57 protein-coding genes (1 of these 57 cut by a window edge) are annotated in these 56,695 nt (G+C 57.6%); 33 read left to right on the top strand and 24 right to left on the bottom strand.

All coding sequences use genetic code 11. The annotated features are described in order from the left end of the window. Window positions 1-535 (bottom strand): SH3 domain-containing protein (locus N3G78_11300; GenBank protein ID MCX8118504.1); only part of this gene is annotated, 535 nt, incomplete at its 3' end. A gap of 360 nt (window positions 536-895) precedes the next feature. Here N3G78_11300 and N3G78_11305 point away from each other — a divergent pair. Further along, entirely contained in the window at window positions 896-1,183 is a 288-nt protein-coding gene (locus tag N3G78_11305; protein ID MCX8118505.1) for a PxxKW family cysteine-rich protein, read from the top strand. Between the two features lie 64 nt (window positions 1,184-1,247). Here N3G78_11305 and N3G78_11310 read toward each other — a convergent pair whose 3' ends face one another. Then, entirely contained in the window at window positions 1,248-2,228 is a 981-nt protein-coding gene (locus N3G78_11310) for a flippase-like domain-containing protein (GenBank protein MCX8118506.1), read from the bottom strand. After that, window positions 2,229-2,699, bottom strand: coding sequence for a hypothetical protein (locus N3G78_11315; GenBank protein ID MCX8118507.1), 471 nt, complete (start codon window positions 2,697-2,699; stop codon window positions 2,229-2,231). 141 nt (window positions 2,700-2,840) lie between these two features. Between N3G78_11315 and N3G78_11320 the strand changes: the two genes are divergently transcribed. From N3G78_11320 to N3G78_11410, 19 genes are all read left to right on the top strand, one after another. Next, a complete protein-coding gene (locus tag N3G78_11320) occupies window positions 2,841-3,848 on the top strand; it encodes an efflux RND transporter periplasmic adaptor subunit (protein MCX8118508.1) in 1,008 nt (335 codons plus the stop codon). Window positions 3,849-3,851: 3 nt separating this feature from the next. Next, on the top strand, window positions 3,852-4,808 hold the full coding sequence (locus tag N3G78_11325) for an ABC transporter ATP-binding protein (protein MCX8118509.1): 957 nt from the start codon (window positions 3,852-3,854) through the stop codon (window positions 4,806-4,808). Further along, the gene (locus tag N3G78_11330) at window positions 4,805-5,740 is read left to right on the top strand and encodes an ABC transporter ATP-binding protein (GenBank protein ID MCX8118510.1); all 936 of its coding nucleotides are present in this window, start codon (window positions 4,805-4,807) and stop codon (window positions 5,738-5,740) included. The genes N3G78_11325 and N3G78_11330 overlap by 4 nt, the downstream gene beginning before the upstream one ends. Beyond that, window positions 5,737-6,873, top strand: a complete 1,137-nt coding sequence (locus tag N3G78_11335; protein ID MCX8118511.1) for an ABC transporter permease — start codon at window positions 5,737-5,739, stop codon at window positions 6,871-6,873. Before N3G78_11330 ends, N3G78_11335 begins: the two co-directional genes overlap by 4 nt. Before the next feature lie 10 nt (window positions 6,874-6,883). Further along, window positions 6,884-8,014: an ABC transporter permease gene (locus N3G78_11340; GenBank protein ID MCX8118512.1), complete on the top strand. Its 1,131-nt coding sequence runs from the start codon at window positions 6,884-6,886 to the stop codon at window positions 8,012-8,014. 12 nt (window positions 8,015-8,026) lie between these two features. Beyond that, window positions 8,027-8,671, top strand: a complete 645-nt coding sequence (locus tag N3G78_11345) for an endonuclease III domain-containing protein (GenBank protein ID MCX8118513.1) — start codon at window positions 8,027-8,029, stop codon at window positions 8,669-8,671. Window positions 8,672-8,680: 9 nt separating this feature from the next. Beyond that, complete coding sequence (locus N3G78_11350) at window positions 8,681-9,418, top strand: tRNA 2-thiocytidine(32) synthetase TtcA (GenBank protein MCX8118514.1); 738 nt, start codon at window positions 8,681-8,683, stop codon at window positions 9,416-9,418. A gap of 53 nt (window positions 9,419-9,471) precedes the next feature. Further along, window positions 9,472-10,020, top strand: a complete 549-nt coding sequence (locus tag N3G78_11355; protein MCX8118515.1) for a helix-turn-helix domain-containing protein — start codon at window positions 9,472-9,474, stop codon at window positions 10,018-10,020. A 38-nt stretch (window positions 10,021-10,058) separates the two neighbouring features. Next, on the top strand, window positions 10,059-11,126 hold the full coding sequence (locus N3G78_11360; GenBank protein ID MCX8118516.1) for a TRAP transporter substrate-binding protein: 1,068 nt from the start codon (window positions 10,059-10,061) through the stop codon (window positions 11,124-11,126). A gap of 193 nt (window positions 11,127-11,319) precedes the next feature. Next, entirely contained in the window at window positions 11,320-11,802 is a 483-nt protein-coding gene (locus N3G78_11365; GenBank protein ID MCX8118517.1) for a TRAP transporter small permease, read from the top strand. Then, on the top strand, window positions 11,799-13,106 hold the full coding sequence (locus N3G78_11370; protein MCX8118518.1) for a TRAP transporter large permease: 1,308 nt from the start codon (window positions 11,799-11,801) through the stop codon (window positions 13,104-13,106). The genes N3G78_11365 and N3G78_11370 overlap by 4 nt, the downstream gene beginning before the upstream one ends. Before the next feature lie 67 nt (window positions 13,107-13,173). Continuing rightward, the gene (gene mmsA / locus N3G78_11375) at window positions 13,174-14,691 is read left to right on the top strand and encodes a CoA-acylating methylmalonate-semialdehyde dehydrogenase (GenBank protein MCX8118519.1); all 1,518 of its coding nucleotides are present in this window, start codon (window positions 13,174-13,176) and stop codon (window positions 14,689-14,691) included. Between the two features lie 15 nt (window positions 14,692-14,706). Continuing rightward, on the top strand, window positions 14,707-15,198 hold the full coding sequence (locus N3G78_11380; protein ID MCX8118520.1) for a (2Fe-2S)-binding protein: 492 nt from the start codon (window positions 14,707-14,709) through the stop codon (window positions 15,196-15,198). A 12-nt stretch (window positions 15,199-15,210) separates the two neighbouring features. Continuing rightward, window positions 15,211-16,074 (top strand): xanthine dehydrogenase family protein subunit M, encoded by an 864-nt coding sequence (locus tag N3G78_11385; GenBank protein ID MCX8118521.1) that lies wholly within the window; start codon window positions 15,211-15,213, stop codon window positions 16,072-16,074. Further along, window positions 16,071-18,335 (top strand): xanthine dehydrogenase family protein molybdopterin-binding subunit, encoded by a 2,265-nt coding sequence (locus N3G78_11390; protein ID MCX8118522.1) that lies wholly within the window; start codon window positions 16,071-16,073, stop codon window positions 18,333-18,335. The genes N3G78_11385 and N3G78_11390 overlap by 4 nt, the downstream gene beginning before the upstream one ends. Before the next feature lie 43 nt (window positions 18,336-18,378). After that, complete coding sequence (locus tag N3G78_11395; protein MCX8118523.1) at window positions 18,379-19,542, top strand: amidohydrolase family protein; 1,164 nt, start codon at window positions 18,379-18,381, stop codon at window positions 19,540-19,542. A gap of 120 nt (window positions 19,543-19,662) precedes the next feature. After that, on the top strand, window positions 19,663-21,192 hold the full coding sequence (locus N3G78_11400) for a 4Fe-4S dicluster domain-containing protein (protein MCX8118524.1): 1,530 nt from the start codon (window positions 19,663-19,665) through the stop codon (window positions 21,190-21,192). A gap of 301 nt (window positions 21,193-21,493) precedes the next feature. Then, window positions 21,494-22,369 (top strand): UPF0280 family protein, encoded by an 876-nt coding sequence (locus N3G78_11405; GenBank protein MCX8118525.1) that lies wholly within the window; start codon window positions 21,494-21,496, stop codon window positions 22,367-22,369. A gap of 42 nt (window positions 22,370-22,411) precedes the next feature. Then, window positions 22,412-22,990 carry an amino acid synthesis family protein gene (locus N3G78_11410; protein MCX8118526.1) on the top strand — a complete coding sequence of 193 codons (579 nt, stop codon included), beginning with the start codon at window positions 22,412-22,414 and terminating at the stop codon, window positions 22,988-22,990. A 9-nt stretch (window positions 22,991-22,999) separates the two neighbouring features. Here N3G78_11410 and N3G78_11415 read toward each other — a convergent pair whose 3' ends face one another. From N3G78_11415 to N3G78_11425, 3 genes are read right to left on the bottom strand one after another with little or no spacing between them, the layout of a single operon-like run. Then, entirely contained in the window at window positions 23,000-24,091 is a 1,092-nt protein-coding gene (locus N3G78_11415; GenBank protein ID MCX8118527.1) for a M20/M25/M40 family metallo-hydrolase, read from the bottom strand. 25 nt (window positions 24,092-24,116) lie between these two features. Further along, a complete protein-coding gene (locus N3G78_11420) occupies window positions 24,117-24,479 on the bottom strand; it encodes a DUF2784 domain-containing protein (GenBank protein ID MCX8118528.1) in 363 nt (120 codons plus the stop codon). Further along, complete coding sequence (locus N3G78_11425) at window positions 24,469-25,404, bottom strand: DMT family transporter (protein ID MCX8118529.1); 936 nt, start codon at window positions 25,402-25,404, stop codon at window positions 24,469-24,471. The genes N3G78_11420 and N3G78_11425 overlap by 11 nt, the downstream gene beginning before the upstream one ends. Window positions 25,405-25,636: 232 nt before the next feature. Between N3G78_11425 and N3G78_11430 the strand changes: the two genes are divergently transcribed. Beyond that, entirely contained in the window at window positions 25,637-26,152 is a 516-nt protein-coding gene (locus N3G78_11430) for a DUF1684 domain-containing protein (GenBank protein MCX8118530.1), read from the top strand. A gap of 21 nt (window positions 26,153-26,173) precedes the next feature. On the opposite strand, the gene N3G78_11435 is transcribed toward N3G78_11430, so the two are convergent. From N3G78_11435 to N3G78_11480, 10 genes are all read right to left on the bottom strand, one after another. Beyond that, window positions 26,174-27,004, bottom strand: a complete 831-nt coding sequence (locus tag N3G78_11435) for an energy-coupling factor ABC transporter ATP-binding protein (GenBank protein MCX8118531.1) — start codon at window positions 27,002-27,004, stop codon at window positions 26,174-26,176. A gap of 10 nt (window positions 27,005-27,014) precedes the next feature. Further along, window positions 27,015-27,842 (bottom strand): energy-coupling factor transporter transmembrane protein EcfT, encoded by an 828-nt coding sequence (locus N3G78_11440; protein ID MCX8118532.1) that lies wholly within the window; start codon window positions 27,840-27,842, stop codon window positions 27,015-27,017. A 112-nt stretch (window positions 27,843-27,954) separates the two neighbouring features. Next, window positions 27,955-28,950: a transporter gene (locus N3G78_11445; protein MCX8118533.1), complete on the bottom strand. Its 996-nt coding sequence runs from the start codon at window positions 28,948-28,950 to the stop codon at window positions 27,955-27,957. A gap of 13 nt (window positions 28,951-28,963) precedes the next feature. Continuing rightward, complete coding sequence (locus N3G78_11450; GenBank protein MCX8118534.1) at window positions 28,964-29,428, bottom strand: hypothetical protein; 465 nt, start codon at window positions 29,426-29,428, stop codon at window positions 28,964-28,966. After that, window positions 29,425-30,774 carry a cobalt transporter CbiM gene (gene cbiM / locus N3G78_11455; GenBank protein MCX8118535.1) on the bottom strand — a complete coding sequence of 450 codons (1,350 nt, stop codon included), beginning with the start codon at window positions 30,772-30,774 and terminating at the stop codon, window positions 29,425-29,427. The genes N3G78_11450 and cbiM overlap by 4 nt, the downstream gene beginning before the upstream one ends. 192 nt (window positions 30,775-30,966) lie before the next feature. After that, a complete protein-coding gene (locus N3G78_11460; GenBank protein ID MCX8118536.1) occupies window positions 30,967-31,155 on the bottom strand; it encodes a CooT family nickel-binding protein in 189 nt (62 codons plus the stop codon). Window positions 31,156-31,170: 15 nt separating this feature from the next. Continuing rightward, window positions 31,171-31,593 carry a DUF3842 family protein gene (locus tag N3G78_11465; GenBank protein MCX8118537.1) on the bottom strand — a complete coding sequence of 141 codons (423 nt, stop codon included), beginning with the start codon at window positions 31,591-31,593 and terminating at the stop codon, window positions 31,171-31,173. A 96-nt stretch (window positions 31,594-31,689) separates the two neighbouring features. Then, entirely contained in the window at window positions 31,690-32,883 is a 1,194-nt protein-coding gene (locus N3G78_11470; protein MCX8118538.1) for an N-acetylmuramoyl-L-alanine amidase, read from the bottom strand. 68 nt (window positions 32,884-32,951) lie between these two features. After that, entirely contained in the window at window positions 32,952-34,154 is a 1,203-nt protein-coding gene (locus tag N3G78_11475; GenBank protein MCX8118539.1) for a thiolase family protein, read from the bottom strand. Between the two features lie 85 nt (window positions 34,155-34,239). Further along, window positions 34,240-35,094: a 3-hydroxyacyl-CoA dehydrogenase family protein gene (locus N3G78_11480; protein ID MCX8118540.1), complete on the bottom strand. Its 855-nt coding sequence runs from the start codon at window positions 35,092-35,094 to the stop codon at window positions 34,240-34,242. A 302-nt stretch (window positions 35,095-35,396) separates the two neighbouring features. Here N3G78_11480 and N3G78_11485 point away from each other — a divergent pair, with 302 nt between their 5' ends. From N3G78_11485 to argJ, 10 genes are all read left to right on the top strand, one after another. Beyond that, complete coding sequence (locus N3G78_11485; protein MCX8118541.1) at window positions 35,397-35,612, top strand: DUF2118 domain-containing protein; 216 nt, start codon at window positions 35,397-35,399, stop codon at window positions 35,610-35,612. 38 nt (window positions 35,613-35,650) lie between these two features. Next, window positions 35,651-36,523: an NAD(+)/NADH kinase gene (locus tag N3G78_11490; GenBank protein ID MCX8118542.1), complete on the top strand. Its 873-nt coding sequence runs from the start codon at window positions 35,651-35,653 to the stop codon at window positions 36,521-36,523. Between the two features lie 79 nt (window positions 36,524-36,602). Further along, a complete protein-coding gene (gene recN / locus N3G78_11495) occupies window positions 36,603-38,282 on the top strand; it encodes a DNA repair protein RecN (protein MCX8118543.1) in 1,680 nt (559 codons plus the stop codon). Window positions 38,283-38,355: 73 nt separating this feature from the next. After that, window positions 38,356-38,805, top strand: coding sequence for an N-acetyltransferase (locus N3G78_11500; GenBank protein ID MCX8118544.1), 450 nt, complete (start codon window positions 38,356-38,358; stop codon window positions 38,803-38,805). A 10-nt stretch (window positions 38,806-38,815) separates the two neighbouring features. Continuing rightward, entirely contained in the window at window positions 38,816-39,976 is a 1,161-nt protein-coding gene (alr, locus tag N3G78_11505; GenBank protein MCX8118545.1) for an alanine racemase, read from the top strand. A 21-nt stretch (window positions 39,977-39,997) separates the two neighbouring features. Further along, a complete protein-coding gene (locus N3G78_11510; protein ID MCX8118546.1) occupies window positions 39,998-41,023 on the top strand; it encodes a ketoacyl-ACP synthase III in 1,026 nt (341 codons plus the stop codon). Between the two features lie 35 nt (window positions 41,024-41,058). Further along, window positions 41,059-42,444, top strand: a complete 1,386-nt coding sequence (locus N3G78_11515; protein ID MCX8118547.1) for a TldD/PmbA family protein — start codon at window positions 41,059-41,061, stop codon at window positions 42,442-42,444. Between the two features lie 131 nt (window positions 42,445-42,575). After that, complete coding sequence (locus N3G78_11520) at window positions 42,576-43,487, top strand: M23 family metallopeptidase (protein MCX8118548.1); 912 nt, start codon at window positions 42,576-42,578, stop codon at window positions 43,485-43,487. A gap of 141 nt (window positions 43,488-43,628) precedes the next feature. Then, the gene (secA, locus tag N3G78_11525; GenBank protein ID MCX8118549.1) at window positions 43,629-46,319 is read left to right on the top strand and encodes a preprotein translocase subunit SecA; all 2,691 of its coding nucleotides are present in this window, start codon (window positions 43,629-43,631) and stop codon (window positions 46,317-46,319) included. Between the two features lie 32 nt (window positions 46,320-46,351). Further along, entirely contained in the window at window positions 46,352-47,575 is a 1,224-nt protein-coding gene (gene argJ / locus N3G78_11530; GenBank protein MCX8118550.1) for a bifunctional glutamate N-acetyltransferase/amino-acid acetyltransferase ArgJ, read from the top strand. 33 nt (window positions 47,576-47,608) lie between these two features. Here the strand turns inward: argJ and N3G78_11535 are convergent, their stop codons facing one another. The 3 genes from N3G78_11535 to pyrF all read right to left on the bottom strand — a co-directional run bounded on the left by N3G78_11535 (window position 47,609) and on the right by pyrF (window position 49,631). After that, window positions 47,609-48,079: a hypothetical protein gene (locus N3G78_11535; protein ID MCX8118551.1), complete on the bottom strand. Its 471-nt coding sequence runs from the start codon at window positions 48,077-48,079 to the stop codon at window positions 47,609-47,611. Beyond that, window positions 48,076-48,837, bottom strand: a complete 762-nt coding sequence (rlmB, locus tag N3G78_11540) for a 23S rRNA (guanosine(2251)-2'-O)-methyltransferase RlmB (GenBank protein MCX8118552.1) — start codon at window positions 48,835-48,837, stop codon at window positions 48,076-48,078. The genes N3G78_11535 and rlmB overlap by 4 nt, the downstream gene beginning before the upstream one ends. 74 nt (window positions 48,838-48,911) lie before the next feature. After that, the gene (gene pyrF / locus N3G78_11545) at window positions 48,912-49,631 is read right to left on the bottom strand and encodes an orotidine-5'-phosphate decarboxylase (GenBank protein ID MCX8118553.1); all 720 of its coding nucleotides are present in this window, start codon (window positions 49,629-49,631) and stop codon (window positions 48,912-48,914) included. A gap of 87 nt (window positions 49,632-49,718) precedes the next feature. Here pyrF and N3G78_11550 point away from each other — a divergent pair, with 87 nt between their 5' ends. Further along, on the top strand, window positions 49,719-50,000 hold the full coding sequence (locus N3G78_11550; protein ID MCX8118554.1) for a hypothetical protein: 282 nt from the start codon (window positions 49,719-49,721) through the stop codon (window positions 49,998-50,000). Here the strand turns inward: N3G78_11550 and N3G78_11555 are convergent. Next, window positions 49,942-51,681: a proline--tRNA ligase gene (locus N3G78_11555; protein MCX8118555.1), complete on the bottom strand. Its 1,740-nt coding sequence runs from the start codon at window positions 51,679-51,681 to the stop codon at window positions 49,942-49,944. The two genes, N3G78_11550 and N3G78_11555, sit on opposite strands and share 59 nt — an antisense overlap. Window positions 51,682-51,819: 138 nt before the next feature. Here N3G78_11555 and N3G78_11560 point away from each other — a divergent pair, with 138 nt between their 5' ends. After that, the gene (locus tag N3G78_11560) at window positions 51,820-52,680 is read left to right on the top strand and encodes a phosphatase PAP2 family protein (protein ID MCX8118556.1); all 861 of its coding nucleotides are present in this window, start codon (window positions 51,820-51,822) and stop codon (window positions 52,678-52,680) included. Here the strand turns inward: N3G78_11560 and N3G78_11565 are convergent. The 4 genes from N3G78_11565 to N3G78_11580 form a co-directional block, all read right to left on the bottom strand. After that, entirely contained in the window at window positions 52,677-53,801 is a 1,125-nt protein-coding gene (locus N3G78_11565; protein ID MCX8118557.1) for an N-acetyltransferase, read from the bottom strand. The two genes, N3G78_11560 and N3G78_11565, sit on opposite strands and share 4 nt — an antisense overlap. A 15-nt stretch (window positions 53,802-53,816) precedes the next feature. Beyond that, window positions 53,817-54,998 (bottom strand): pyridoxal phosphate-dependent aminotransferase family protein, encoded by a 1,182-nt coding sequence (locus N3G78_11570; protein ID MCX8118558.1) that lies wholly within the window; start codon window positions 54,996-54,998, stop codon window positions 53,817-53,819. A gap of 18 nt (window positions 54,999-55,016) precedes the next feature. Further along, a complete protein-coding gene (locus N3G78_11575) occupies window positions 55,017-55,997 on the bottom strand; it encodes an NAD-dependent epimerase/dehydratase family protein (protein MCX8118559.1) in 981 nt (326 codons plus the stop codon). Window positions 55,998-56,123: 126 nt separating this feature from the next. Then, window positions 56,124-56,695, bottom strand: the 3' end of a protein-coding gene (locus N3G78_11580; protein ID MCX8118560.1) for a molybdopterin-dependent oxidoreductase. 1,504 nt of this gene lie beyond the right edge of the window; only the last 572 of its 2,076 coding nucleotides appear in the window; the start codon falls outside the window, past its right edge; the stop codon is at window positions 56,124-56,126.

The raw sequence follows: 56,695 nt of genomic DNA on the forward strand, positions 1-56,695 counted from the left end.
GTTGGAAGCGGGGATCGGCATAAATCTTCACAAAGCTGCCCGTGATCATCAGGAATTCCTTTAGCCCCCCATGATCGAAAAGCTCGTCCTTGTTCTTCGCGAAGGCGAGATCCTGGGTTTGGATCCAGCCCCGGATGAAAGGGGTCTGCCCATAGGCCCATAAGTGGTCCCGGCTAAAGTAATAGATCCCTACTGGAAAAGAGGGTGAAATGGCCGAATGCTGGAAGAGATCGACCTCGAGATTCGTCGGTGATGGGAAAGAGGGCTTCTCGGTTGGGAAGACCCGGATGTTCGTCCTTCTTATGGTCAAGGCATAAAGAAGGGAATTCCTCTCCTTCAACCCATGATGGTAGATGTTCTCTTTTAAAGATTGCCAAAAGGCGTCCGGAAGCGGTCTTCCGTCTTCTCCGTATCGGGGCTTTTCGGATTTTCCGAATTCCTTCCAATCCTCCTCCAAGTAGGTGAGGATCTCTTCGCGTGGCCATTCCCTCTTTAATGTTTTGACTTCGGAGAGGTGGAGGCTCCTCCTTTGCAAGTTTTTTTCATTCATCTCATGAATCTGCGAGCGGGTCAAAAGAAGACGGTCTGGGTTTTTGATTTTGGCGATCCAAAAGAGCGGATCCTCCAACTTATTGGCATAAACGTGAACTGGGAGAAAAACAGAGATTATCATGAAAGGTAATAGGAGGAAAAACTTCATGTAACCCTCATGGCGGTCTTGACAAAAATGGTTTTTCATCTTAAATAAAATTCATCTCGGTTGGTTCTATACCAAAACGAGTTACCCTCAAAAATGGTAACTCTTTTTTTTGGTTTTTGGGAGCGGAACTTAAAAACTCTTTGATTTCAAAGGGTTTAACTAATCAATTCTATAGCGAAAGGGGGATCGATTGCCATGCAGTGTCAAACCATGAAACCGGGAACAGAGTGTATCTTCATGAAGAAGAACGGCTGTTCCTACAACGGTGGGAGGTGTTATCCCATCGTGGAGTCCTGCAAAGGATGTGACAGGGTGGTGACCTACGAGACAGGCTCCTTTTGCAAAACCTATTGTGAGCCCAGCCTGAAATGGGCAAAAGGACCCTGCAATTTCGCCACTCATGTCAAAAAGGAAGTGAAGGAAGAGACCTTCAAGCTCAACCCGTTGAAGGCCTCCAAGCGAAGTGTAGGGCAGAGAGTGTAAAGGCTTCTTCGGCCTTTTTCAAGCCCTCCGCACCCTCCATGTGGTCGGAGGGCTTTTTTGTACCCTATCTCGGACGATGATAAGAAATCCAACAGACGAGAGCGGTCAGCCCACACACCACAAAGATGACAAGGTGCACCCCGAAACCGCTCGCAATCGCCTCCTCTTTCGGTAGACCGACGACGAGAAAGCCAGCGGCCCACCCGGCCTCGAGGGTACCCCAATTGCCCAGCCCGCTTAAAGGCAAGGCATTGGCAATGACAGCAACGGTCGACCCGAACAAACACTCGAAGACCGAGACTTCGATCCCAAACCCCCTCATCAACGCATAGAAGACCAAAAAGATGGCGATCCAGGCCCCGAGGCTTGCCAAGCTCACGGGATAGAATGTTTTTTTGGCTCGAATCGCATAGAAGTCTTCTGCCAATTCGTACATCTTCCTTTTGATCCAAACCACGGTCCTCCGCTTTTCCCATCCCGCCTGTTGCGAAATTTTATCCACAAGGTGGACCGCCCAACGGAGCCAATGGGAGATGTTGTAGAAGGCGAAGAGGGTAAAAAGGATGAAGGCGATCGAAAGGAGGCTTGTCGTGAGAAGATCCGCCTGGAAGCCCCCTTGAAATCCGAGAAGGATAAACATGGCCAGGATCCCGATGAGAAAGAAATCGTAGACTCTCGACGTGATCAGAGAGGCCAGCCCTTCGGTCATTCCCAACCCGCTCCACCTGTTTAAAAGATAGGGGTAAGTGAGCTCCCCTAACTTGGAGGGGAGTACCATTAGGGAGAGATGATAGAGGACGGTGATCCGAAAGAGCTCTGAGAGGAGGACTTCGCTCGAGTGGATGAGCCACCTGAACCTCAGGGCCCGAAGGTAGAGGGCGAAGAGGTATGAGACTGCGGCGATGATCCCCCAAAAGGGGTCAATTCGAATCAAGAGATGGTACAAATCTTTTAATGAGATTTGGGTGAACAAGATCAGGAGAAGGGCGGAGGTGAAGAGAAGGGACAGGAAGAGTCTTTTCAACGGAAGGGATTCAACGGACATTCACGGAAGCGTTTTAATCCGATTTTCTAACTCTTCGATGCGATTTTGAAGGAGAGCGGTCCTCTGTTTGAGGTCTGCGATTTCTCTTTCCAAGCGTTCTCTCAAATCGATTTCTTTGTCCACTTTGCCTTCAATCCGGTCGAGACGCTGTTCGAATTCGTCAAGATGACCCTCAACCCTACTCAACCTTTTTTCAACCCTATTGAGACTTTCCTCGATCTTCACGATAGAGGCTGTGATCGCATGATATTCTGTCTCGAGCCGATCCAATCGATGGTAAATCTGGTCGAAGTGGGCGAGGAGATCTGCAAATTTCTTATCGTGTTCCTCCAACTTCTGTTCCAATCTATCAAAGCGCGGTTCAATGCGGTCGAGGATGTAGGTCTCGATTCGGTCGAACCGGGGTTCGATAATGTTTTTTTGAAATTCTTCAAAAGCCTCTTTCAAATCTTTTTTGGTAAGGGGCTCCATCGTTATACCTTTCTTCTCAATCTTTTTGCCAAACCTTAGCACGATTTGCTTCCTGGGTCAACCCCTGTCTTTTTAAAGGTTTTTTTGACAGAAAATTTGAGGGCATTATATAATGCAGGCACGATTTAAGGGATGCCTTCCATGAGGAAGTTTGTTCTCCTATTTATCTTGTTGGCGGCGTTTGCCACTAGCTATTTGCTTGTCAGGGTCGTGGGAGAAAGAGAGGCAGAACCCCCTTTCCTCAAGGTTTCGGGAAACATCGAGACGACGGAGGTGGATGTTAGCTTCAAGGTGGCGGGAAGGATTTCGGAGATCCGGGTGAAGGAGGGAGATCGGGTCGAAAAGGGGCAGGTGATTGCCAAGCTCGAGGACGAGGAGCTCCGGCAGAGAGTCGAGGTTTCGAAGGCAGCCCTGAAAGCATCTCAAGCGAGGCTGGACAAATTACTTGCGGGATCGAGGCCTGAAGAGATCAGAGAAGCAGAGGCCAATCTTCAACAGGCTCAGTTCGATTTCGAGTATAAGAGGAACCAGTACGAGCGGATGAAGACCCTCTTCGAAAGCCGGGTCATTCCCAAAGAGACCTTAGATCAGGCCGAGACGAGGTTCAAGGTCGCCAAAGCCGTACTGGAAGGAGCCCAAGAGTTTTATAAAAAGGTGAAAGAGGGTCCGAGAAAGGAGGATATCGAGGACGGAAGGGCCCAGGTGGAGCAGGCCCTCGCCTCGTTAAGATTGGCCGAGACCCAGCTGGGTTATGCCCTGCTGAAATCTCCCATCGATGGGATCGTCCTCGTGAAATCGGCCGAGGCGGGAGAGCATGTCAATCCGGGGACATCGGTCCTCACCCTCGCCGATCTCTCCCACGTCTGGCTTAGGGCCTATATTCCAGAAACGGAACTGGGCCGGGTCAAGTGGGGGCAGGAGGTGATCGTGACGACCGACCTCAACCCCAAAAAAGAATACAGGGGGAGAATCTCCTTCATCTCCTCCCAATCGGAATTCACGCCCAAACAGATCCAGACGGAGAAGGAACGGGTCACGCTGGTCTACCGGATCAAGGTGGACCTTCCCAATCCAGAACATGAACTGAAGCCGGGGATGCCGGCGGAGGGGAGGATCCTCCTGACCGGGAGCGGACCCGGAAGCAGATAGTTCGTGTTCGCCATCCAGACGACCAACCTGACCAAGACCTTTGGCTCCCTTACGGCAATCGATCGGCTCCATCTGACGGTGAGAAAGGGAGAGATCTTCGGTCTTGTCGGCCCGGACGGCTCGGGAAAGACGACCACCCTTCGGGTTCTCTGCGGGATCCTTCCTCCGGATGGAGGGGAAGCGAAGGTGGCCGGTTGCGAACTCCCCCGAGAGGCCGAACGCCTGAAGGAGAAGGTGGGCTATCTTCCCCAGCGCTTCGGACTTTACGGCGATCTCACGGTCCTTGAAAATATCCATTTCTATGCCGACCTCTATCGGGTTCCGAAAAAGGAGAGGAAGGACCGCCTCGAGAGGCTTTTGCGGTTCTCCAACCTCGAGCCGTTCAAGAAGAGAAAGGCCCAGGACCTCTCCGGCGGGATGAAACAGAAGTTGGGGTTGATCTGCGCCCTGATCCACACCCCCGAGATCCTCCTTCTCGACGAACCCACCGCGGGCGTCGATCCCCTCTCCAGGAGGGAGTTCTGGTTGATCCTCTACGATCTGTTGAAGGAGGGGGTGACCATCCTCTTCTCCACCTCTTACATGGATGAGGCGGAGCGGTGTAACCGAATCGGGTTGATCTACAAGGGGGCGTTGCTGGCCATGGCCTCGCCCTCCGAGGTCAAAGGCAGGGTCGAAGGGACCATCCTGGAGCTGCGATTGGAGGATCCCCAGAGGGGGATGAGGATGATCGAAGAGGCCAAAACCTTTCGGAGGCCTGTCCTTTTCGGGAATCGGATCCACCTCCTGGTTGAAGACATCGGAGAGGGCGAGCAGGCCCTTTACAGCCTTTTTAAGTCCGAGGGCGTTCGCATTTTGGGCCTTGCTCCTGTTCAGCCCTCCCTTGAGGATGTTTTCGTCTCCATGGTCGAACAGTGGGCTGAAGAGAGGGGGGAGCGGGAGAAGGAGGAGGAGAGATGAACCCCTTTGCGGTCGAGGTGGAGGGTCTGGTGAAGACCTTCGGCGATTTCGTCGCGGTTGATCACCTCGATTTTAACGTCCGGAGAGGGGAGATCTTCGGTTTTCTCGGGCCCAACGGGGCTGGGAAGTCGACCACCATCCGGATGCTCTGTGGATTGTTGATGCCGACGGCCGGAAGAGGGAGGGTGGCGGGGTTCGACCTCATCGAGGAACCGGAACGGATCAAACAGGTGATCGGGTATATGTCCCAGAGGTTCTCCCTTTATGAAGACCTGACCGTTGAAGAGAACCTCCAATTCTTCGGTGGGATCTACGGCCTCTCCGGATCCCTTCTCAAAAATCGCCAGAGGGAGGCGATGGAGAGATTCGGTCTCGAGGCGCAGAGGGGCAGGATGACCCGGACCCTGGCCGTTGGATGGAAGCAGAGACTTGCCCTGGCCTGCGCCTTTCTCCACCGGCCCGACCTCGTCTTCTTAGACGAACCCACCTCCGGCGTCGATCCCCTTTCGAGGCGCCACTTCTGGAGCCTCATTCAGGAGATGGCCGAAAAGGGGACGACGATCTTCGTCACCACCCACTATATGGACGAGGCCGAATACTGCCACCGGCTTGGATTGATCTACCGGGGAAAGCTTGTCGCCCTCGGGTCTCCCACCGAATTGAAGGAAAAGACCCTTTCCCAGGGCGTCCTGGAATTGAGGTGCGATCCCTTGGTGCCTGCCCTGGAAATCCTCAAAAGGAGCCCCTCGATTTCGGAGGCGGCCATCTTCGGAGAGGGACTTCACGTGATCGGGAAGGAGGGGGTCGATCTCGAAAAGGAGGTCCTAAAGCTCATCTCAGGGCACGGGATCGAGGTGAAAGGGATGGGTTGGATCCGGCCCTCCCTGGAAGACGTCTTCGTCTCTTTGATCGAGAAGGAGAACCGGTCGTGAGCGGAGATCGAACCTGGGCGATTGCGCGCAAGGAGTTCCTCCACATCTCCCGGGATCCGAGAAGTCTCGGGTTGATCCTCCTCATGCCCGCCCTCTTGATGCTCCTCTTCGGGTATGCGGTCACCCTCGATGTCAAGAAGGTGAAGGTGGCGGTCCTCAACCACGATGGGGGTCAGGAAGGCCTCTCCTTCCTCTACCGGTTCAGCGGCTCTCCCTATTTCGAGATCCGGAAGTTTGTCGAAAACGAAGGGGAGATCCAGAGGCTGATCGATGATGGGTCGGTCAAGATGGGCCTCGTCCTTGCGGACGATTTTTCGAGCCGCGTGAAGGCCGGCCGGAAGGCGCCCGTGCAGGTCCTTCTGGACGGAAGCGACTCGAATACCGCCCATATCATCCTCACCTATGTTCAGGCGATCGTGCGGGATTACACGCAGGAGAAGACCCTTGGAAAGATCGAGCGGATGGGCAGAAAGAGGCCCGATCCACCCGTTGAGGGAAGGACGAGGGTCTGGTTCAACGAGGAGTTAGAATCGAAGAACTATTTCATCCCCGGCCTGGTGGCCGTGATCATCTCCATCATCGGCGTCCTCCTCACCGGGCAGGTGGTGGTGAGGGAGTGGGAGAGGGGGACGATGGAACTTCTGATCTCGACCCCCGTTCGAAAATCGGAGCTGATGATCGGGAAGTTATTCCCCTATTTCTTCATCGGCCTTCTCGACCTCTCCCTCGCGGTTCTGATGGGCAGGGTGGTCTTCGAGGTCCCTTTGCGTGGAAGCGTGCTGTTGCTCCTGAGCCTCTCCTCCATCTATCTGGTCGTGGCCTTGGCGATGGGGCTGATCATCTCCACCGTGGCCCGGACCCAGCTCCTGGCCAACCAGATGGCGATGATCATCGGTTTTCTCCCCACCTTTCTCCTGTCGGGGTTCACCTTCGTGATCTCGAACATGCCCTTATGGCTTCAGGTGATCACCTATGGGATCGCCCCTCGATACTACGTCACCATCGTCAAGGAGATCTTTTTGAAGGGATCCGATCTCTCCTTCCTGTGGCGGGAGTCGCTCGTCCTGATCGGCATGGGACTGATCGGGGTCTTCCTGGCCACGAGGATGTTTAAAAAGGAGTTGAGGGGGTAAAGGGGGGGGTATGTTTAGACGGGTCCGGTTCCTTTTCGTCAAGGAGCTCCTTCAGGTCGTGAGGGACAAACGATTGAGGATCACCCTCGTCTTCCCTCCCCTCTTCCAGCTGATCGTCTTTGGCTATGCCGCCAACCTCGATGTGAAACACATCAAGATCGCCGTCCGCGATCTCGACCAGAGCGTCGATTCGAGGGAGCTCGTGGCCCGGTTCGACCGGTCAAAATATTTTAAGGTGGTCTCCTATCCCGAGAGCCCCAAGGAGATGGAGGCCCTGATCAAGAAAGGGAAGATTACGCTCAGCCTGGAGATCCCGCAAGGGTTTTCGCGAAAGATCAAAAAGGGTCAGACCGCCTCCCTTCAGATCGTGGTCGACGGGATGGAGTCGAATACCGCCCTGATCGGCCTGGGATATGTGGGCCAGATCCTCTCGGGATACTCCACCGAGGTGATGGTCAGGAGGTTGAATCGGGAAGGGCTGAGGGAGTTTGAGGAGGCCGGGGCCGAGCTCGAGCACCGCATCTGGTTCAATCCCAATCTCGAAAGCCGTTTTTTCTACGTCCCGGGGGTCATCGCCACCATCGCCTTTCTCCTCCCGATGATCCTCACCGCGCAGGCGATCGTGAGGGAGAGGGAGCTGGGGACCCTCGAACAGATCATGGTGACCCCCATCCGGCCCTGGGAGCTCGTTTTGGGAAAGATCCTTCCCTTTGCCCTGATCGGGTTGATCGATGTCGTGATGATCGCATTGGTGGGGGTCTTCTGGTTCGGGGTGCCTTTCAGGGGAAACCCCCTGGTGCTCCTCCTGGGCACCCTCCTCTTCCTCTTGAGCTCGGTCGGCATCGGCCTGTTGATCTCCACGATCTCAACGACGCAGCAACAGGCCCAGATCTCGGTCTTCTTCTTCATGAACCCGGCCTTCATCCTTTCGGGGTTCGCCTTCCCCCTTGAAAATATGCCCCAGTGGCTTCAGTATCTCACCTATATCAATCCCTTGAGGTATTTTCTCGTGATCATCAGGGGGACCTTCTTAAAAGGGGTGGGACTGGAGATGCTCTGGCCCGAGATGGTGGCACTGGCCCTCCTGGGCGGATGGATGATGGGCTGGAGCTCGATGAGATTCCGAAAGAGGTTAAAATAAAGAAGGGATTCCATGAGAGCTCTCCTGATGGAGATCTACGACAGGCTCTACAAGGCCTTTGGACCCCAGGGCTGGTGGCCCGGAGAGAGTCCTTTCGAGGTCATGGTGGGGGCCATCCTCACCCAGAATACCGCGTGGAAGAACGTGGAAAGGGCGATTCACCGGTTGAAGGAGAAGGGGGCATTAAGTCCGGAGGGGATCTTTCGGCTTTCCGAACCTTCTCTGGCTTCCCTCGTTCGTTCCTCCGGCTATTATCGAATCAAGGCGAGGCGGTTGAAGGCCTTCGTGGAATTCCTCTTCAAGGAGTACCGGGGCGATATCCATGCCATGCAACGGGAAGAGATTTTTCCGTTAAGAGAGAAGCTTCTGAAGGTCAGGGGCATCGGCCCGGAGACCGCAGACAGCATCCTCCTCTACGGGCTTCGTAAGCCGATCTTCGTGGTCGACGCCTATACCCGGAGAATTTTTTCGAGGCATGGGTTGGTCTCGGAGGAGGCCTCCTATGAGGAGATGCAGGCCCTGTTCATGAACCATCTTCCCCATGACGAGAGGCTCTTCAATGAATATCATGCCCTCCTGGTGCGTCTGGGGAAGAGCTTGTGTCGAGGGACCCCGAAATGCCAAGCCTGCCCGATCGAAAGGGTGGGAAGGATCTAAAAGGGGATCATGGCTTACTGGGAGAGGGAGATCCGAAGCTTGATGGGAAAGGCGATCCACCGCTACGGCCTGATCGAAGATGGAGACCGGATCGCGGTGGCCGTCTCGGGAGGGAAGGACAGCCTCGCCCTGCTTCACCTTCTCCATGAGCGTCGAAAGCGGGTCCCGATTCACTATGAGTTGATGCCGATCCATATCGACCTTGGATTCGGCACGGGAAGGGCCGAGGTGCTGCGGGACTATTTCGAGGGCCAAGGGCTTCCCTACCACATCGAATACACCCAGATCGGGAGGAGGGCTAACAGCCCTGAGAATCGGGAGAACCCCTGCTTCCTCTGTTCCTGGGAGAGGCGAAAGAGACTCTTTCAGCTTGCCCAGGATTTTCGCTGCAACAAGATCGCCCTCGGACACCACAAGGACGACGTCATCGAGACCTTTCTCCTCAATATCTTCTATAGCGCCGAGATCAGCACGATGCTCCCCCGCCAAACCCTGTTCAAGGGGAAGATCACCCTGATCCGGCCCCTGGTCCTAATCGAAGAGAGACAATTAGATCGGTTCGCGCGGGCCATGGGCCTTCCCTTCGGGCCCGGGGGGTGCCCGGCCTCCGGTCGAACCAAACGGATGGAGATCAAGGAGTTCATCGCCCTGCTCGAAAAGAAAAATCCCAAGATCAAGGGTAACCTCTTCCGCGCCCTTTCCAACGTCAAGCTCGAATATCTCTTCCCCCCGAAGCCCGGCCCTTGACAAAAACGGGGAAATTAAATATAGTTGGACATAATTAAATATAGTTAATCCCCATGAAAGAGCTCGGAAAGAGGCTTCGCGCCTTCCGCCAGGCCAATCGAATGACCCTCAAGGAGCTGGCCCGAAGGGCCGGCTGCACGGATGCCTATCTGTCGCAACTGGAGAGGGGACGGGCCAATCCCTCCGTGATGATCCTCAAGAAGATCGCCTCCGCCCTTCGGGTGAAGGTGGTCGATTTCTTCCTCGAAGAGGAGCCTCTCGAAGAGGACATCGTCCTCAAGGAGAAAGACAGGGTGAACCTCACCTTCAAGCGAGGGGAGGCCAAGATCCAGATGCTCGTCCGGGATATCCGGAACAAAAGGATGCAGCCCTTCTATACGACCATCGAACCTTACGGAGGGTCGAAGGGATCTTATTCCCACATCGGGGAAGAGTTCGGAATCGTTCTCAAGGGGCAGCTGGAGATCCAGCTCAATGGTAAGAGGTACCGGTTGAAAAAGAATGAAAGTTTTTATTTTTCTTCCCAAGAGCCTCACAGCTGGTCCAACCCCGGCCGGACCAAGACGGTAGTCATCTGGGTGGTCAGCCCACCCACGTTTTGAGGGGGGAGATCAATCCATCGAGAAAGGAGGAGAGGTATATGTGTGAAGGGACGACGAGAAGGGACTTTTTGAAGCACTCGATCCTCGGAGGCCTTGCCTTGGGAGCGGGATTTGGGATCTATGAACTCTCCTATGCGCAGACCATCAACATCCGGTTCAGCACCTGGCATCCTCCCGTGGGCCGCGAGGTGAAGACGGTCTGGGAGCCGATGCTCGAGGAGATGAAGAAGAGAAGCGGAGGCCGGATCACCTCAACGATGTATGCCGGGGCGGCCTTGGGAAAGGGGCCAGAGCATTTCGACATCGTGGCCAAAGGCCTATCGGACATGGGTTACTTCACCGCCACCTGGACGCCGGGTCGATTCCCGCTGTCGGACGTCCTCTCCCTCGCCGCCTGGATCGACGGAAAGGACCTGGCCACCGACATCGGCAATGCGATGTACGAACGGATCCTCCACCGGGAATTTAAAGACGTGAAGATGATCGAGCTGAACGGCTGTATCCAGTCCTTCCTCTGGACCAAGAAACCCGTCCGGTCCCTCGCCGACGTGAAGGGGATGAAGATCCGGACCCCAGGGGGGCACCAGACCCACTATATCAAATCCCTCGGGGCCGAACCCATCTTCATGCCGTTGGGAGATGTCTATCTGGCCATCGAGACCGGGACGATCGACGGTTTGGTCACCTGTCCGCCCCTGGTCTTGGGGTTCAAGCTCCACGAGGTAGCGAAACACGGGGTGGTCGCCACCTTCGGATGCGTGACCGAGGGCGTGGTCATGAACCTCGAAAGCTGGAAGAAGGTCCCGGACGATCTGAAGAAGATCATCGAGGAGGTGGGCCGCAATCCTTTCAAGACGACGGGCGGCTTGAATCGGGAGGTTTACAAGGCCATGATGAAGGAGATCGCCGAGAAAGGCGTGACCCTCTACGAGCTCCCTTCGGCCGAAGCCGAAAAATGGTACGAAGGTTTCCGGGAAGTGACCCGGAAGTGGGTGGCTGATCTGGAGGGGAAGGGCCTGCCCGCCAAAGAGACCGTCCGGATGTTCAACCAGGAGTGCGAGAGGAGGGGCGTGAAGGTGGTGGCCTTCCCCCGAGAGTGGGCTTGAGGTTTGGGCCTGAAACCTGAAAGGGCGGAGGGGCGATCGGGATCGCCCCTCCGATTTTGACCTTATCCCTAACTTCTCCGACCGCTCCTTTCAATCAGGGAAGGCGAGGTGGGGTTAAGAAAGATAGGGAATGCTTCGGGATCTTGGAGCACCCCAAAGGAGATGATTTTCGTCTGAGAAAGGTCTTTCGCTTATGAATCCCAAGCATCTGATCCGTCGGATCAATTATTATGTGTGCGCGGCGGGAATGGGGCTGCTCATCCCCCTGATGCTTTTAACCGCTGGCGATGTGATCGGGAGGAAATTTTTTGCCAAGACCGTTCCAGGGGCCTTCGAAATATCTCAGTATATCCTGGCCGTCTTCATCCTCCTCGGCCTGGCTTATACCCAGCAGGTGAAGGGGCATGTGGGGGTCGATTTCTTGATTTCGAAGTTATCCCCTCGGGGCCGGGCCCTTTGCCAAATTATCACCACCCTTCTCAGCCTCTTCATCATCGCCATCCTGGTCTGGGAAGGCTGGGTGGAGGGGATCAAGGAGAGGACCGTATCCGATATGTTGAGGATCCCCCAGTATCCTTTCCGTCTTCTCGTCTCCATCGGCGGATTTCTGCTCTGGTTGGAGCTTTGGATTGACCTCTTCGAATCGGTGGGGAAGTTAAAGAGGAGGATGCCATGAGTCCCGTGACCGTGGGGATTTTGGGAAGCCTTCTTCTCGTCTTTTTACTCTTTTTAGGCATGCCGATCGCCTTCGTGATGATGCTGGTGGGCTTCCTCGGGATCAGCTACCTCGCCTCACTCAATGCAGCCCTGCCGGTGATCGCCAATACGGTTTACGAAACGGCCTCCTTCTATCCCTATACGATCATCCCCCTCTTCATCCTCATGGGCGGGTTTGCGGGCAACGCCGGCATCACCCGGGAGCTCTACCAAACCTTCGACAAATGGTTCAGGCGCCTGCCGGGAGGGCTTGGCATCGCAACCATCGCCTCCTGTGCCTTCTTTGCCGCGCTGAGCGGGTCTTCGGTGGCCGCGGCGGCCGCGATGGGCAATATCGCCATTCCGGAGATGAAACGATTCCGTTACGACCCCAAGCTGGCCGTGGGCGCGGTGGCCGCAGGAGGAACCCTCAGCTTCCTCATCCCCCCCAGCCTGGGCTTCGTCGTCTACGGCATGTTGACCGAACAGTCCATCGGAAAGCTCCTCATTTCGGGGATCGTTCCGGGGATCCTTCTCTCCTTGGCTTTCATCGTGGTGATTGTCATCCAGGTGAAGATGAACCCCTCCCTTGCGCCCATGACCCCGGGCGAGGTGAGCTGGAAGGAGAAGCTTCTGGCCTTTTCGGGGATCTGGGAGACCCTCCTCGTCTTCTTCCTCGTGATGGGCGGGATTTATCTCGGCTTCATCAACCCGACTGAGGCTGGGGCGATTGGAGCGACCGCCTTGTTCGTCATCGTCCTCCTTAAAAAACGATTGACCCTGAAGAACCTCTCTGCCTCTCTGTTCGAGGCTGCGAGGATCTCCGTCCTCGTCCTCTTCCTGGTGGCCGGGGCGAACGTCTTCAGTTACTTCCTCGCCCTCTCCACCATCCCCATGGCGGTATCGACGTGGATGGCGGGTCTGGAGGTCTCCCGATACGTGGTCCTCACCATCATCATCCTGATCTACATGTTGCTCGGCTGTTTTCTCGATGCGATCTCGATGATGGTCCTCACCATGCCGGTCATCTTTCCTGTCATCAAGACGTTGGGCTTCGATCCGATCTGGTTCGGAGTGATCTGTGTGATCATGATGGAGGCGGGGCTGATCACCCCACCCGTCGGGCTCAATGTTTACACCCTTGCGGGAGTGGTCAAGGACGTTCCGATGCAGACGATCTTTCGAGGGGCCGCCCCTTTTCTCTTCTCGATGATCGCGGTGGTGATCCTCATCACCCTCTTTCCGAAGATCGCGCTCTTCTTGCCGAGCATGATGGGAAGGTGAGAGGCGGAGATTCAAATTTGAAAACGAAAAGAGAGAGAAATCCTATTTTGACGCGAAAGGAAGGAAGATGGAGGCGAAGAGGCTGAAGAACTACATCAATGGACAGTGGGTGGAGTCGAAGACGAATCGGTGGTTGGAGGTGAGAAATCCGGCAACGGACGAGGTGATCGCGCTCTGTCCCGAGACGACCCCGGACGAGATCGATCGGGCCGTCAGGGTCGCCCAAGAGGCCTTCTGGGCCTGGAGAAATACGCCCCCGCCCCGGAGGGCCAAATTACTCTTTCAGTTTCACGAGAAACTTCAGAAACACGTGGAGGAGATCGCTACGTTCATCGTCAACGAGAACGGGAAGACCCTCGCCGATGCCCGAGGAGAGATGACCCGGGCGATGGAGTATGTCGAACATGCCTGTGCCGGGCCGGAACTTCTTAAAGGGAGCCATGCCGAGGACGTGGGGACGGGGGTGGACACCGTCTATATCCGGGAGCCCCTTGGGGTCTTCGTCTTTCTCCCCCCCTTTAACTTTCCTGCCATGATCGCCCTCTACTTCGTCTGGGCCCTGGCCGCGGGCGATACGGTCATCGTCAAGTCGAGCCGTCTCTGTCCCATGACGATCACCCGGATCTTCGAGATCGCCGAAGATTGCGGTTTTCCAAAGGGCGTCATCAACCTCCTTCACGGATCGGGAAGCGGGGTGGGCGAGGCCCTCATCACCCATCCCGGGACCGTCGGAGTCTCCTTTGTGGGCTCGTCCGAGATCGGAGAGCGCGTCTACAAGACGGCCATCCAGCACGGGAAGAGGGCCCAGTGCCAGGGAGGGGCCAAAAATCACGTCCTGATCGCGGAAGATGCGATCATCGACGAGGTGATGCAGAACGTCGTCGATTCCTGTTTCGGCCATGTGGGAGAGCGATGCTTCGCCGTCTCCAACGTCCTGGCCGTTGAAAAGGTTTACGAGAGGGTGAAGGAGAAATTTCTCGAGCTCTCGAAGCGGTTGGTCCTCGGCTACGGCATGGACCCGGGAGTGACCCTGGGCCCGGTCGTATCGAAGGAGGCCCTGAACGAGATGTTGATGGAGATCGAGGGAGGGATTCGCGAGGGGGCCAAGCTCCTGCTCGACGGCAGAAATCCCAAGGTGGAGAAGTACCCTAAAGGATACTTTCTCGGGCCCACGGTCTTCGAGGCCGAACCGGAGATGCGGATCTTCCAGATTGAGGTCTTCGGCCCCGTCCGATGCCTCAAAAAGGTGAAGGACCTTGCAGAGGGGGTGGAGATCATCAACCAGAGCCGTTACGGACACACGGCCAATATTTATACGGAAAATGGGGGTTGGGCCAGAGAATTTGCCCGGCGGGTCAATGTGGGGCAGGTGGGGATCAACATCGGGACCCCTGCGCCCATTGCCTATTTTCCGGTAGGCGGAAGGAAAATCTCGATGTTCGGCGATATCCGGGGCCGGGCCAACGAGGCCATCGACTTCTACACCGACAAGAAGGTGATCATCAGCCGGTGGCATTCCTCGTTCCAGGGATTGGCCAAGACCCTGGACGACGGGTTCGCGATGAAATACACCAAAAAGGCGTAACTGGCAGGCATGAAGATGGATTCTCATCTCCGCGAGGAAGGCGTCGGAGGCATCTCGATCGAGTTTACCTTGAACGGAAGGCCGATCCAGGTGGACGTCCCTGCCCACTGGACCCTCTTGAGGGTCCTTCGTGAGAGATTGGGGCTTACGGGCACAAAGGAGGGATGCGGGATCGGGGAGTGCGGGTCCTGCACCGTCCTGCTCGATGGGAGTCCGGTCAATGCCTGTCTCGTTCTCAGCCCCAAGGTTTCGGGGAAAAGGGTGGAGACGATCGAGGGACTGGGAAGGCGGGATTCCCTCCATCCCCTCCAAAGGTCTTTCATCGAACACGGGGCGGTGCAGTGTGGATTCTGCACCCCCGGGATCCTGATGTCGGCCAAGGCCCTCCTTGATCGAAATCCCCGTCCAACGACCGAAGAGGTGAGGGAGGCGATCTCAGGCCATCTCTGTCGCTGCACCGGGTACCAGCAGATCATCGAAGCCATCATAAAGGCGTCGGAGGTTTGAGGATCAGAGGCCATGATTCCTCCCTTCCAATACTCCCTTCCCAAGACCCTCTCCGAGGCCTGCCAACTCTTATGGGATGCTTCGGGGAGGGCGAAGGTGATTGCCGGTGGCACCGATCTGGTGATTTCCCTTCGGAATGGGGGTTTGACGCCCTCTTGCCTCGTCGACCTGACCCACCTAAAGGAGCTCCGGGGGATCGAGGTATCGAACGGAGGCCTCTCGATCGGTGCAGCGGTCTCCCATTCCGAGATTGCGTCTTCGCCCACGGTGAGGCAGTTCGCGGGGATCCTTTCCGAGGCAGCCAGCCAGATCGGCTCTCCACAGATCCGTAACCTCGGAACCCTCGGCGGCAACATCGTCAACGCCTCTCCTGCCGCAGACACCCTCCCCCCCCTGCTGGTCCTCGAGGCCGTTGGGAGAGTGGTCTCTTTGAAAGGAGAGAGGGACGTTCCGGTCTCCCGCCTCCTCTTGGGCCCTTATCGGACGGCCCTGCAACCCTATGAGATCCTCACCCGGATCTCTTTTAAAAAGATCCCCGAAGGGATGAGATGGGTTTTCATCCGATTGGCCCGTCGGGAGGCCATGGCCATCGCCAGAATGAGCCTCGCCCTCCTACTCCGGATGGACGGGGGGCGGATCGAAGAGGTTCGGATCGCACCCGGGGCGGTCCTGCCCCATCCCGATAGGTTGATCGAGGTGGAAGAATTTTTGAAAGGCAAAACCCCGGAGGAGGCCCTGCTCAAGGAGGCCTCGAAGAAGGTCTCGGAGGCCGTGATCCGGCGAAGCGGGATCCGGCCCTCCACCTCTTATAAGGCCCCGGTCCTCGAAGCCCTTTTTCTCAGGGCGATGCGGGAGGTTCTGCAAAAGGATTCATGAGACAGATAGGGAAGGGACTTCCAAAAGTCGATGCCCTGGACAAGGTCCTGGGAAAGGCCCGTTTCGGAGCAGACCTGCCCGGGGAAGACTTTCTCCATCTTAAGGTCGTACGGAGCCGTAAGCCCCATGCAAAGATATTGGGCCTCGAGATGGCCGAGGCGCTCAAGGTCGAGGGCGTCGAGCGGATCTTCACCTCCGACGACATCCCAGGGAAGAATCTGGTGGGGACGATCAAGAAGGATCAACCTGTCCTCGCCAAGGAGAAGGTGAGGTCTATCGGCGACGCAGTGGCCCTGGTTGCCGCCAGGACGATGGAGGCTGCCGAGGAGGCGGCCCGGAGGGTCATCATCCATTATGAGGACCTTCCCTGTCTTCGCACTCCGGAGGAGGCGCTTCGACTCGATGCCCCGGCCATCCACGAGGGAGGAAACCTGCTTATCGAATTCAACCTCGTCAAGGGCGATGTTCAAAAGGGTTTTCAGGAGGCCGACCTCGTCGTCGAAAAGACCTACGAAACGACCTGGGTGGATCATGCCTATCTTGAGCCTGACGCCGGCATCGCCTATATCGACGAAGCAGGAAGGATCACCGTCGTCTGCCCGACCCAAAATGTCCATTACGACCAGAAGGAGGTGGCCTCGGTTCTCTCCCTTCCCCTTGAAAAGGTGAGGATCATCCAGTCCTCCACGGGCGGAGGTTTTGGCGGAAGGCTCGATCTCACGGTACAACCCTACCTGGCCCTGGCTGTCTACCACCTGAGGAGGCCGGTGAGGATCGTCTATTCGCGGGAAGAGGTCTTCGAGGTCATCTCCAAACGCCACCCGCTTAAGATACGGTACCGAAGCGGTGCGAAGCGGGATGGCCAATTGACGGCAGTGGAGGTGGAGATCTTGGGAGATACGGGGGCCTACGCCTCCTACGGTCCCACCGTTGGGATTCGCTCCGCCATCCATGCCACGGGTCCCTATCAGGTTCCCAACGTGAAGGTCCTGAGCCGGATGGTTTACACCAACAACCCCTGGTCAGGCGCCATGAGGGGATTCGGCGTTCCCCAAGTCGCCTTTGCCCACGAGTCTCAGATGGACCTGCTGGCCGAGGCCTTGGGGATCGACCCCATCGAGATCCGTTTGAAGAATGCCTTAACCGTCGGCTCTGAGACCGCGACGGGTCAGAGGCTGAAATCGAGCGTGGGGATCGGAGAGACCCTTCGAAGAGTGAAGGAATGGAGAGATCAGAATCGGTTCTCCTTGACCGATCCTTCGAGACCCCATCTCAGAAGAGGAATCGGGATCGCCTCCATGTGGTACGGGATCGGGAATACGGGGATCGCCAACCCCTCTACGGCCCAGGTCGAGATCTCTCCCGAGGGGAGGATCCGTCTCTACACCGGGGTGGCCGACATCGGACAGGGATCGGATACGGTCCTATTACAGATTGCGGCAGAGGCGTTAGGGGTGTCCCTCGATCAAATCGATCTCATCCGGGCCGATACCGCTAAGACCACCGATGCAGGAGCCACCTCTGCCAGCCGTCAGACCTACATCTCCGGGAATGCGATCCTCGAGGCGGTGAAGGACCTCAAAGAGAGGGTCTTGGAGGAGGCCTCTTCGATTCTTCGTGAAGAGATGAACGAGCTCTTCATCGAAGAGGCAGCGGTCAGACATCGTAAGAATCGAAGCCTCTCCATCCCCCTCGGGGAGGTGGCGAGGATGGCCCGAAGGGTGCTCCGGGGAGAGGGGAGCTTCGATCCAGAGACGACGAGGCTTGACCCCCAGACCGGCCAGGGGTCTCCCTATGCGACCTACGCCTTTGCGACCCACCTCGCCGAGGTGGAGGTGGACATCGAAAGCGGGAAGGTGAAGGTGGTTCGGGTCGTGGCCTGCCACGATGTCGGAAGGCCTATCCATCCGAAGAACGTCGTGGGTCAGATCATCGGTGGAGTGGCCATGGGGGTGGGGTTTGCCTTGATGGAAGAGTATCAGCCCGGAGAGACCGTCTCCTTTGTGAATTACCTCATCCCGACCTCGAAGGATGTTCCGGAGGTGGTCCCCCTCCTGGTCGAGGAGACCGAGCCCAGCGGTCCCTTTGGCGCCAAAGGGGTGGGCGAGCCCGCCCTCATCCCCTGTGCGCCGGCGATCCTCAATGCAATCAACCGGGCCGTCGGAGAGAGGATTTATCAACTCCCAGCAAGCCTTGAGAGGGTACTGGAGGCGGTTAGGAGAAAGGGGCCTCCGCTCCCGGCCAGCGGTCTCCCGACTTAAAGGGGGACCGGAGGGAATCGAAGAGACCCTAAGGAGGTTTTCTATGGCCAAACTGCTCATAAAGAATATCGGGACGATCGTTTCCGGGGACATTTCCAATCCTCTTCTGCAGGGAGATGCCATTTTCATCGATGGAGGATTGATTCGAGCCATCGGCAAGGAGAATGAGCTCGATGCGAGTGGGGTCGAGAAGGTGATCGATGCCGGAGGGATGACCGTCACACCGGGGTTGATCGATTCTCACTGCCATCCCGTCTTGGGTGATTTCACCCCGAGGCAGAAGATGCTCGATTTCATCGAATCGTCCCTTCACGGAGGCGTGACCACGGCCATCTCCGCAGGAGAGGTCCACCTGCCCGGAAGACCGAAGGATGTGGCGGGCACGAAGGCCTTGGCCATCCTTGCGGCGAAATCGTTCGCCAACGCCAGGCCTTCGGGCGTGAAGGTCCTCGGAGGGGGATTGATCCTGGAGCCCGGCCTCGAGGAGAGGGACTTTGAAGAGTTGGCCCGGGAAGGGGTGAGGGTCGTGGCCGAAATCGGGCTTGGGGGGATCAAGAGTCCGAAAGAGGCCGCTCCCATGGTCCGGTGGGCGAAGAAGTACGGGATGGTGGTGATGATGCACACAGGGGGGACCTCGATCCCGGGAAGCACGACGGTCACCGCCGAGGACGTGATCGCCACCGATCCGGATATCGTCTCCCATATCAACGGCGGGCCGACGGCGGGCTCCCTCACCGAGGCCGAAAAGCTGGTCAGGAATACCGACCTCACCCTCGAGATCGTTCATTGCGGAAACCCCAAGATGATCGTCGAGGTGATGAGGATCGTCAAGGCGGTGAAGGGCTATCCCCGGATCATCATCGGAAACGATGCGCCCTCGGGAACGGGTGTGGTCCCCCTCGGGATTCTCCGGGTGATCAACTTCCTCTCCTCCCTCTGCGAGGTTAAGGCCGAAGAGGCCATCGCCATGGCGACCGGGAACACCGCAAGGGTTTATAAGTTGAACCGGGGGGTGATCGCGGTGGGAAAAGAGGCGGACCTCGTCATCATGGATGCGCCGATGGGCTCGGTGGGTAAGGATGCCCTCTCCGCCATCGAGGCAGGAGACATCCCGGGGATCGCGGCCGTATTGATCGACGGGGTCGTGAAGATCGGGGTGAGCCGGAACACGCCACCGCCCAATCGAAAGATTGCCATAAACCCGTGAGGGACATGGTCCCAAGCAATTAGGCCTTATCCTAAGAGGAGTTCCCTCCCCCTCTTAAATGAAGATGGGGAAGGGGGAATTACGAAAAGCGCGTCGCGAAAGATCGATTAGGAGAGCTCGATGATCGTCAATGTGGAAACCTGTATCGGGTGTGGTCTCTGTGTGGAGACCTGCCCAATCTCTGCCATTCGTCTGTCGAAAGAAAAAGGGAAGAAGAAAAAGGCCACGATCTCCGAAATCTGCGTCGATTGCAAGGCCTGCACCAAGGTCTGTCCCGTGGAGGCGATCGGCCCTGAGCCGGTGTCCAAAACCGGTGGGATCTCCTGCCCTGCCTGCCCCATCAACTGTTACATCAGGCCCGGACTGACAGGCGCCTGCCAGCGGTTCGTCAACCGTGAGGGAGCACTCGTCCGGAACATCCCGCTTCAGCGTTATGAGGACGTCCAGGAGATCGTCGGGCCCGATCACGAGTCAGCGATTCGAAGACCCCTGATCACCGGGATCGGTGCCGGAACCACCTATCCCGACACGAAGCCCGCGCCATATATCGTCCAGTCGAACGTCGACGGGATCGATGTCGTCACGGTCGTGACCGAGGCGCCGATGAGCTATAGCGGCATCAAGGTGAAGATCGACACCGATAGAAATATCGGAAAAGAAGGCGCCCCCGTGCTCATCGGGAAGAAGAGGGTGGGGCATCTCTGCACCGAGGAATACGGTTCAAAAATCCTCTCCCTGGGAGGCGTCAACCTCCTCACCGGCGAAGGGGGGATCGCGGTCGCCCGGCTCATCGTCGATCTGGCCAACCGGAAGGAGGTTCGCCTCAGGGTGGAGGGAGGGGCCGAGCTGATCCTTCAGGTTGGGAAGCCCCCGATCATCGACGGAGAAGTGGGGACCCGGATGCGGGTGGGCTGCGGAAGCGCTTCGATGGGCCTCTTCGGAAGGTATTTTTTGAAGGCCGCCGACGAGGTCGTCGTCCTCGATTCCCACCTCATCGGCCAGTTCACTGAACATGCCGCTGGGAGAGAGCTCGGTGCGCGCTACAGCGGCATCCGCTTGAAGGCGAGGCGATCCACGCCCGGCAGGTACTTCGGAGAGCATGGCAGAGGCTGGGGCGGAACCCCGATCGAAAACCCCCTCGACATCGTCGAGGGCTTCGATCCGGAGATCACAAAACCCGGGACCACCCTCCTCGTCACGGAGACGACGGCCGAAAGGGCTGCGATGTTTCGCCTGAGCGAGAAGGGTCGCTTCGAGGAGATCGATTTGACGCCCGAGGCGCGGGAGGCCATCGATTTGATGGCCTCCAACTGTCAACCCTCGAGGGTCTCGGCCCTTTACGTCGGGGGGGCAGGAGGAAGCGCCAGGGCAGGGGTGACCAAGATCCCGATCAAGCTGAACCAGGCCATCCATCAGAATCGGGCAAGGCTCACGGTGGGCGGGGCGCCGACCTACATCCTTCCCGGAGGGGGGATCACCTTTTTTGTCGACGTGGAGAAGGTGATGGTGAGGGCGTTTACCTATGTCCCAACGCCTGCCACGGTCGTCCCTCTCGAATATACGATGAGGCTTGAGGAATATCTCGCAATCGGCGGTCACAAGGAGAAAATCCGGAAGTTGGAGGATGTGCTGAAAGAGATCAACCCATAACCCAATGTGAATAAAACGATAAAATTCCAATAACCCGAGGACGAAGGGGAACGAAATTACCATGGTCACGGTCCTTGGGAGCATTTATCTAAGGTCTTTGCGAGCGTAGCGTGGCCATCCCCTTAGATTGCTTCGGTCCCCTGCACCGAATGCGGCGGCCCTCGCAATGGCAAGAGGGTGGGGAGGTCGGTTCCTCGCGAGGCTCCTTGGATTGGCCCAACATCGATATCGTTTCGATTCAATCCAACATTTATCGTTTCTTTGATGAAGTCACGTTGGTACTGGAATTTACTGAATGGCGATGCCAAGGGCACATAGGATAGGTGAGAGAAACCTTATCCAGAGGCTTCCCAACGGGGCGGTCCTCGTGGACCATGGGCCCATGCGCCTCTCCGTCTATGTCTCGGAAAAAGGAAAGGTCCTCGCCTCGTTGGCCGAAGAAGGGGGTCTGCTGGCCCTCGAACTCCTCCAGGAGTTGGCCAGGTTTCTTCCCCTCTTGAAGAGGAGGTCGGTGGAATTGGATGAGGAGGGCCCCTATCCTGAAATCGTGAAAAGGATGATCCGGGCGACGAAAGAGATGGGAGAGCCGGACCTCACCCCGCTTGCGGCGGTGGCCGGGACGATCTCCGAGATGGTCGCAGATTTTATCTTCCACCAGGGTGGAACGAGGGTCATCGTCGAAAACGGTGGCGATATTGCCCTCCGAATGAGGGAGGGGGAGGTGGTCAAAGTTGGCATTCGATCCGAGATCGAAACCCCAAGGCCCTCTTTCCTCGTCACCGTCGATTCCTCGATGGAGGTCGGGGGCGTGGCCACGAGCGGGCTGGGGGGCAGGAGTTTCACCAAGGGGATCGCCTCGGCAGCCACCGTCTTTGCGAGGAAGGCCTCCTCGGCCGATGCGGCGGCAACGGTGGTGGGGAATTTTACCAACCTCGATGCTCCCGAGATCGCCCGGGCCTTGGCAGAGTCCCTCTACCCGGATACCGATATCGCCGGCCAATGGGTGACGACCCGGGTGGGGATGCTTCTCTCCCATCAGGTGGAACAGGCCTTAAAGAACGGCTTATCAAAAGCCTCGGAGCTTCGACGCAAGGGGCTCATCCAAGGGGCCTTCATCGCCGTCCAGGGAAAGACCCTCTGGACGGACTCGTTGTCAGGCCGGTTGGCTCCTTTGTGATCCCAACCCGTTCAGCGATGAATCCGATTTCGGAGGTTGAAGATGGAAGTGAGAAAGTATGTGACCATCGTCGAGGAGACCGTGATCGAAGGAGGGAAGAAGGTCGACCCTCCTACGCGGAAGGCCGCCGCGGTAGCGGTGATCAAGAATCCCTTTGCCGGAAAGTACGTTGAGAACCTGGAAGAGCTCATCGAGGTCGGCGAGGCCCTGGGCGGGATCCTCGGAAGGCGGGCGGTCGAGGCCTTGAAGATCTCTCCCGAAAAGGCCGAGAGCTATGGCAAGGCGGCCATCGTCGGACTCGCTGGCGAACTGGAGCATGCCGCGGCCATCCTCCATCCAAAGCTGGGGGGGCCACTAAGGGAGGCGGTGGGCGGTGGAAAGGCGATCATCCCTTCGGCGAAGAAGATGGGGGGGCCCGGGACGGAGATCGACGTTCCGCTCCATTATAAAGATGCAGCCTTCGTCCGCTCCCACTTCGACGCCATGACCGTGAGGGTGCCGGATGCGCCCGGGCCGGACGAGATCGTCGTGGCCATTGTTGTCACAGATTCCGGAAGGCCCCATCCTCGCATCGGCGGGTTGAAGAAGGAAGAGGCCAAAAAGGAGGATGGCCTGAGGTAGGAGCCCCCGTCAGACCTTCCTGACCAGAGCCTCGATGTCGGCGGATCGGAGGTCCCTTAAAAAGTAGAAGAGGAGTTCGAAGGTCCTTTCCACATCGGACCATCTCACCACCTCTGCGGGCGAATGGCTGTATCGCCGGGGAATGAAGACCCCTCCGCAAGGAATCCCTTTGCCGGAGGTGTGAATCGTCGAGGCATCGGTCCAGGTCCTGAAGATGTCCTTCTGGTGGGGGATGCGGTATCTAACGGCAGTCGAGATCAACCGCCGTGTGATCTTCTTCGAATAGATCGTTCCCTGGCCGAGGGCGTTCACATCCATGGAACGGATGACCGGCCCTTTTCCGCACTCGTCCGTGGCCAGCTGCGGCGGTGTGATCGGGTCCGCGGCCGGGACCGTGTCGAGGACGATGGCCAGATCCGGTTCGAGGGCTTGGGCCACGACCTTCGCCCCCCTGGACCCGACCTCCTCTTGAACTGCCGCTACAAGGAAGAGCTGATAATCGAGCCTCACCTTCTTCAGTTTCTCGGACAGTTCAATGAGGATGGCACAGCCCGCCCGATTGTCAACCGCCTTGCTGATGAGGGTGTCTTTTCCCACGATCTCGAAATGGGGATGATAGACGATGGGGTCGCCGATCTCGATGCCCCAGGAACGGACCTCTTCGGCGCTTTCGGCCCCCACATCGATCCAGAGCTCCGAAGCGGAGATCGGACGCCTCAAGTCCTCCGGGCTCATCAGATGGCGGTTCTTCACGCCGATGACGCCGGTATAGATCCCCTTGTCCGAACAAATATCCACCTTTGTGCTGAGGAGGACCCTTTCATCGAACATCCCGTTAAGGTCGAAATAGAGATAACCTTTCGGATCGATATATTTGACCAGGAGGCACATCTCGTCCATGTGGACGCAGACCATCGCGGATCGCTTTCCCCTTCCCATCCTGCCGATCACGTTCCCCATGGGATCGATGGAGACCTCGGGGAGGTTCTTTTCGAGCTCCGTGGCCATCCATCGGGCGACCCTCTCCTCGAATCCGCTCCCTCCTGGAATCGAAATCAGCGTCTTGAACCGCTCAAACATCCCCTGACTTTTTGGTTTCATGGCGGGTTCCTTGGCTACGTTAAGATCATTGACCTATTTTCACCCATTTTCTAAGATAAATCCAGAGATGGAATCCGATGAGGAGAAGGGTGGCCACCAAAATCCAACCCGGGGCGATCTCGATGTAGATGATCCGTTCCGCATAGTGGATGATGAAAGAGCCGGTATAGGTCAGATCCGGATGGTGTCGGGCCCTCAACCAGGCCTCGATGTGGGTCAGGGGGCAGTACCATCCGAGGAGTTGGATGAGGAGGGCAAAGGCGAGGCCCAAGAGGTGAAAGGCCCTGATCCACTTGTGACGCCTTCCCCAGAGGGCACCGGTCAAAAGAAAGAGGATCCAGAGAAGGTGAACCCAGACGGTGAAATCGGCAAGGAGCTTATACCCCATGTCCCGATTGCCTCCGAATCTCGAAGGCCGAAGAAGCGGTCGCCTTTTCCCGGCTGAGCTGCAAAAGGACGATGGCCGCGATGACCCCGAGCCCTCCAACGATCTGAAGGGGCTCAAGGACCTCGCCGAGGGCGAGGAAGGCCGCCACGCCCGCCACCACCGGTTCCCAGGTCGAGGTGATGCTCGCGCGGGTGGCCCGGAGCCGTTCCATCCCTTTGAAGTAGAAACCGAAAGGGATGAGGGTGGAAAAGATGGAGATATAGAGGAAGGCGATCCAAACCTTGAGGGAGTGCCCCTCTCCGAGGATCTTGACCGGGGAGACGAAGACGAGATAGCACAGCGCGCTGAGACCGAATCCATAGAAGATGAGCGTCCAGGGATCGTACTTTTTAAGTCCCTTCTCTCCATAGAGGGCATAGAAGGTAAAGAAAAAGGAGGCGATCAGGCCGCTCAATATTCCCGTCCTGTTCAGGCGGAGCAGATCGATCTCGTATCCTCCCACCATCAGGTAACACCCGGCAACCGCCAGGACGAGGGCCGCGCTTTTCGTCTTCGAGAAGGGTTCCCGTTGGAAGAAGGCCGCATAGAGGAAGACCCAGAGGGGTTGAAGGTACTGGAGCAGTATGGCTGGGCCCACCTGAATCTGGCTGATGGTAAAATAGTAGAAGAACTGCATTCCGGTCACCCCGATCCCTCCCAGGACGAGGAAATAAGGCAGATCCTTGAGATCGATGATCAGACGTTTCGGGTCATAGAGGAGCAGAACGAAGAAAAGGATCAGGGTGGAGAGGACCAGGCGGACGAAAACCAATTCCTCGGGGGGCAGGCCGACGTTGAAGAGGGCCTTGGCCACGACGCTCGAGATCCCCCAGAGGGTCGATCCGATCAGGACGTAGAGGTATCCGTAGAGTTCCTCTTTCTTCATGTTTTTTCATCGTGCCATAAGTAAAAACCTAAAGTCAACGATAGGGCCATCCGGAGGGGCGCGGGGTTTGATAAACCCTCACCTTGTTGTTAAAATTAATCAAACGACGATGAGGGGCGGACACCTTTTAATCCTTTGCCTTGTTTTTTTTCTGGTCACCCCTTTTTTTACCCTCCCTCTTCACTCCAAAGAGATTGAAAAAAACGACTTCAAGGCGGAACGAGAGAGGCTCGTGGCCGAGTGGAGAAAGGAGAGGGACGAATTCTTCAAAAACCATCCCCGATCGCCCCTGCTTTCTAAAGATCGAAATGGCTTTAAGGGATTGAGATACTTCCCTTTCGATCCGAAATACGCCTTTTTAGGGGAGATCAGGCGATACAACATCCACATCAACAACCCCGAATACTATGCCACCTTTTTGACGAACAAGGGGACGAACAAACGCTATATCCGGTATGGAAGGTTCCAGTTCCAGTTGAACGGGAAGGAGTATGTCCTCCAGGTTTACAAATCGATCCTGAGCGATATCCTCTTCATCCCCTTCAAAGACCGAACCAACGGAAAAGAGACCTACGAGGGAGGTCGGTACCTCGATGCAGAGATCCTGGCCGGCTACAAGATGGTGTTGGATTTCAACATGGCCTACAACCCCTCCTGCGCCTATAATGAAAAATATGTCTGTGTCCTCCCGCCGGCCGAAAACACCCTCCCCATCGAGATCCGGGCGGGCGAAAAAGACTTCAAATGAGCCTTCTGACCCGGGCCCAGATCAACGGCCCGACGATCTCCCTTCATGACGATGGAAGAGGTAGTGGGAATGGATATGGCGGTGGGTGATCTCGCCATGGCGGTGGGCGTGTTCGTGGATGAGGTTGACCCGGAGCAGCAGCTCCTCGTCCCCGAGGATCTCCATCACGCTCCCCGTCTTTTCGATCCGGTGCTCCTCTGATAGGACGCTCACCGTGGTCTGGAGCTCATCCACCAGGGAGAGGTCGTGGGTGGCGATGACAAGGGTCTTTCCGGCCTCGTTCAGGGCGAGCATCAGTTCTACGAGAAAACATTGGGTCTTGGGGTCGAGGCCGTTGGTGGGCTCATCCAGGAGCAGGACCTCCGGGTTCATCGTGAGGACCGACCCGATGGCGACCTTCTTCTTCTCTCCGCCGGAGAGCATGTAGGGCGGCCTCTCCTTCAGGTGCTCGATGTTGAGCATCTTCATGATCTCGAAGGCCCTCTCCATCGCCTCGTCTCTGTCCAGGTCAAGCTGAAGGGGGCCGTATAGAAGTTCGTCGAGAACGGTGGGGCAGAAGAGCTGGACCTCTGAATCCTGAAAGACGTAGCCCACCCGTTCCCTGAAGAACCTTAAAAACCCCCTGTCCTTCAAGGTCTGTTTCGAGACCTCCCTCCCCTTGAAGAGGATTTTTCCGCTGGAAGGGGTGAGCAGGCCATTCATGATCTGGAGCAGCGTGGTCTTGCCCGTCCCGTTGGCCCCGATGATGGCGAAACGTTCGCCCTCCCGGATCTCGAGGCTGATGTCCTTGAGGGCCTCGATGCTCTCGTTATAACGGTAATGGATATGCTCCAGGGAGAGGATCGTTTCCAAGACCGCTGCCTCACATCCAAAGGAAGAGACACCCGAGGAGAAGGAGGAGAATCCCTACGGCCTTATCTCGTGGCCTCAGCTTCGGCATCCCCTGGATTTGAATCCTGTCGGAGAAACCCCTTGACCGCATGGCGTCGAAGACCTCCTCGGCCCTCCTTCGAGTCTTTCTGAAAAGAAAGGCGATCCTCCCGACCACCCATCCTCTCGCCTCTTGAGCCCGGGGTTCTCGCACCAACCTGCTCTTTTTGGCCAGATGCATCTCCTCGACGATCTTCGAGAAGAGAAAGAGGTACTTATAGGTCAAGGTGATGACGATGAGAAAGGCGTCTGGGACCCTGAAGATCTTCAAGGCCCGGAGAATCTCCGGCAGAGGGGTGGTGTAGAGAAGGAGGAAGGTCAAGGAGAGGGAGTTCCATACCCGAAGCGCCATCATCCCTAACCCGTAGAGTCCCTCCTCGGTGATCCCGATCGTCCGTGGCACCGGGTAGATCCAGATCTCATAAGGACCGGAGAGGTGAAGAAGGGGCCAGAGGATCTTCCCTGGCTTAAATAGGTTGAAAGCCGAGGGAAGGGCGATGAGAAAGCCAAAGACGAAGGTGAAGAGGAGAATCTTTCGATAGAGGTGGAAAACGTTCAGGCGGGAGAGGAGCATCAAGAGAAAGACGAAGAGGCCGATCCCGATCTCCGTAAGGATCTCTGTCTTGAGGCTTACGAGGACCAGGAAGAAGGCGAGGAAGAGGATTTTGATCCGCGCATCGATCCTCTGGAAGAGGCCCTCTCCCGAAGCCGATTCCCACTGCGCGTAGGCGGTTCGTATCATCTCGGAGAATCGAATCACCCCCCTCTCGAGAAAAGGGGTCCTCAGGCTCTTTCCCTCAAAACGGGGAGGGCTTGGGGAGGGAAGGGTGAGCAAGAAGGGAGGGATGGTTCCTTTCAGGGGTTATTCCTTTCTAAAAGTAGATCGAAAGCGTCGCGATGGCCCGCACCTTCTCCAGCCCCTCGGCGCCCTGCTGCTCGTCCTTTTCATTGAGGCGTTTAAGGGTGGGGAATTTCAACATCAATCCAAGGCTTCCGTTCAACGGTTTTGGAAAGGAGAACCTCAGCCCCGGGGAGAGGTAGAGGATCGTCCCGCCTGTGGCCCTCTGTTTCTCCCTTCCTTCTTCGTCCCTGGCGATGTGGAGGAGGTTCAATTCGAGGATCCCGTCGATCTTGGAGACCACCCCCTCGGGTTTTCCGAACAGTTCATAGATCCCGGCAAGATTGGCCCTCCATTCGTTCCCGAATTTGAACCGGTCCTTTCGGGTGAAGATATCATAAGAGGTATCTGCCGCCAGGGTCAAGGCACGGGTCAGCTGCCTCGTGGCGGCGATGCCAAAGGTGTAGGTGGGGCTCCCGAAACCCGGCTGCATCCCGGGGTCGACCTCCCCGCCCAACTCCTTCTTGTTCTTCCCGGTGGGGAGGGTAAACCCGCCGAAGAGGGAGAGATAGGTCTTCTTCGTCTCCTCCAGGGCGACCGCCGTATCCTGGGCCGCATTGAGCCGGATCCCCTTGATCGAGGGATCGTAATGGAATCCGAGGTTGAGGAGAAACTTGATGTCTCCGATCCCCCTGGTGGAGCCGAGGAGGTCTTGCCTCTTGATGTTATAGGGAAGAAAGAGGCTTCCCGTCAGATAGGGAGTGAGTCCGTAGGAAAGGCCGACGTTCATGAAGGTGAAGGAGTCCTTGTTGGTCGGTTCGGCAAAGGTTCGCTCCTTCCATTCGACCTGTTCGAGCCTCCATGACAGGACGAAACCGCCCTGGGGAAGCGTTAAGGGAGAATTGGTCTCGATGGGGCTTCCCGGACCGAGGGCGAGGCTGATGCCGCCGTGATGGGCCGAGGTGAAAAAGGGAAAGGCCAAGGGAAGCACAAGGGAGAGCAGGAATGCAGGGGCCAACCATCTCTTCATCTGTTTTTCCTCCTTACGTTGGATTTCTCTTTCTGGACCTCCAGAGGGAATAGATGCCGAAAAGCCCGAAGATGAGGCTGATGCCGACGATCAACTTCGTATGAGTGGCCACGAGGGGTTTTCCGAAGGATTCAAGGCGAAGCGCGGAATCGACCTTGACCTCGATCGTGATGCCGTGAAAGCCATGGGTCGATTCGCCCCAGACCTTGATCTTCCATGTCCCTGCCCTATCGGGGAAAAAAGAGAGGAAACCATTTTTATCGGTCCTTCCGATCTGGTGGGGTTCTTTATCTCCCGGGCCAAAGAGTTCGTACTGGGAATAACTCGCAGGGTTCTCCCGGTCATAAAAGATTTTTACCGAGACCCCCTTTGGTTGGACATCGTAGTGGATGGAATGTCCATGCGCCAAAGGAGAGGCGAAGAGGAGAAGGAGGGCCAGCCCTCCCTTAATCCGTTGGATCCAGGGGGATATTCTCATTTGGTCACCTCGAAGGTCAAGGTCGATGTGAGGCTCAGGTAATCCGCATCAGGGTCATTCTTCAGAGGTTCTCTGAGGCTTACCGAGACGAGTTGGACGCCCTTTTGGAGGGGGATCTTTGCGATGCCCTCCTTGTCCGTCGTGGCCCATTTCTGGTGGTCCCCTCCTTCGACCTCGACCCCCGAAAGGGGCTTTCCTTGATAAAGGACTTTTAAGGACAGAAAACTTCCGGCCTTTGATTCAAAGGGATTCTCCAGAGGGACCAGATCCAGTTTCACCTCGGCCAGGGGCTTGGAAGCCGCCTCGCCCCAACCGAGGAGGGCCTTGGTGAAAAAGAGGGAGCGGTTCGCCTCCACCACACGGGTCGCCTTCCTTTTCGGGAGATTCTTCCAACCATAGATGGTCTTTGACCAGTAACCATTGTCGATCTCCGAAAAGAGGACACAGGGGGGAGGATCGGTGGTCCTCAGGAGAAGGCCCGAAGGCCTTCTTTCCACCTTCACCTCCAGCTCTCTTCCGCTGGCATCGAGGGCCTTCACCCACTTCACCTTCGCGGGGTCGAACTCTTCCCGCTTGGCCCCGTGGCCGAAGACGAGGAGGAGCTCGGGACCTCTCTTTTCGATCCAGAAATCATGACCATGGCCAGCGATGGGCACGAAGAGCGAAAACGCCGTCAGAAAAGGGAGTAGGATTTTTGTCGTTTCTTTCAATGGGCCGACACCTCCTTTCTTGAGGACCGTCAACACCAATCCCGTGATCGCCCCTTCGAGAAGGCCGATCACGGTGAGATGGGGGATCATGACGGCCGGAAGGGTGATCCCGAGGGGAAAGGGGAAGTAAGAGGAGGAGGGGTGGATCGTCGTTTGGAGCCCCAGCTCGATCGCCATGACCAACCCGCTGAGGTTGAGGGAGAGGTAGGCGGCCAGGGCTCCTGCGATCGGTTTGGGGAGGCGAAGGCCGGTGCCGAACCGGAAGATCCAATAACCGGAAAGGGCACCGACGAAGCCGATGTTGAAACAGTTGGCCCCTAAAGCCGTGATCCCTCCTTCCCCAAAGATCAGGGCCTGGATCATCAAGGCGACCGAGATGGAGAGGATCNCGGGCCAGGGCCCCAGGAGGATGGCGACCAGGGGAGAACCGTTGAGGTGCCCTGTAGTGCCTCCGGGCAGGGGGATGGCAAAGACCATGGCCACAAGGCTGAAGACGGAGGCCAGGGCAAGATAGGGGATGTGAGCCGCCTCGAGGCTCTTTCTCACCCTTTGGGACGCATAGACCCAGATCGGAACCATGGCCGACCAGAGGCCGCCGTAGGTCACGGGGCCTAAATATCCATCGGGGATGTGCATGGAAGGTCTTCCCTCCCCTCCTGAAAAATAAGAAGGCCACGACGATCCCTTCGCTTCTGCGAAACATGGGCCTTCGTGGCCTTCTTCTTTTAATGGGTAATGAATTTCAGGGGGACGCGGCCTTAGGGGTTTAATCCCCTTGGGATTTGCATCGAAACGGATGCCTCCCGGTTCTTCGGAACCGGGAGACCTTCATATCTCTTCGAGGATGATCCGATGATCGAGGAGGTTCATCTCCTTGATCCTGGCCCTCACCCGCTTCTGCTCTCCGAAGATGTTCTGAAGATAGAGCCCTTCGGGTTCGGGTCTGAGGACGGAAATGTCCTCGAGGATCAGCTCTTCTTTTCCCTCTTTAAAAAGATAGGCGTTGGCTTCGCACATAGGTTCCTCCTGATCTCACCCCATGATCTCCTGGATCCGCTTGATCAATTGATCCACCAGGTGGGGAAGGGGTTCCTTGGGCGCCCCGATGATTTCGGCCTCCGGCGTTTTCAGGGGCAAGAGGCACTTCAAGGCCGGTGAGGCGGAGATGGCCTCTGCCATTTTCGGGGTCAACTCGCCCATCATGGAATGGGCGAGCACGATGGCGATGGAGCCCACGATGAGGTCCACCTTTTTGACGGTCTGCAGGATGGCGTTTTCTCCCGAGGCTCCTCTGTTCGCCCCCGCCTTCAACATGGCCGCGGTCGCCATGGCGTTCGTTCCGAGGCCGACGAGCTCGATCTCCTCGCCAATGGCCTCCCGGAGGCGCTTGATGATCAATCCTCCGATGCCCCCTCCCTGTCCGTCGATCACGGCGATCGATTTCTTTTTCTCCATTCCCACCCTATAAAAAAAGCCACTTCACCTCCCTTCGGGAAGGATCACCTTCGTGGCTGAACCCTTTATAAAAGAGAAACGGTCGTTTTGTCAATCCTAACGGATATACTGGAGGATGGCCTGGCTCAGATGGTGGGCGACGCTCTCCTGGAAATGGCCCTGGTTGAGGAGCCGTTCGTCCTCTCGATTCGTGATGTAGGCCACTTCGATCAAGACGGAAGGGATGTCCGGGGCCCTGAGGACGACGAAGTTGGCCTGCCGGTAGGAGGGGAACTTCAGGAGGTGGACCTTTTCGAGCGCTTCCAAGGCCAGCTCGGCGAAACGGAAGCTCTCCTTCATCGAATGGTTCTGCATCAGGTCGAGGAGGATCTGGTTGATGTTGGGGTCGCGGCTCAGGGAGGCCGGCCTGAGAAGGGCTCCGCCGAGGATGTTGGACATGTTCTCTTTATCCGCCAGGAGCTTGGCGGCCTGGTCCGATGCGCCGGACAGGGAGAGGCAATAGACCGATGCGCCCCGGGCCTGGGGATTGAAACTTCCATCGGCGTGGAGGCTGATAAAGAGGTCTGCCCCATACTCCCTCGCCATCCTCACCCTCTGTTCGAGGGGGATGAAGTAATCTCCCTTCCGGGTCAGAAAGGCCCTGACCTCCTTGGTTTGTTCGAGCCTGGCGAGGAGTTTTCTCCCGATCTCCAGGACGACGTTCTTCTCCATGGTCTTGCGGGGGCCGATCGCTCCCGGGTCTTCACCGCCGTGTCCGGGGTCGAGGACGACCACTTTCGTCCCCTTCGGTCGAGACTCCTTCTGCCTCTGCCTCTCTTCCTGGTCGAGCCTTTCCTGGACAACATCGATGAGGTCGATGACGAGGCGATGGGGCTTTCCCAGGTCGGGTTTTAGGGCAAAGAGGGAGGCCTGGAGGAAGACCTTCTGGTGGAGGACAAGCCTGACCCTGCCCCTTCCCAGATCGGTGAGGGTGATCTTATGGAGGTACTTGTCGTTCACCTCGATGGCCCTCTTCTTCGGCAGGGAGGTGATGCCACTGAGTTCGATCTGCCACTCGGGCGGAGACTCCTGGGGATGGGCCTCGTATCGAGGCGCCTCCGTTAAATCGAGGACGACGCGGGTGTGATCCGGGGCGGACCAGAAGCGGACGTCGGTGATGGCGGCGCTGAAAGCCGTGGGAGGATCGATCAGAAGGAGGCCGACGACGAGGAGGAGGATGGAGAACAGGCGGAGTTTAAGACCATCCATGGCCGTGGCCATCGAGCGGAGAACCTGACCAGGATCTCCCACCGGTCGCCCCTCTCCACGTCGGGGGTGACCGGTGGGCTCTCATGATCGGGGGCAAGGGGCTTCTCGTTTTAACCGACCTTGAAGACCATGGCGGCACCGGTATCCCCTGCGGCACACCCGGCCCATAGGCCGTAGCCACCGCCCAGCATGACGATCTCTTCGATCAATTCGATGATGAGCCTTCCGGCCGTTGGGGCCTGGGGATGGCCATAGATCATGGAGTTGCCGTAGTTGTTCATCCAATTGACATCGATCCCCATCATCCTCGACATGTAGATGTCATTGACGACGAAGGGGCTGTGCGTCTTGACCGCCTTGAGGTCCTTGACGGTGATGCCGGCATCTCTGAGGGCCATCTCGGAGGCCGGGACTGGGGCCTCGGCCATATACCCCTTCTCCACCCTTGCGAAGCCGTAGGAGAGGATCTGAATCTCGATCTTCGGATCGGCGCTATACTCCTTCGCCTTTTCCCGGGTGGTGACGATGAAGCCGCAGTTTCCGTCCGCCGGGTGAGTCTGGGAGCCGTAGGTGAGGACTCCGCCCGGCTCGAGAGGTTTCAGCTTGGCCAGGCCTTCGGCCGTGGTCGGGGTGACGCCCTCGTCCTCTTCGACCAGTTTCACCTCCTTTTTGCCGACCCTCACCTCCACCGGGAACATGTAGCGCCTCTGAAAGGCCCGGTCGTTGGCCAGGGCATCGAGGTACTGGTGATACCGCCTCAGGGTGACGGCATCGCACTCCTCCTTGGTCACCCCGATCTTTTTGGCCACATTCTCGGCGGTCTGGATCATTTTGAAACCGGCCCAAGGATCGAGGTTGAAGTTGTCCATCATCCAGTTCTCGGAGATGACCTCTCCGCCCGGTCCGAGGGGGTTGGGCCAGACCGTGTGAGGGCCGTTGGAGCACCGGTCCGACATCAAGGCATAACCTGTCTCGTAAGCCCCGATCTCGATATTCTGGGCCGCAAGGTAGATGGCGGTGGTCGAGGTGGTGCAGGCCTGGTTGATCATCAGGGCGGGGACGTTCTTTTTCCCCTCGACGACCATGGCCGCGGCCCAGGTATGGCTGTAAAACATCCGGTGCTGGGCCACGGAGATCCCGTAGTAGAGGTAGTCGATGATGGTGGGATCGAGATTTCTGCTCTTGAACCAGCGATTGGCAGTGGTGGCTCCGAGGACGATCGCATTCTCATTGGCGAGGCTCCCCTGCCAACGGCAGAAAGGGGAGGAGTAGTATCCCCGGAAAGGAATATAGGATTTCTGTAATTTGGCCATAATCTCTCCTCCTTTTCATGGCGCTTCCTTTTCATCCCCAAAGAAGGGGCACGAGGCTTAATGGACACGCCAACCGGTTACGATCTCAATATTGGTACCAGCCTCCTTTGGTCTTCCGGCCCAGTTTTCCTGCCCGGATCATCGATTTCAACAGGGGAGGGGCAGACCACTTGCTCTCCTTGTTCAGCTCCTTGTAAAGGTATTCGGTCACATGGAGGGCAATGTCGATTCCCGTAAGATCCATCAGTTCGAAGGGGCCCATGGGATAGTTGAGCCCGAGCTTGACGGCCTTGTCGATGTCCTCGCAGGTGGCGATCCCCTCCTCGACCATCCGGATGGCCTCGATAAAGTGGGGGATCATGAGGCGGTTGACGATAAATCCAGGGGTGTCCTTCTTCACCTCCACGGGCTCCTTCCCCATCTTCTTTGAAAGGTCCATGACGAGACGGGTGGTCTCATCGCTGGTATGGTATCCCCGGATCACCTCCACCAGTTTCATGAGGGGCGCGGGATTGAAAAAATGCATTCCCGCGACCTTCTCGGGCCGTTTGGTCGCCATGGCGATCTCGGTGATCGACATCGAGGAGGTGTTGGTCGTCAGCACGACATGGGGCGCCGTCAACTCATCGAGGGTTTTGAAGAGCGACTTCTTCAGTTCGAGATCCTCGAAGACCGCCTCGATGACGAAATCGACGTCCTTCAGATCCTCCATCCGGGTGGTTCCCTTGATCCGGGAGAGGACCCCCTTCTTCTGCTCCTCCGTCATCTTCCCTTTCTCGACGCTTTTGGTTAGAAATTTCTCGATGGCGTTGAGGCCGTTTTCGACGAAGCGATCCTCGATGTCCCGCATCACCACCTGATACCCTGCCTGGGATGCCACCTGGGCGATCCCGTTTCCCATGGTCCCAGCTCCCAAGACGCCGATCTTTTTGATCTCCATAAATTGACCTCCTTTTTAAGGGTAGTTTTTCCCGATGAGATGCTGTTCTTTTTTTCACATCAAAATATTATAAACTCCACCCGATGTCAAATTTTTTTGGGAGGCCTCCGGCCCGTAATCTTTAAGTCCAAAAAATCTAAAATGTTTTTTGACCTAAGGGAGGCCCTCTAAAAAAAGGGAGATCTTTCTCTGAAACTTGACAAAAAGGGGCTGGGTTGGTTTATATTTTGCGACATATATATGACGCATTTCCACGAAAAGAGAAAGGGGGAGGGTGGAATATAGGTCAAAAGGAGGTATATATGGCAACCCCGGTAACCGTTCCAATGGTTGGCAAGATCGTCTCTGTCTCTGTCAAGGTGGGCGATCGGGTGAAAGAGGATGATCAGGTGGCGGTGCTCGAGGCCATGAAGATGGAGATGCCCATCGTCGCGCCGGTCAGCGGAGTGGTCAAAGAGATCTGCGTTTCTCCGGGTCAGGAGGTCGAGGCCGAGGCCACCATCGCCCTGATCGAATAGGAGGGGGGATTTATTCTTTCCCGGTCACAAAGCCTGTGATGAAACGAATCGGGATCATCGCCAAACAGAACAAACCTGAGGCCCTGACGATCATAGGACGATTGGTGGAGTGGTTGGGATCGAAGGGGATAGAGATCTGTGTCGAATACGGGGTCGGACAGGCGGTCCCTTCCTCCCCGATCGGAGGCCAACTCAGACCGATGGAGCGAGAACAGATCCCCTCCGAGGTAGAGATGATCATCGTCCTCGGGGGGGATGGAACCCTTCTCAGCGTGGCCCGGCTGGTGGGAGGCTATCGCGTCCCCATCCTCGGGGTCAACTTGGGAGGGCTCGGATTTCTGACGGAGATCACCCTCAAAGAGCTCTTCGACGTCTTGGAACGGGTGATCCGAGGCGAGTTCGTCACGGATGAAAGGACGGTCTTTCATGCCTCCGTGATCCGCCGGGAAGAGAGGCTGGCCGAGTATACCGTCCTAAACGATGCGGTCATCAATAAAGGGGCCTTGGCCAGGATCATCGATATCGAAACCTCGATCAACGGGGAATACCTCACCACCTTCAAATCGGATGGCCTGATCCTTTCAACTCCCACGGGATCGACCGCCTACAACCTTTCCGCCGGCGGTCCCATCGTCCATCCCTCTCTGCCCTGTATCATCATCACCCCCATCTGCCCTCATACCCTGACCAATCGACCGATCATGATTCCAGACGATGTCGTCGTCAGGGCGACCCTTCAGACGAAGCAGCAGGAGGTCTTTCTCACCCTCGATGGACAGCAGGGATTCATCCTGGAATATGGGGATGTGGTGGAGGTCAAGAAGGGCGAGGAAAAGATCCTTCTCGTCAAATCGCCCTATCGCCACTACTTCGGGGTCCTGCGGGAGAAGCTCAAATGGGGGGAGAGATGATCTCCGGCCCCCCTCGTCGTGATACGTCTCCGTCCGAACGTTAAAATACGACCACCGCCGAGGAGCCCGGAGACGGAGTATGTTATCAGAACTTCGGATCAAGAACCTGGCCATCATCGACGAAGTGAGCCTCACCTTCTCGAAGGGGTTCAATGTCCTGACCGGTGAGACCGGGGCGGGCAAGTCGATCATTCTCAATGCGGTCCGCCTCCTCCTCGGGGAGCGAATGGGCGAGGAGGTGATCCGGACGTCGGAAGAGGAAGCGGTCGTGGAGGCCCTCTTCGATCTTTCTGGCAATCGGGAAGTCAGGGAAAAGGTGAAGGAGTGGGCCCCAAAGACCCAGGGCCACCGGGATGAAACGGAATGTCTCATTCGAAGGGTCCTCTCCCGTTCCGGACGGAGCAGAGCCTTCCTCAACGAATCACTGACGACCCTGGGGACCCTGTCGGAGGTCGGCGAGGCATTGATCACCCTCTGCGGACAACACGAGCATCAATCGCTCCAACGGGTGGAGACCCATCTCGACCTCCTCGATGAATTCGGCGGGTTGATCCCTCTCCGGAATCAATATCAGGAGCACTTCGAAAATCTCCTTTCCATGGAACGGGAGATCCGAAGGGTGTGGGAGGAAAAGGAGCGAGGGAACCGGGATCGGGAACTGATGATGTTCCAGTTGGGAGAGATCGAGGCCGCACGGCTTGAACGGGGGGAGGAAGAGGGTCTGAGGGAGGAGCGGAAGATCCTCACCCATGCAAGAAAATTGATCGATTTCGTCACCCGGTCGCTCGAAGGCCTGCAGGAGGGGGAGGGATCTGCCGTGGAACGGATCCAGAGGGTCCTCCGGCAGGGACCGGAGCTGATCGGCATCGACCCCTCCCTTTCCGATCCGTTGAGGTCCCTGGAATCGGTCTCGATCCAATTGGAAGAGGTATGCCTCACCCTTCGGGATTATTTGAGACGGGTCGAGGCCGACCCACAGAGGCTGGAGGAGGTCGAAAACAGGCTCGAGGAGATCGACCGTTTGAAACGGAAATATGGCCCGACCATCGAGGACGTGCTCTCCTTCAAAGAGAGGCTCAGGGCCTCCCTCGGCGCCCTTTCCTCCAGCGAAGAGAGGCTCTCCCATCTCGAAGGGATTCGGGACTCCCTCAGGGGGGAGGTGGTCGCCCTGGCCAACAAACTCTCTTTTGAGCGGAAGAGGGTGGCCACCGAGTTAAAGAAGGCCGTGGAACGGGAGTTGGGACTCTTAGGCATGAAGAGGGCCAGTTTCGAAGTGAGGGTCGAGGAGGAGGAACTCACCCCCAAAGGGGGCAATCGGGTCGAATTCATGATCTCTCCCAATGTCGGGGAGGAGGTCAAGCCCCTGGCCAAGATCGCCTCGGGAGGGGAGCTTTCGAGGATGATGCTGGCGATGAAGAAGATTTTGGCCAGGGTGGGGGGGAGGCAGGTGTTGGTCTTCGACGAGGTCGACTCAGGCATCGGGGGGGCCGTGGCCGAGGTGGTGGGGAGGAGCTTGAAGGAGCTCTCCAAACACCATCAGGTCATCTGTGTCACCCACCTTCCCCAAATCGCCTGCTTTGCCGATGCCCATTTCAGCGTCCGGAAAGCGGTGAGGGGAAACCGGACGATCACCCTCGTCGAACAGTTGGAAAGGGAGGCCGTGGTGGACGAGATCGCCCGGATGCTCGGAGGCGTCAAGGTGACGGAGAAGACGAAGGCCCATGCGAGGGAGATGATCCAGAACGCGAGAAGGGGCTGAGCCGGTTCTCTTTGGGCCAAGGGGATATCCCACCCACCGGAAGGGGCGGAGGTCGATCGAGGGACGAAGGGCTATGATTCGAAAGGCGAGGGTGAGCGACGTCAAGGAGATCCAGCAGTTGATCAAACAGTATTCCAACCGGGGGGATATCCTCCCCAGGTCGCTTCTGGAGCTCTACGACCACCTGAGGGATTTTTACATCTATGTCGAGGCCGGAAAAATCCGGGGCATCTGTGCCCTCCATGTTTGCTGGGAGGATTTAGGGGAGATCCGATCGCTGGCGGTCCGGGAGGAGTCGAGAAGACAGGGGATCGGGATGAAGCTGGTCAGGGCCTGCCTGAGAGAGGCCAAGGCCCTGGGCATCAAACGGGTCTTTGCCCTAACCTACCGGCCCGACTTCTTCGAACGTTTGAAATTCAAGGTGGTGGACAAGTCGATCCTCCCCCATAAGATCTGGGCAGACTGCATCCAATGCGTCAAATTTCCTGATTGTGACGAAGTGGCCGTGCTTAAAGAACTTTAGGGGGAAGGAGATGTCCGATCGATCGAGACGAACGGCGAAGGAGGACCTTCCCCCGAGGAGAAGGCCTACGGTGGCAGAAGTCGATCTTGAGGCCCTCGCCTTCAACTTCCGGAAGATCCGCCGGAGCGTGCCCCGAGGGACCTCCATCCTGGCCGTTGTGAAGGCCGATGCCTATGGACACGGAAGCCTTCCTGTCTCCCGCAAACTGGAGCGACTGGGGGTCGATTACCTGGGTGTTGCGACCCCGGAAGAAGGGATCGTCCTCCGGCAAGGGGGGGTTAAGACGCCAATTCTCGTGCTGGGAGGGATCTTCAAGGAGGGGCTTGAGGAGGTGGTTCGCTTCGATCTGACCTCGGTCGCCTTCGAACCTGAGGCATTGAGGGCCCTTTCGAGGGCCGCGGGAAGGGTCAGGAAGAGGGCCAAGATCCACGTCAAGGTCGACACCGGCCTGGGCAGGCTCGGGGTTCCTTTCGAACAGCTTGGGCCCTTTCTGAGGGAGGTCAGGAGGCTCCCAAATCTCGAAGCCGAGGGGCTCCTCTCCCACTTTGCAATGGCCGAAGGCGCATCCGATTACTCCATGGAGCAATGGAGAAGATTCCAGCAAGCCCTGGAGCTCTCCCGGCAGGAGGGGTTTTGCTGGCGCTATATTCACATGGCCAACAGCGCCAACCTCGTCCTCTTCCCAGAATGTTGCCTCAATATGGTGAGACCAGGGATCCTTCTTTACGGGGCCTACCCGTCAAGCCCCATCAAACCGCTCATCGAGGTGAAACCCGTGCTCACGTTAAAAACCAGGATCCATTTTCTCAAATCTGTTCCGCCGGGTTCGAGGATCAGTTACGGAGGCACCTTTGTCACCCAGAGGGAGAGCCTCATCGCAACCCTTCCGATTGGATATGCAGACGGGTACAGCACCCTTCTCTCCAATCGAGGCGAGGTCCTGGTCCGAGGAAGGCGGGCTCCGGTCGTCGGTCGGGTCTGTATGGATCTGACCATGGTAGATGTCACTGAGGTCCCCGGGGTTTCCCCAGGGGACGAGGTGGTCCTCATCGGAAGGCAGGGCAGGGAACGGATCTCCGCCGATGAGGTCGCGGAGAAGGCGGGGTTGATTTCCTACGAGGTCCTCTGTTCCATCGGACAGCGGGTGCCAAGGGTCTATCGGGGAACATGAGGGAGGGGTCTGATCATGGGAATGAAAAAGATCGCCATCGTCGGGACAGGATCCCATCTTCCGGAACGCATCCTGAGCAACTTCGATCTGGAGAAGGTCCTCAATACGAATGACGAGTGGATCTACCAGAGGACAGGGGTGAGAGAACGCAGGATCGCGGAGCCTGACGTCAATACCTCAGACCTCGCCAAGGAGGCCTCTTTAAAGGCCTTGGAGATGGCGGAGATCTCCCCGAAGGAACTGGATTTGATCGTCCTGGCCACCATCACGCCGGATACCTGCTGTCCCTCCGGGGCCAACTGGCTGGAGGCGAAGCTTGGCGCCCAAAAGGCGGTCTCCTTCGATGTGACGGCGGCCTGTTGCGGTTTTGTCTTCGCCCTTTCCGTGGCGGAGCAGTATCTCAAGACCGGGACCTTTAAGAATGCCCTGGTGGTGGCCTCCGAGGTGATGAGCCGATGTCAGGACTGGACAGACCGGGAAAATTGTATCCTCTGGGGGGACGGGGCCGGAGCGGTCGTCCTGAGGTCGATCGACGAAGGCTTGGGCGATCGGTTCTTTTCCGATCCGAAGAGGATGGTGGGCGAGGTTTTGTCGGTTCATATCCACACCGATGGGAAGAACGGCGAAAACCTCCTCATGCCGGGAGGGGGATCCCGGACCACCCCGATCAGTTACGAGAGCGTGGACAGAAAACTTCACACCCTGAAAATGATCAAGGCCAACGAATCGGTCCGCGTGGCGGTCAAACGGTTCGCTGAGGCGGCCGTGGAGGCGGCATCGGCCAACGGGATCGACGTCTCCGATGCCAGATGGATCATCCCCCATCAGGCCAACATCCGGATCCTCCAGCAGATGGCCAAGCGGCTCGACATCCCCTTCGAAAAGGTCTACGTCACCATCGAGAAGTATGGAAACATCTCCTCGGCGACGATCCCCATCGCCCTGGATGAGGGACTCCGGAGCGGGGCGATTCAGAAAGGCGATTACGTCATCCTCACCGGATTTGGAGGGGGCCTTACCTGGGCAAGCAGTCTCATCAAATGGTGAGGGGGCTCCCATGAGGGGATGAGAAAGGATGGGCGATGGAATCCCAAGACCAGGTCATCGATCAGCTTTTGAGGATCCTTCGAAGAAGGTCTGTGGAGGGCTACGAGATCTTTTTCGAGTCCTCCGATCATTTCGAAGTAGAGGCCAAAGAGGATAAGGTGGATACGTTTCAGGCCTCCCAATCCTGGGGACTCTCCCTCCGCCTCCTCCACCAAAAAAGGATGGGCTTTTCCTTCGCCACTTCGCCTTCAACCCTCGTCTCCGGTGGGCTGAGGGAAGGGCTGGAACGATTGGTGGAGGATGCGATGGCCGCCTCTCGGGCCACTTCGCCCGATCCCTGCTATGAATTTGCCCCTCCTCTCAAGGCCCCCCCTCCTGAGCTTCCAATCAATGACCGGTCCCTCCGGGAGATCTCCGAAAAGAGAAAGATCGAATATGCCAGGAACCTTGAGGCCTCGGCCAGGTCTTTCGACAGGAGGGTGACGAAGGTCCGTAAGGCCTCCTATCAGGAATCGAGCTCGAAGGTGACCCTTCTCAACTCGAATGGGCTCCATTTCACCTACGATCTCACCTTTTCCTCGGTCAGCGTCGTGGCCATCGCTGAGGAGGGAGGGGAGTCAGAAATGGGATGGGATTTTGACTTCAGCCATTTCTTCGATCGGATCGACGTCCACCGGGTAGGGCAGAATGCGGCCAAGAGGGCGGTCGAGAGGCTCGGGGGAAGGCGGATCTCCTCTGGAAGCTTTCCGGCGATCCTGGAGAACCAAGTGGCTGCGGAATTCCTCTCCCTCCTGGCCCACTCCTTTCTTTCAGAACAGGTCCAGAAGGGAAAGTCGGTCCTGAAGGACCGGCTGGGGACGAAGTTCTTCTCCTCCCTCCTGAACCTCGTGGATGACGGTCTTCAGGTCGAAGGGGCCTCGGCATCGCCCATTGATGGAGAGGGCACGCCCAGCCAGCGGACCCTTCTGGTCTCCCAGGGAGAGGTCAGGGGATTTTTGTACGATCGGTTCTGGGCCAACCGGGAGAGACTCGGCTCGAGCCGGAAGGAGGTCGAGTCGACCGGAAATAGCCGTAGGCATAGCATCAAAGCCCCACCTGGGCTGGGTACGTCCAACTTCTTCATCGAGGCGGGCAAGACTCCCCTCGCCACCCTGATCCGAAACCTGAATCGTGGGGTTCTGATCCAGGAGGTCATGGGACTCCATACGGTGGACCCCATCTCCGGCGATTTCTCCCTTGGGTGTTCGGGACAGTGGATCGAAGGAGGCGAGGTCCTCCATCCGGTCAAATCGATCGCCGTGGCCGGAAACCTCTACCAACTCTTCCAGAACCTGGTCGAGGTGGGAGATGACCTGCGATTCTTCGGAAAGATCGGGTCGCCCAGCCTTACGATCGATCGCCTCGAACTAAGCGGAAATTAAAGAAAAATCCATCTTACCCTGATCGGGGTCCCAACGGATTGGGGAGGTGTCTTGACAGGGGGGGGCGAAATCTGATATTAGAAACCCACATCGAGGGGGACCCCCCGGAAAGTGGGTGAAATAGGAGTTCTATGTCAGATTCGGACCATATCACCATCCTCGTCTTCGGACATAAGACTTCGAAAACCCGCCATTTAAAGATCAGAAGAAAGACGATAAAGGTTGGCCTTTACCTCACGGCCTTCTTCTTCCTCTCCCTTACCTTCTTCTTCTGCGATTACATTCAGGTAAAAAAGAAGGCCTTCGAGGTTGCCCGGCTGAGGGAGCAGGCCGAGGTCCAGAGATCCCAGATCTACTTCTTCTCCTCCAAGATCGAGGAGCTCGAAAAGCAGGTTTCGAGGTTGAAGGACATCGATCGAAAGATCCGCATCATCGCCAATCTCGAAAGGGGGCAGGAAAGTCCGGCCATCGCCGGGATCGGAGGACCCTCTCCTTCGGATGTCAGAGAAAGGCTGAAGAACGACAGGGACGATAAGGGACTTCTCCAGCAGATGAAGGTCGATATGGAACGCCTCCAGTCCGAGGCGGCCCTGAGCGAGAGGAGTCTCCTCGAACTCGAAAGGGTGCTCCAGACCAAACAGGAGATCCTGGCCCATACCCCCTCCATCTGGCCGGCTCAGGGCTGGGTGACCTCGGAATTCGGGTTCCGCGAAAACCCCTTCACCGGCCTTACCCAGATGCACGAGGGGATCGACATCTCCAATCGGGTCGGGACCGTTGTGGTGGCCCCGGCGAACGGGTTCGTCTCCGACATTGGAACCGACTGGGTCCACGGGAGGTTTCTCGTCATCTCCCATGGTTTCGGGATGACCACCCGATATAGCCATCTGAATAAGGTCCTGGTCAAGGTGGGGCAGAAGGTGAAGCGGGGAGAGAAGATCGCAGAGGTGGGGATGACCGGCAAGACGACAGGCCCCCATCTCCATTACGAGGTGAGACTCCACGGGGTACCGGTCAACCCCATGCGATATATCTTAAATTGAGGGTGTTCTTTTGAACGCCAAGGGCCCGATGAGGGATTCCCTTATCGGGCCTTTTTATTTGATCGCGGTCCGTTGAAAGCCTCCTGCTTCCGTTATATAATTTTTTGAGTTTGCTGAAAAAGGGAAGGAGCCCCTGATTCGATGATCGGCCTAATCCTCCGGAAGATCTTCGGGAGCAAAAACGAGAGGGAGCTTAAGCGGATCCGGCCCATCGTCCAACGGATCAACGAACTGGAAGGCCACGTTCGCCCCCTGACCGACGACCGGCTCCGGGCCAAAACAGGAGAATTCAAAGAGAGGATCGATCAGGGAGAACCTCTCGATGCCATCCTGCCAGAGGCCTTTGCGGTCGTTCGGGAGGCCGCCAGGAGGACCCTCGGAGAACGCCATTACGATGTCCAGCTGATCGGCGGGATCGTGCTCCACGAGGGAAAGATCGCGGAGATGGCGACTGGCGAGGGAAAGACCCTGGTGGCGACTTTACCTGCCTATCTGAACGCCCTGACCGGAAAGGGGGTCCATATCGTCACCGTAAATGACTACCTGGCCAAACGGGACAGCGAGTGGATGGGGTCGATCTACCGTTTCCTCGGCCTCTCGGTCGGGGTGATCGTCCACGAGCTCGGCGACCTGGAGCGGAAGAGGGCCTACGCCTGCGACATCACCTATGGGACGAACAACGAGTTCGGTTTCGATTACCTCCGGGACAATATGAAATTCGACATCGGGGATTATGTCCAGAGGGACCTCCATTATGCCATCGTGGACGAGGTCGATAGCATTCTGATCGACGAGGCCCGAACCCCCCTCATCATCTCCGGTCCCACAGAGGAGTCGACGGACAAATATTACAAGATCAACCGGATCATCCCGAGCCTCCAACTTGGAAGGGATTACCAGATCGAGGAGAAGAGCCATACCGCCTTTCTGACCGAGGAAGGGGTGGCCCACGTGGAGCGTCTCCTCCGGGTGGAGAACCTCTACGACCCCAACAATATCGAACTCCTCCACCATGTCAACCAGGCCCTCAAAGCCCATGCCCTCTTCAAACGGGATGTGGACTACGTGGTGAAGGATGGGCAGGTGGTGATCGTCGACGAATTCACCGGGAGGTTGATGCCTGGCCGGCGATGGAGCGATGGACTTCACCAGGCGGTCGAGGCCAAGGAGAATGTGAAGATCGAGAATGAGAATCAGACGCTGGCCACCATCACCTTCCAAAACTACTTCCGGATGTATGAGAAACTGGCGGGGATGACCGGAACGGCCGACACGGAAGCGGCCGAATTCCGGAAGATCTACAACCTCGATGTGGTGGTCATCCCGACCAACATGCCCCTCAGGAGGATCAATCATCCGGACGTCGTCTACAAGACCGAAGGGGAGAAATTCCGGGCCGTCGTCCGGGAGATCGAGGAGCTTCACAAGACCGGCCGGCCGGTCCTGGTGGGGACGATCTCGATCGAGAAGTCGGAGAAGTTGAGCTTCATGCTCAAGAAGCGAGGGATCCCCCACAACGTCCTCAATGCGAAACATCACGAGCGCGAGGCGGAGATCATCGCCCAGGCAGGGAGGTTGGGGGCGGTCACCATCTCCACCAACATGGCGGGAAGGGGGACGGACATCCTCCTGGGCGGAAACCCCAAGTTCCTGGCCCGAACCATGGTGGGAGAGATCGAGGATCCCGAGGCCTGGCAGAAGGCTTATGAAGAGGCCTATCAGAAGGCCCTAACGATCGTCCAGAAGGAGAAGGAGAAGGTCGTTGAACTGGGAGGCCTCCATGTCATCGGCACCGAACGTCACGAGGCCAGGCGGATCGATAACCAGCTCAGGGGTAGGGCGGGTCGGCAGGGCGACCCCGGCTCTTCCCGATTCTACCTCTCCCTCGAGGACGATCTGATGAGGATCTTCGGCTCCGAGAGGATCTCGAAGATCATGGACCGTCTGGGCATCGAGGAGGATCAACCCATCGAACATCATCTGGTCACCAAGGCGATCGAGAATGCCCAGAAGAAGGTCGAGGCCCACAACTTCGAGATCCGCAAACACCTTCTGGAATACGATTCGGTCATGAATAAGCAGCGGGAGGTGATCTACGCCCAGAGGAGGGAGGTCCTGGGCGGCGGGGACCTCAAGGGGTCGATCTTAGAGATGATCGAGGAGCAGGCCGAGGAACTTGTGGACCTCTTCGTGGATGAGAAGGCGCCTCCGGAGGACTGGGACCTGAAAGGGCTTCAGGATGCGGTCTTTCAACAGTTCTCTTTTCGGTGGGTCCCACCGCCCATCGAGTCCGATGGCCTAAACCGGGGCCGCCTGATCGAGATGCTCCAGGAGAAGGCCAAGGAGATATACCTAAAGAAGAGAGAGGAGGTCTTCTCCCTCCTTCCCTTCGATATCGAAAAGGAGATGATGCTCCGGGCCATCGACCATCACTGGAAAGATCACCTTCTGGCCATCGATCAGTTGAAAGAGGGGATCGGGTTGAGGGGTTACGGCCAGAAAGACCCCCGGATCGAATATCAGAAAGAGGCCTACCAGATGTTCCTGGAGATGTTGGGGCGGATCAAACGAGATACGATCGAAAAGCTTTTCGCCATCCAGATCGGGAGGGAGCAGGAGGTGAAAGAGTTGAAGGCCAAGCGGAGGCCCACCTTCATCCTGAGCCGGGGTCCCATGGCCATTGCCGCACAGGCAGGGGGGGAGACCGAGGATGGCCGGGGGGTGACGGTGCGCCGGGAAGGAAAGAAGGTCGGCCGAAACGATCCCTGTCCCTGTGGAAGCGGAAAGAAATACAAGAAGTGCTGCCTCATGAAGGAGGAGGCGAGGGCCTAAATCGAGAGGCCGATTTTGGAACGGGGCGATCAATGAACCCTAATGAATTACGATTCAAGACCCCCGAATCTCCCTACCAAGTGCAGGGTTTTCAATTCTCCGGCGTCTCCGCAGGGATCAAAAAGGATGGAAAGAGAGACCTCGGCCTCATCTACTCCGAGGTGCCGGCCCATGTGGCCGGGCTTTTTACCACCAACCGCGTGAAGGCCGCCCCTGTCCTGATCGATATGGAGAGGATCCGAGGGGGGACCTGCCAGGCCGTCCTGATCAACAGCGGAAATGCCAATGCCTGTACCGGAGAGCGTGGGATCCGGGATGCGAAGAGGATTTCCTCGCTCCTGGCGAGGAGGATGAAGCTTGACGAGGAGAGGGTCCTCCTCGCCTCCACAGGGGTCATCGGCGCTCCCCTGCCAGTCAAGAGGGTCGAAGGGGCCATGCCGGAATTGATTAAGGGCCTCTCCCCAGAGGGGTGGAACGATCTGGTCGAGGCGATCATGACGACCGACACCCGTCCCAAGATGGCCTGGGCCGCCTGCCGCATCGGAGGGAAGGAGGTGAGGCTCTGCGGGATGGCCAAGGGAGCGGGGATGATCTGTCCCAACCTGGCCACGATGCTCTCCTTTCTCGTCACCGATGCCCATATCCAACCCCCCCTCCTTCAAAAGATGTTGAGGGAGGCGGCCGAGATTTCCTTCAACCGGATCACCATCGACGGCGAGACGAGCACCAACGACACGGTCTTGCTTCTGGCCAATGGAAAGGCTGGCCATCCGATCCTCCACCGGATGGACCGGCAGGCCGAGGGATTTCAGAGGGCCCTCGTCGAGGTCTGTCGGAATTTGGCCGAGAGCATCGTCCGGGACGGCGAGGGCGTGACCAAGGTGATCGAGATCGTGATCCGGGGGGCCCGAACCCGAAACGATGCAAGAAAGGCCGCCTATGCCATCGCCCACTCACCCTTGGTCAAGACGGCCTTCTTCGGAGAGGATGCCAACTGGGGAAGGATCCTCTGCGCCCTGGGCCATTGCGGGATCCCCCTCCACCCAGACCGGATCGATGTCTTCTTCGATAAGGCCCCCATTGTCCGGAACGGAAAGGGTTTATCGCCCCGCTCAGAGGCAAGGGCCGCCGAGGTGATCAAAAGGCCCTCCTTCGGGGTGACGGTCGATCTCCACCAGGGGAGCTCCTCCTTTTCCCTCCTCACCACCGACCTCTCCCTCGACTATGTAAAGGTCAACGCCTCCTACCGTTCCTGAAAGGTGGGGACGAAGATCGGAATTCTCCCAGGATTACTGGCCCAAAGTGGCCTGCTGCCTGAGGGGTTTGAGCAGGAAATCGAGACCGTGGAGGATGTCCGTCACGACGAGATCGGCTTTCCTCAGGGCCTCTCCCGAGGCGCCCTCCCTGCCGATGACGCAGATGCTGAAGCCCGCCTCCTCGAAGAGGGGACCATCGTCGACCCCGTTTCCGATGACGACCGTTCTCTGCGGATCCAATTTTCTCAAGAGGTCGAGCTTTCCTTGGGTCGACCCTCCGGTCTCGAGGTAGATCCGCTCGGCCTTGACCGTCCTCAGTCGCTCCTCGATCTTCTCTCGGCGGTCTTTCAAGAAGATATAGATCTTTACCCTCTTCGAGAGAAGGTTGATCTTGTCCTTGGCCTTGGGATGGATCCTCCCGTCAGCGGCGAGGGTCCCTTCGAGATCGATCAGAAGGGTGTCGATTTCGAGGGCGGCCTGAGCGGGCCTCTGGATGGAGATCATCGCAACTCCCCCCGCTCTCCACGGAAACCCCGCTGGCGCATCGCTTCATAAAGGATCATGGCTCCAGAGACCGCCGCGTTAAAGGAAGAGACCGGACCCTTCATCGGGATCGAGAAGAGGCGGTCGCACTTCTTCTTCACCAGGGGTCTGATCCCCTTTCCCTCGGCCCCGATGACGATGGCCAGGTCTGTTTTGAAATCGAGATCGTAGAGGACCTCCTCGGCCTCCCCAGAGGCCCCATAGACCCAGAGGCCCTCCTCTTTCAGGCGATCGATCGTGGCTGCGATGTTGACCACCCGCGCCACGGGAAGGTGGGCCGTGGCGCCGGCCGAGGCCTTGACGACCGCCGGTGTGATCCCTGCGGCCCGATCTTTTGGAAGAATGACCCCGTGGGCCCCGCACCCGAGGCCGGTTCGGATGAGAGAGCCTAAGTTTTGAGGGTCCTGGATCCCGTCGAGGACGAGAAGCAGGGCTTGGGTCCCCTCCTGTTTGGGTCTCTGCAAAATCTCCTCCAGAGAGGCATAGGGGATCTCATCGACGATGGCGAGGACATTCTGATGGGGGCCCCTTTTGACCTTCTGATCCAAGACCTCTCTCTCCACAAAGGTGAGGGGGACGCTCTTTTGCTGGGCCAGATCGATGACCGATTGAAGGGAAGGGGAGGGATGTTTCGTGGAGATCAAGATCTTTTTAACCGGAACCGTTGACGAGAGCAGCGCCTCCCGGACCGGGTGGATGCCGTAGATGATGGAGGACATACCCTTTAGGAATTTGATATTTGAATATCGAAGGCCGAACCCAGTTCGAGCGCCGTGCTTCGACGAATCGATTCTCAGGAGATATCCTCGACGATCCTCTGGAGCGCCTCGATGGGATCTCTGGCCTCCTTGATCGGCCTTCCGATGACGAGGTAGTCGGCCCCGGCCTCGATCGCCTCACGGGGGGTCAGGGTCCTCCGTTGGTCGTCCTTGGGATCTGTGGGGTGACGGATTCCGGGCGTGACGATCAGGAATTCCTGGCCACACCGTTTCCGGATGATCCCGATCTCCCGGGGCGAGGCCACAACGCCATCCACCCCGGCCTTCTGGGCCAGTTCGGCCAGGCGTCCGACCTCCTCTTCGAGGGGGCCTTCAATTCCGACCTCCTTCAGGGTGGCCTCATCCATGCTGGTGAGGATGGTGACGGCGAGGATGAGGGGCCTCGGAATCGAAAGCTGCTTGGCCACCGCCCGGGAGGCCTCGACCGTCTTCTTCATCATCTCGAACCCGCCGAGGGCGTGGAGGTTGAACATCGCCACCTGATGCCTGGTCGCCTCCTCCCCTGCTTTGGCCACCGTGTTGGGGATGTCATGATATTTGAGATCGAGGAAGACCCTCTGCCCCTTCTGGATGATCATGTCGATCACCTTCGGACCGGAGTGGGTGAAGAGCTGTTTTCCCACCTTGAAGAGGCCGATCCGATCCTTCAAAAGCGAGACCCACTGCTGGGCCTCGTGGAAATGCTCCACATCGAGGGCGAAGATGATTCGGTCTTGAGGCCGGGCCGGACCCATGGTCTCCTTTCGCTTTTTATTGGCCAATGTATCACATTTAAGGGGCCTTTACAAGCGGCCCACTTCTTGATAAACTCTCTTTGTCCCATGGAATCCTTTGAGGTGAGAGAAGAGAACCGGCGGCTCCGTTTTTTGAGGTTTCTGGTCGACCTCACCCTCCGATCGATACAGGAGGGCGACCTCTCGCTCGAAGAGGCGGAAAGGCGGGTGGAGGAAGTCAAAAACGTCTGTCTGAGACTCTTTCCGGGAAAGGAGGAGGCCTTCGAGTTGATCTATCGGCCGAGGTTCCGACGGGCCATCGAGGCCACCTTCAGGGCTCCTTCGGAAGGAGGGCCATCTCCTCCTCGACGATCCTTTGAATCCGGCTGACCGCCTCTGCTCTCTCGACGAGGAGGATCTCTCCGGTCCTCCTCTTCTTGATTTCCACCAGGCCCTTCTTCAGATTCTTCTCGCCGAGGGTCACTCTTAAGGGGATGCCGATCAGGTCTGCGTCTTTAAATTTCGTCCCCGGGGTTTCGTCCCGGTCGTCGAAGAGGACCTCGATGTTCTGCTGGAGGAGGGCCTGATAGAGCTCTTCCGCGGCCTGGCGGATGAGATCGACCTTCATATTGACGGGAAGCAGGATGACCTGGAAGGGGGCGATGGGCATGGGAAAGATGATCCCGTTCTCGTCGTGGGACTGCTCGATGGCCGCCGCCACCGTCCTTCCGATGCCGATGCCGTAACACCCCATCACGATTTCCCTCTCCTGACCCTTCTCGTCAAGGTAGGTGGCGCCCAGGGCTTTGCTGTATTTGGTGCCGAGTTTGAAGGTGTGGCCCACCTCGATGCCCTTGTCGAGCCTCGTCTCGCTCCCGCAGGTGGGACAACGGTCTCCGGGTGCGAATCGCCTCAGGTCGGCAAACCGGAAGACCTGAAAGTCCCTGCCCACATTGACGTGGATAAAATGATAGTCTTTCTGGTTCGCACCGGTGACGAAGTTGGTCATGCCCTGAAGGTCGAGGTCCGCATAGATCGGGACGGTCAGGCCGATCGGTCCCGCAAACCCCTTTGGAGAGCGGGAGATGCTCTCCACGGTCTCCTCGTCGGCCAGCTGGAGATGGTCGGTGCCGAGAAGGTGCTTCAGCTTCTTTTCGCTGATCTCGTGGTCGCCCCTAACCAGGGCGGCCACAGGCCCCCGATCGGAGACGAAGAGGAGGGTCTTGACCAGGTCGCGGGGTGAGACGTTGAGGAATCGGGTCACCTCCTCGACCGTCCGCTGGTTGGGGGTGAAGACCTTTTGTAAAGGTTTGAAGTCTGAGGCCACGGGAGCCTTCTGGGGGTTTTCGGGCCTTTGGAACTCCGCCCGTTCGATATTGGCCGCATAGGAGCAGGCCTTGCAACTGACGATCGTCTCCTCTCCGGTCTCGGCCAGGACCATGAATTCGTGAGAGTAGGTCCCGCCGATCAAGCCCGATTCGGCCTCCACCACCCTGAACTTGAGGCCGCAGCGGGTGAAGATCCGGGTGTAGGCCTCGACCATCTTTCGGTAGCTGATCTCCTCACCCTCCTCGTCCACGTCGAAACTGTAGGCATCCTTCATGGTGAATTCACGGGCCCGCATCAGGCCGAAGCGGGGACGGATTTCGTCCCGGAATTTGGTCTGGATCTGGTAAAGATTGAGGGGGAGCTGCCGGTAGGAGCGGATCTCCCGGCGGGCGATATCGGTGATGACCTCCTCATGGGTCGGAGCGAGGCAGTAATCCCGGTTGTGCCGGTCCTTGAACCGGCCAAGTTCTTTTCCGTACTCCTCCCAACGATGGCTCTCCTGCCAGAGCTCGGCCGGTTGGACCACGGGGAGCAGGACCTCGATGGCTCCGGCCCGGTTCATCTCCTCGCGGACGATCTCCTCGACCTTCCGGATGGCCCGAAGACCGTAAGGGAGGTAGGAGTAGATGCCCGCTGTGAGCTTCCGGATCATCCCGGCCCTCAGCATCAGTTGATGGCTCGGGACCTCGGCCTCGGAGGGGATTTCTTTCAGGGTGGGAAGAAGGTACTTCGTATATCGCATGGAATCTTCTCCTCGTTCAACGAAAGGGGTGGGCTTAAAAGGGCAGGGATCCCCTTGATTTTTAGGACCCCTTCCCGTATATATCTTGCCGGATTTTCATTTCGCAAGAGATGGACCGCAAGCTCCGGACATCGATTTATGAAACGTCTTGCCCCCATCGAAGGACTCACGCTGATCTTTCTCGCAGGCCTTCTCCTGGTGACGCTCCTCTTTAACCGCCAGATCCCGCTCTGGCGTTTTCAACTGCTCTTCTATCTCCTTCTGCTCGGCTTGCTCTTTGCCCTGAAGATTTCCGCAGACCGGAGGGAGGCGAGGGGCCTGGGAGGGCTCTTATACCATTTCTCTCCGATCGTCTTCGTGATCCTGACCTACCAGTCGCTCGGCAACCTGATCCAGTACCTCCAACCCGATATCGACCCGATCCTGATCCAAATCGACCTCTCCCTCTTCGGCGTCCACCCGACCGTTTGGATGGAACGATGGATCACGCCGTGGCTGACCGACCTGATGTCCCTGGCCTACCTCAGTTACTACTTTCTTCCCGTCGTTCTGGTCGTGACGCTCTATCGCAAAGGGCGGACGGCGGAATTTCGCCAGGCCATGTTCGTCCTCACCTTCGGGTATTACCTCTCCTTTGTCGGATATATCCTCTTTCCAGCGGTGGGCCCGAGGTTTACCCAGGCCTCCCTCTATTCGGTCCCCTTGGAGGGGAGTTTCATCACGGACTTTGTCAGGGACACCTTGAACGCCCTGGAGCACAACAAGAGGGATTGCATGCCGAGCGGCCATACCCAGCTCTCTCTCATGGTGCTCCTCCTTGCCCATCGCTACCAGGAGAAGCGGCTCTTCTATCTCTTTCTGCCCCTGGTGGCCGGCCTGATCCTTTCCACCGTCTATCTCCGCTATCACTATGTGATCGACCTCATCGTCGGCGCCCTCTTTGCCATCGGCTCGTTGCTCATGGCCTCCGCCCTTTATCGGGTCTGGCAGAGGGCCTAAATCCCCTTCTCGTAGATCCTGTAGGTCTTATAACGTTTGCCCCCCATGGCCTCGATGCCGTGCCGCATGAGGAGGTTGTTTTCGAGGATCCAGGAACATTCTCCCTGATGATACCCTTTGGCGATCCCCCGTTTGAAGGTCTCGATATAGAGGAGCCCTTCGATCCCCCTTTTTTGGAAGGCCTGTTTGATCCCGAGGAGCATGATCCGGACCAACCGGATCTTCCTCTTGAAGTAGAGAAATTTGATCAGGCCGAGGGGCCCCAGCCTTCCGTTGAGGTGCTTGAGGACTACATTGTAATCCGGGAGGGCGGCTGAGAAACCCACCGGTTCTCCGCTGACATAGGCGAAGAGGACGAGCTCGGGCACCACCAGCGGTTTCATGGCCTTGGCCATTTCGTCGATCTCCTCCTCGGTCATGGGCGTAAACCCCCAGTTTCGGCTCCAGATGTCGTTGTAGATCTCCTTGATGATCTTCAGATCCTCTTTGAAGCGACCCATGTTCAGTGGGCGGATCGAAAGGTCCGGTTCCTTTTTGAGGATCCGCTCGGTGATCCGTTCGAGCCGATCCTTCTGGAAGGTCTCCTTTTCGAGGAGGTAGGCATAGAGGTCCATCACCTTCCGGTACCCGCAGCCTTCGATCAGGCTCGAATAGTAGGGCGGGTTGTAGGGCATCATGAGTGCGGGGGGGCGATCGAAGGCATCGACGAGGAGGCCGCACTCGTCGTTCATGGAGGGGTTCATCGGTCCCAGGATTTTCTCCATCCCCCGCTCCTTGGCCCAGGTTTCCACAGACGAGAGGAGGAGGCGGCCCACCTCAGGGTCTTCGATCGATTCGAAGAAACCGAAGAACCCCGCCCTCTCCTGGTGGTATTCGATATGGAAGCGGTCTACGATCCCCGCCACCCTTCCCACCACCTCCCCGTCGCGACGGGCAAGGTAGAGGACCATCTCTGCGTGGGAGCGAAATGGGGAGGAGGGGCTCAACTTCTTCTGCTGATCCTTGATGAGAGGGGGGACCCAGAAAGGATTTCCTCGGTAGATCTTCCAGGGAAATCGGAGGAAGGCCGCCAGGTCGCTTCGGGTTTTGACCTCTTCGATCTTGAGTTCCGACCCTGCCATGGCCTTCCATTCCCTTCAGATCAATCCCATCTGCTTGCCCACCTTTTTAAAGGCCTCCAGCACCCGATCGAGTTGTTCCTCGGTGTGGGTCGCCATGTAGCTCGTCCGGAGAAGTTCCCGACCCGGAGGGACAGCGGGGCTGGCCACGGGGTTGACGAAGATGCCCTCTTCGAAGAGGAGCCTGCACATCCCGAAGACCTTCATCGTGTCGCCGAGGATGATGGGGATGATCGGGGTCTCGCTCGTTCCGGTATCGAAGCCGAGCTCCTTGTAGCCTTTCAACATCTTCCGGGTATTGTTCCAGAGTTGTTCGATGAGGTGGGGTTCTTCCTCGATGATATCGAGGGCGGTGCTCACCGAGGCGACCAGGGCCGGAGGGAGGCTGGCGCTGAAGATCATGGAGCGGCCGGTATGTTTGATGAAATTGATCACCTCCCAGGAGCCGACCACGAAGCCCCCGATGGCCGCAAGCGACTTGCTGTAGGTCCCCATGATGAGGTCAACCTCGTTCTCCAGCCCGAAATGTTCGGCGGTGCCCCGGCCGCCCGGTCCGAGGACGCCCACGCCGTGGGCGTCATCGACCATCACCCGGGCGCCATAGGCCTTGGCCAGGCGGACGATCTCGGGCAGGTTGGCGATATCCCCCTCCATGCTGAAAACGCCGTCGACGATGATCAGCTGGCCCTTATCCTTCGTCGCCTCCAGCACCTTTTCGAGATCCTTCATGTCGTTGTGCTTGAACTTCTTCACCTGGCCGAAGGAGAGGCGACAGCCGTCGATGATGCTGGCGTGGTCGTACTTGTCGATGATGGCGACGTCGTTTCTTCCCACCAGGGCGGAGATCGCCCCCAAATTGGTCTGGTAGCCTGTGGCGAAGACGAGGGCGGCCTCCTTGCGGAAGAACCGCGCGAGCTTGGCCTCGAGCTCTTCGTGGATCTCGAGGTTCCCGTTGAGAAAGCGGGACCCCGCACAGCCGCTTCCATACTTTTCGATGGCCTTGATGGCGGCCTCCTTCACCCTGGGGTGATTGGTCAACCCTAAATAATTGTTCGATCCGACCATGATGACCCGTCTCCCGTTGACCACCACCTCGGAATCCTGGGCCGACTCGAGCTTCCGGAAGAAGAAGTAGTTCCCGCTGTTATAAACGGCCCGGTACTGCTCGTTCACCCTCTCGCATTTTTCGAAGACGTCCATAATTCACCTCGTGTGACCTTAAAGCCAGCCGTTTTTTAAATACCATTCATAAGTGATTTTTACCCCTTCCGCAAGGGGAAAGCGGGGTTCGAAGCCTAAGAGGGTCCTGGCCTTGGTGATGTCGCAGAGCCAATTCTTTTGAACCATCTCCTCGACCTTTCCCCGGTTGATCAGCGGAGGCCTCCGGGAGACGCTCGAGACATATTCCGAGACCGAAGCCGCAGTCCGAAGGAGCCACCGGGGTACAGGAAGGGGGCGGGCACGGATCCCTATGGCCTCCTCGAAGAGGTCGCCGATCCGGTCCATTCGATAGGCCTCCCCATCGGAGATGAAGAAGATCTCGCCGTCGCACCCCTTGGACTCCGCAGCCCTCAGGGTGGCCTGGACCAGGTCGTCCACGAAACAGAGGCTCAGGGATCCGTCGTGATTCTTAAAAACCGGTTTAAACCCCAGGGAAAGGATCTTGAAAAAGGCATAGACATCCCTGTCCCTCGGGCCGTAGACGGCCGTGGGGCGGAGGATGACGATCGGGAGCTGATCGGTGTGTTCAAGACAGGCCTCTTCGCCGGCCAGTTTGCTCCGGCCGTAGGGGGAGACCGGATTGCAATCGTCCGATTCTTTCTTCAATCCTTCAATTTGGCAGGGACCGGCCGCTGCCTGGCTCGAGAGATAGACGAATCTTTTTAACGAGGGGTTGGCCTCGAGACAGGCGTGGAGGAGGTTTTCCGTCCCCCTGGCGTTGATCTCGAAATAGGTCTCCTCCTTCAGGGCCTTGGTTACTCCGGCGGAGTGAAAGATTAGGTCGACGCCCTTGACCGCCTCTTTTAATGAATAAGGATCGGTGCAATCGCCCTCGGCGATTTCGACAGGAAGGCCTTTCAACCACTTTAGGTCGTGGCGATTTCGGACAAGGCAACGGACCTCGTCCCCTCTTTTCAAAAGGGCCTCCACGAGATGGCTTCCGATGAAGCCTGTGCCTCCGGTGACCAGTGCTTTCAAGGTTCGAACCGCCGCCTGAAATTTATTGAATTCTATCTATTTTCTGGGATTTGTCAAGGAAACAGGACCGTAAGATTCCGTTTTCGGAAGTTCTTGCCTTGACCGATGAGGCCTTCCGAGGAGCGGTCAGAAGGGTTCCGCTTTGGAGATCCGGCAGGGGATGGCTCGTAAGGGAGTGGAGCCGATGGCGGGCTCGTAGGGAGGAGCATTGTCCGTGAGGATGTTGAGGTTCGACTCCTTCCAGCCGCAAAGTTCGAGATCCTTCCGTTCCGGAAACCACCAGCCATAGCTGGCCACGAGGATTCTCGGGTCGAGGTCGGCGTCGAATTTGGCCCTCTGCCGGATCGAGCCCCTTGCGGTCGTGATCTCCACCCAGTCCCCTTCCCCGATTTTATAGGTCGAGGCCGTTTGAGGATGGATGAGGAGAAGGGGATCCGGGGAGAGCCTCCGAAGGGAAGGGATATTTCGATAGGCCGAATGGAAGTAGAACGGGTCCTTGGCAGAGGTGAGAAGGAGCGGAAAGGACTCCGAGGAAGGGGCCGGAAGGTCGATGGGGGTGGGCAGAGGGGCGTAGCCCCAGTCTTTGAGCTGGTCTGAAAAGATCTCGACCTTTTTGGAAGGGGTCGAAAATCCCTTCTTCTCGTAAGAGCGGTACGGCCAGTCTCCTTTCAGCATCCCCATCGATTTAAAATCGTCGT

The organism is Thermodesulfobacteriota bacterium, assembly GCA_026415035.1.
In the GTDB taxonomy this organism is placed as follows: domain Bacteria; phylum Desulfobacterota; class BSN033; order BSN033; family UBA1163; genus RBG-16-49-23.

Bases quoted from the DNA above. Each gene is read 5' to 3' on its own strand.
- N3G78_11370 (MCX8118518.1), top strand. From the start codon at position 11,799: ATGAGTCCCGTGACCGTGGGGATTTTGGGAAGCCTTCTTCTCGTCTTT.
- N3G78_11390 (MCX8118522.1), top strand. From the start codon at position 16,071: ATGAGACAGATAGGGAAGGGACTTCCAAAAGTCGATGCCCTGGACAAG.
- N3G78_11395 (MCX8118523.1), top strand. From the start codon at position 18,379: ATGGCCAAACTGCTCATAAAGAATATCGGGACGATCGTTTCCGGGGAC.
- N3G78_11355 (MCX8118515.1), top strand. From the start codon at position 9,472: ATGAAAGAGCTCGGAAAGAGGCTTCGCGCCTTCCGCCAGGCCAATCGA.
- N3G78_11535 (MCX8118551.1), bottom strand. From the start codon at position 48,079: ATGATCTCCATCCAGAGGCCCGCTCAGGCCGCCCTCGAAATCGACACC.
- N3G78_11515 (MCX8118547.1), top strand. From the start codon at position 41,059: ATGGAATCCCAAGACCAGGTCATCGATCAGCTTTTGAGGATCCTTCGA.
- N3G78_11485 (MCX8118541.1), top strand. From the start codon at position 35,397: ATGGCAACCCCGGTAACCGTTCCAATGGTTGGCAAGATCGTCTCTGTC.
- N3G78_11400 (MCX8118524.1), top strand. From the start codon at position 19,663: ATGATCGTCAATGTGGAAACCTGTATCGGGTGTGGTCTCTGTGTGGAG.
- secA (MCX8118549.1), top strand. From the start codon at position 43,629: ATGATCGGCCTAATCCTCCGGAAGATCTTCGGGAGCAAAAACGAGAGG.
- N3G78_11555 (MCX8118555.1), bottom strand. From the start codon at position 51,681: ATGCGATATACGAAGTACCTTCTTCCCACCCTGAAAGAAATCCCCTCC.
- N3G78_11305 (MCX8118505.1), top strand. From the start codon at position 896: ATGCAGTGTCAAACCATGAAACCGGGAACAGAGTGTATCTTCATGAAG.
- N3G78_11565 (MCX8118557.1), bottom strand. From the start codon at position 53,801: ATGGCAGGGTCGGAACTCAAGATCGAAGAGGTCAAAACCCGAAGCGAC.
- N3G78_11345 (MCX8118513.1), top strand. From the start codon at position 8,027: ATGAGAGCTCTCCTGATGGAGATCTACGACAGGCTCTACAAGGCCTTT.
- N3G78_11465 (MCX8118537.1), bottom strand. From the start codon at position 31,593: ATGGAGAAAAAGAAATCGATCGCCGTGATCGACGGACAGGGAGGGGGC.
- N3G78_11425 (MCX8118529.1), bottom strand. From the start codon at position 25,404: ATGAAGAAAGAGGAACTCTACGGATACCTCTACGTCCTGATCGGATCG.
- N3G78_11380 (MCX8118520.1), top strand. From the start codon at position 14,707: ATGGATTCTCATCTCCGCGAGGAAGGCGTCGGAGGCATCTCGATCGAG.
- N3G78_11340 (MCX8118512.1), top strand. From the start codon at position 6,884: ATGTTTAGACGGGTCCGGTTCCTTTTCGTCAAGGAGCTCCTTCAGGTC.
- argJ (MCX8118550.1), top strand. From the start codon at position 46,352: ATGAACCCTAATGAATTACGATTCAAGACCCCCGAATCTCCCTACCAA.
- N3G78_11490 (MCX8118542.1), top strand. From the start codon at position 35,651: ATGAAACGAATCGGGATCATCGCCAAACAGAACAAACCTGAGGCCCTG.
- N3G78_11385 (MCX8118521.1), top strand. From the start codon at position 15,211: ATGATTCCTCCCTTCCAATACTCCCTTCCCAAGACCCTCTCCGAGGCC.
- N3G78_11365 (MCX8118517.1), top strand. From the start codon at position 11,320: ATGAATCCCAAGCATCTGATCCGTCGGATCAATTATTATGTGTGCGCG.
- N3G78_11475 (MCX8118539.1), bottom strand. From the start codon at position 34,154: ATGGCCAAATTACAGAAATCCTATATTCCTTTCCGGGGATACTACTCC.
- N3G78_11315 (MCX8118507.1), bottom strand. From the start codon at position 2,699: ATGGAGCCCCTTACCAAAAAAGATTTGAAAGAGGCTTTTGAAGAATTT.
- pyrF (MCX8118553.1), bottom strand. From the start codon at position 49,631: ATGGGTCCGGCCCGGCCTCAAGACCGAATCATCTTCGCCCTCGATGTG.
- recN (MCX8118543.1), top strand. From the start codon at position 36,603: ATGTTATCAGAACTTCGGATCAAGAACCTGGCCATCATCGACGAAGTG.
- N3G78_11450 (MCX8118534.1), bottom strand. From the start codon at position 29,428: ATGAGAATATCCCCCTGGATCCAACGGATTAAGGGAGGGCTGGCCCTC.
- N3G78_11420 (MCX8118528.1), bottom strand. From the start codon at position 24,479: ATGGGGTATAAGCTCCTTGCCGATTTCACCGTCTGGGTTCACCTTCTC.
- N3G78_11350 (MCX8118514.1), top strand. From the start codon at position 8,681: ATGGCTTACTGGGAGAGGGAGATCCGAAGCTTGATGGGAAAGGCGATC.
- N3G78_11570 (MCX8118558.1), bottom strand. From the start codon at position 54,998: ATGGACGTCTTCGAAAAATGCGAGAGGGTGAACGAGCAGTACCGGGCC.
- alr (MCX8118545.1), top strand. From the start codon at position 38,816: ATGTCCGATCGATCGAGACGAACGGCGAAGGAGGACCTTCCCCCGAGG.
- N3G78_11360 (MCX8118516.1), top strand. From the start codon at position 10,059: ATGTGTGAAGGGACGACGAGAAGGGACTTTTTGAAGCACTCGATCCTC.
- N3G78_11460 (MCX8118536.1), bottom strand. From the start codon at position 31,155: ATGTGCGAAGCCAACGCCTATCTTTTTAAAGAGGGAAAAGAAGAGCTG.
- mmsA (MCX8118519.1), top strand. From the start codon at position 13,174: ATGGAGGCGAAGAGGCTGAAGAACTACATCAATGGACAGTGGGTGGAG.
- N3G78_11560 (MCX8118556.1), top strand. From the start codon at position 51,820: ATGAAACGTCTTGCCCCCATCGAAGGACTCACGCTGATCTTTCTCGCA.
- N3G78_11500 (MCX8118544.1), top strand. From the start codon at position 38,356: ATGATTCGAAAGGCGAGGGTGAGCGACGTCAAGGAGATCCAGCAGTTG.
- N3G78_11415 (MCX8118527.1), bottom strand. From the start codon at position 24,091: ATGAAACCAAAAAGTCAGGGGATGTTTGAGCGGTTCAAGACGCTGATT.
- N3G78_11330 (MCX8118510.1), top strand. From the start codon at position 4,805: ATGAACCCCTTTGCGGTCGAGGTGGAGGGTCTGGTGAAGACCTTCGGC.
- N3G78_11310 (MCX8118506.1), bottom strand. From the start codon at position 2,228: ATGTCCGTTGAATCCCTTCCGTTGAAAAGACTCTTCCTGTCCCTTCTC.
- N3G78_11320 (MCX8118508.1), top strand. From the start codon at position 2,841: ATGAGGAAGTTTGTTCTCCTATTTATCTTGTTGGCGGCGTTTGCCACT.
- N3G78_11480 (MCX8118540.1), bottom strand. From the start codon at position 35,094: ATGGAGATCAAAAAGATCGGCGTCTTGGGAGCTGGGACCATGGGAAAC.
- N3G78_11520 (MCX8118548.1), top strand. From the start codon at position 42,576: ATGTCAGATTCGGACCATATCACCATCCTCGTCTTCGGACATAAGACT.
- N3G78_11550 (MCX8118554.1), top strand. From the start codon at position 49,719: ATGGAATCCTTTGAGGTGAGAGAAGAGAACCGGCGGCTCCGTTTTTTG.
- N3G78_11405 (MCX8118525.1), top strand. From the start codon at position 21,494: ATGCCAAGGGCACATAGGATAGGTGAGAGAAACCTTATCCAGAGGCTT.
- N3G78_11410 (MCX8118526.1), top strand. From the start codon at position 22,412: ATGGAAGTGAGAAAGTATGTGACCATCGTCGAGGAGACCGTGATCGAA.
- N3G78_11445 (MCX8118533.1), bottom strand. From the start codon at position 28,950: ATGAAGAGATGGTTGGCCCCTGCATTCCTGCTCTCCCTTGTGCTTCCC.
- rlmB (MCX8118552.1), bottom strand. From the start codon at position 48,837: ATGTCCTCCATCATCTACGGCATCCACCCGGTCCGGGAGGCGCTGCTC.
- N3G78_11510 (MCX8118546.1), top strand. From the start codon at position 39,998: ATGAAAAAGATCGCCATCGTCGGGACAGGATCCCATCTTCCGGAACGC.